44 protein-coding genes and 1 tRNA gene (1 of these 45 running past the window's edge) are annotated in these 57671 nt (G+C 56.4%); 18 read left to right on the forward strand and 27 right to left on the reverse strand.

Going from position 1 to position 57671, the window contains the following annotated elements:
- Nucleotides 1-253 precede the first annotated feature (253 nt).
- Nucleotides 254-1210, forward strand: coding sequence for a lysophospholipid acyltransferase family protein (locus IGS16_RS05645; protein WP_297084065.1), 957 nt, complete (start codon nucleotides 254-256; stop codon nucleotides 1208-1210).
- 171 nt (nucleotides 1211-1381) lie between these two features.
- Nucleotides 1382-1567, forward strand: coding sequence for a hypothetical protein (locus IGS16_RS05650; RefSeq protein WP_172358459.1), 186 nt, complete (start codon nucleotides 1382-1384; stop codon nucleotides 1565-1567).
- On the opposite strand, the gene IGS16_RS05655 is transcribed toward IGS16_RS05650, so the two are convergent.
- Nucleotides 1525-2691, reverse strand: a complete 1167-nt coding sequence (locus tag IGS16_RS05655) for an FAD-dependent oxidoreductase (RefSeq protein ID WP_297084067.1) — start codon at nucleotides 2689-2691, stop codon at nucleotides 1525-1527. The genes IGS16_RS05650 and IGS16_RS05655 overlap by 43 nt on opposite strands.
- A gap of 194 nt (nucleotides 2692-2885) precedes the next feature.
- On the opposite strand from IGS16_RS05655, the gene IGS16_RS05660 reads away from it, so the two are divergent.
- Nucleotides 2886-4589 (forward strand): DUF3352 domain-containing protein, encoded by a 1704-nt coding sequence (locus IGS16_RS05660; RefSeq protein ID WP_297084069.1) that lies wholly within the window; start codon nucleotides 2886-2888, stop codon nucleotides 4587-4589.
- Between the two features lie 17 nt (nucleotides 4590-4606).
- Here IGS16_RS05660 and IGS16_RS05665 read toward each other — a convergent pair whose 3' ends face one another.
- The 4 genes from IGS16_RS05665 to IGS16_RS05680 all read right to left on the reverse strand — a co-directional run bounded on the left by IGS16_RS05665 (nucleotide 4607) and on the right by IGS16_RS05680 (nucleotide 10093).
- Nucleotides 4607-4897, reverse strand: a complete 291-nt coding sequence (locus IGS16_RS05665) for a hypothetical protein (RefSeq protein ID WP_297084071.1) — start codon at nucleotides 4895-4897, stop codon at nucleotides 4607-4609.
- Nucleotides 4869-5222: a hypothetical protein gene (locus IGS16_RS05670; RefSeq protein ID WP_297084072.1), complete on the reverse strand. Its 354-nt coding sequence runs from the start codon at nucleotides 5220-5222 to the stop codon at nucleotides 4869-4871. Before IGS16_RS05670 ends, IGS16_RS05665 begins: the two co-directional genes overlap by 29 nt.
- A 9-nt stretch (nucleotides 5223-5231) precedes the next feature.
- A complete protein-coding gene (locus IGS16_RS05675; RefSeq protein WP_297084074.1) occupies nucleotides 5232-6914 on the reverse strand; it encodes an iron uptake porin in 1683 nt (560 codons plus the stop codon).
- Between the two features lie 254 nt (nucleotides 6915-7168).
- Nucleotides 7169-10093 (reverse strand): fibro-slime domain-containing protein, encoded by a 2925-nt coding sequence (locus tag IGS16_RS05680; protein WP_297084077.1) that lies wholly within the window; start codon nucleotides 10091-10093, stop codon nucleotides 7169-7171.
- Nucleotides 10094-10729: 636 nt separating this feature from the next.
- On the opposite strand from IGS16_RS05680, the gene gyrA reads away from it, so the two are divergent.
- Complete coding sequence (gene gyrA / locus IGS16_RS05685; RefSeq protein ID WP_297084079.1) at nucleotides 10730-13312, forward strand: DNA gyrase subunit A; 2583 nt, start codon at nucleotides 10730-10732, stop codon at nucleotides 13310-13312.
- Between the two features lie 70 nt (nucleotides 13313-13382).
- Here the strand turns inward: gyrA and IGS16_RS05690 are convergent, their stop codons facing one another.
- The 3 genes from IGS16_RS05690 to IGS16_RS05700 all read right to left on the reverse strand — a co-directional run bounded on the left by IGS16_RS05690 (nucleotide 13383) and on the right by IGS16_RS05700 (nucleotide 19358).
- Nucleotides 13383-17435 carry a PAS domain S-box protein gene (locus tag IGS16_RS05690; protein ID WP_297084081.1) on the reverse strand — a complete coding sequence of 1351 codons (4053 nt, stop codon included), beginning with the start codon at nucleotides 17433-17435 and terminating at the stop codon, nucleotides 13383-13385.
- Nucleotides 17436-17620: 185 nt separating this feature from the next.
- On the reverse strand, nucleotides 17621-18244 hold the full coding sequence (locus IGS16_RS05695) for a TenA family protein (protein ID WP_297084083.1): 624 nt from the start codon (nucleotides 18242-18244) through the stop codon (nucleotides 17621-17623).
- 100 nt (nucleotides 18245-18344) lie between these two features.
- Nucleotides 18345-19358 carry a phosphoribulokinase gene (locus IGS16_RS05700; protein ID WP_297084085.1) on the reverse strand — a complete coding sequence of 338 codons (1014 nt, stop codon included), beginning with the start codon at nucleotides 19356-19358 and terminating at the stop codon, nucleotides 18345-18347.
- A gap of 726 nt (nucleotides 19359-20084) precedes the next feature.
- Between IGS16_RS05700 and petH the strand changes: the two genes are divergently transcribed.
- Entirely contained in the window at nucleotides 20085-21338 is a 1254-nt protein-coding gene (gene petH / locus IGS16_RS05705) for a ferredoxin--NADP reductase (protein ID WP_297084087.1), read from the forward strand.
- Nucleotides 21339-21629: 291 nt separating this feature from the next.
- Nucleotides 21630-23486, forward strand: coding sequence for a ShlB/FhaC/HecB family hemolysin secretion/activation protein (locus tag IGS16_RS05710; RefSeq protein ID WP_297084089.1), 1857 nt, complete (start codon nucleotides 21630-21632; stop codon nucleotides 23484-23486).
- On the opposite strand, the gene IGS16_RS05715 is transcribed toward IGS16_RS05710, so the two are convergent.
- The gene (locus IGS16_RS05715) at nucleotides 23471-23863 is read right to left on the reverse strand and encodes a hypothetical protein (RefSeq protein WP_297084091.1); all 393 of its coding nucleotides are present in this window, start codon (nucleotides 23861-23863) and stop codon (nucleotides 23471-23473) included. The genes IGS16_RS05710 and IGS16_RS05715 overlap by 16 nt on opposite strands.
- Before the next feature lie 822 nt (nucleotides 23864-24685).
- Between IGS16_RS05715 and IGS16_RS05720 the strand changes: the two genes are divergently transcribed.
- On the forward strand, nucleotides 24686-24904 hold the full coding sequence (locus tag IGS16_RS05720) for a hypothetical protein (RefSeq protein WP_068516326.1): 219 nt from the start codon (nucleotides 24686-24688) through the stop codon (nucleotides 24902-24904).
- Between the two features lie 106 nt (nucleotides 24905-25010).
- On the opposite strand, the gene IGS16_RS05725 is transcribed toward IGS16_RS05720, so the two are convergent.
- Nucleotides 25011-25574 carry a DUF3611 family protein gene (locus tag IGS16_RS05725; RefSeq protein ID WP_297084093.1) on the reverse strand — a complete coding sequence of 188 codons (564 nt, stop codon included), beginning with the start codon at nucleotides 25572-25574 and terminating at the stop codon, nucleotides 25011-25013.
- Nucleotides 25575-25588: 14 nt separating this feature from the next.
- Nucleotides 25589-27301, reverse strand: a complete 1713-nt coding sequence (locus IGS16_RS05730; protein WP_297084095.1) for a HAMP domain-containing sensor histidine kinase — start codon at nucleotides 27299-27301, stop codon at nucleotides 25589-25591.
- A gap of 387 nt (nucleotides 27302-27688) precedes the next feature.
- Between IGS16_RS05730 and IGS16_RS05735 the strand changes: the two genes are divergently transcribed.
- A complete protein-coding gene (locus IGS16_RS05735) occupies nucleotides 27689-28489 on the forward strand; it encodes a creatininase family protein (RefSeq protein WP_297084099.1) in 801 nt (266 codons plus the stop codon).
- A 42-nt stretch (nucleotides 28490-28531) separates the two neighbouring features.
- Here IGS16_RS05735 and IGS16_RS05740 read toward each other — a convergent pair whose 3' ends face one another.
- From IGS16_RS05740 to IGS16_RS05755, 4 genes are all read right to left on the reverse strand, one after another.
- Nucleotides 28532-29173, reverse strand: coding sequence for a hypothetical protein (locus tag IGS16_RS05740; protein WP_297084101.1), 642 nt, complete (start codon nucleotides 29171-29173; stop codon nucleotides 28532-28534).
- 87 nt (nucleotides 29174-29260) lie between these two features.
- Nucleotides 29261-30226 carry a TIGR04168 family protein gene (locus tag IGS16_RS05745; protein ID WP_297084104.1) on the reverse strand — a complete coding sequence of 322 codons (966 nt, stop codon included), beginning with the start codon at nucleotides 30224-30226 and terminating at the stop codon, nucleotides 29261-29263.
- Between the two features lie 73 nt (nucleotides 30227-30299).
- Nucleotides 30300-32564, reverse strand: a complete 2265-nt coding sequence (locus tag IGS16_RS05750; RefSeq protein WP_297084105.1) for a PBP1A family penicillin-binding protein — start codon at nucleotides 32562-32564, stop codon at nucleotides 30300-30302.
- A gap of 379 nt (nucleotides 32565-32943) precedes the next feature.
- Nucleotides 32944-33414, reverse strand: a complete 471-nt coding sequence (locus IGS16_RS05755) for a hypothetical protein (protein ID WP_297084107.1) — start codon at nucleotides 33412-33414, stop codon at nucleotides 32944-32946.
- 275 nt (nucleotides 33415-33689) lie between these two features.
- Between IGS16_RS05755 and thiD the strand changes: the two genes are divergently transcribed.
- Nucleotides 33690-34517: a bifunctional hydroxymethylpyrimidine kinase/phosphomethylpyrimidine kinase gene (thiD, locus tag IGS16_RS05760; protein ID WP_297084108.1), complete on the forward strand. Its 828-nt coding sequence runs from the start codon at nucleotides 33690-33692 to the stop codon at nucleotides 34515-34517.
- 85 nt (nucleotides 34518-34602) lie between these two features.
- On the opposite strand, the gene IGS16_RS05765 is transcribed toward thiD, so the two are convergent.
- The 5 genes from IGS16_RS05765 to IGS16_RS05785 form a co-directional block, all read right to left on the reverse strand.
- Nucleotides 34603-37002, reverse strand: coding sequence for an ATP-binding protein (locus IGS16_RS05765; RefSeq protein ID WP_297084111.1), 2400 nt, complete (start codon nucleotides 37000-37002; stop codon nucleotides 34603-34605).
- A 263-nt stretch (nucleotides 37003-37265) separates the two neighbouring features.
- On the reverse strand, nucleotides 37266-38069 hold the full coding sequence (locus IGS16_RS05770) for an MOSC N-terminal beta barrel domain-containing protein (RefSeq protein WP_297084113.1): 804 nt from the start codon (nucleotides 38067-38069) through the stop codon (nucleotides 37266-37268).
- Nucleotides 38066-39601 carry a cellulase family glycosylhydrolase gene (locus tag IGS16_RS05775; RefSeq protein ID WP_297084115.1) on the reverse strand — a complete coding sequence of 512 codons (1536 nt, stop codon included), beginning with the start codon at nucleotides 39599-39601 and terminating at the stop codon, nucleotides 38066-38068. Before IGS16_RS05775 ends, IGS16_RS05770 begins: the two co-directional genes overlap by 4 nt.
- A 252-nt stretch (nucleotides 39602-39853) precedes the next feature.
- Entirely contained in the window at nucleotides 39854-40237 is a 384-nt protein-coding gene (locus tag IGS16_RS05780) for a hypothetical protein (RefSeq protein WP_068510152.1), read from the reverse strand.
- Between the two features lie 175 nt (nucleotides 40238-40412).
- Nucleotides 40413-41309: an ABC transporter permease gene (locus tag IGS16_RS05785; RefSeq protein ID WP_297084118.1), complete on the reverse strand. Its 897-nt coding sequence runs from the start codon at nucleotides 41307-41309 to the stop codon at nucleotides 40413-40415.
- 278 nt (nucleotides 41310-41587) lie between these two features.
- Here IGS16_RS05785 and rpmI point away from each other — a divergent pair, with 278 nt between their 5' ends.
- From rpmI to IGS16_RS05805, 4 genes are all read left to right on the forward strand, one after another.
- Nucleotides 41588-41785, forward strand: a complete 198-nt coding sequence (gene rpmI / locus IGS16_RS05790) for a 50S ribosomal protein L35 (RefSeq protein ID WP_068510157.1) — start codon at nucleotides 41588-41590, stop codon at nucleotides 41783-41785.
- A 197-nt stretch (nucleotides 41786-41982) separates the two neighbouring features.
- Nucleotides 41983-42339, forward strand: a complete 357-nt coding sequence (gene rplT, locus IGS16_RS05795; protein WP_297084120.1) for a 50S ribosomal protein L20 — start codon at nucleotides 41983-41985, stop codon at nucleotides 42337-42339.
- Between the two features lie 68 nt (nucleotides 42340-42407).
- Nucleotides 42408-43124 carry a transporter substrate-binding domain-containing protein gene (locus IGS16_RS05800; protein ID WP_297084122.1) on the forward strand — a complete coding sequence of 239 codons (717 nt, stop codon included), beginning with the start codon at nucleotides 42408-42410 and terminating at the stop codon, nucleotides 43122-43124.
- A 32-nt stretch (nucleotides 43125-43156) separates the two neighbouring features.
- Entirely contained in the window at nucleotides 43157-43807 is a 651-nt protein-coding gene (locus IGS16_RS05805; RefSeq protein ID WP_297084123.1) for an HAD family hydrolase, read from the forward strand.
- A gap of 84 nt (nucleotides 43808-43891) precedes the next feature.
- Here IGS16_RS05805 and IGS16_RS05810 read toward each other — a convergent pair whose 3' ends face one another.
- A complete protein-coding gene (locus IGS16_RS05810; RefSeq protein WP_297084125.1) occupies nucleotides 43892-45136 on the reverse strand; it encodes an SH3 domain-containing protein in 1245 nt (414 codons plus the stop codon).
- Nucleotides 45137-46122: 986 nt separating this feature from the next.
- Between IGS16_RS05810 and IGS16_RS05815 the strand changes: the two genes are divergently transcribed.
- On the forward strand, nucleotides 46123-48786 hold the full coding sequence (locus tag IGS16_RS05815) for a GAF domain-containing protein (RefSeq protein WP_297084127.1): 2664 nt from the start codon (nucleotides 46123-46125) through the stop codon (nucleotides 48784-48786).
- 213 nt (nucleotides 48787-48999) lie between these two features.
- Nucleotides 49000-49650 (forward strand): DUF1361 domain-containing protein, encoded by a 651-nt coding sequence (locus IGS16_RS05820; RefSeq protein ID WP_297084129.1) that lies wholly within the window; start codon nucleotides 49000-49002, stop codon nucleotides 49648-49650.
- 19 nt (nucleotides 49651-49669) lie between these two features.
- Here IGS16_RS05820 and IGS16_RS05825 read toward each other — a convergent pair whose 3' ends face one another.
- Nucleotides 49670-50155 (reverse strand): low molecular weight protein-tyrosine-phosphatase, encoded by a 486-nt coding sequence (locus IGS16_RS05825; RefSeq protein ID WP_297084131.1) that lies wholly within the window; start codon nucleotides 50153-50155, stop codon nucleotides 49670-49672.
- A 119-nt stretch (nucleotides 50156-50274) separates the two neighbouring features.
- Here IGS16_RS05825 and IGS16_RS05830 point away from each other — a divergent pair.
- Nucleotides 50275-50347 (forward strand) — tRNA-Arg (locus IGS16_RS05830).
- Between the two features lie 111 nt (nucleotides 50348-50458).
- On the opposite strand, the gene psbV2 is transcribed toward IGS16_RS05830, so the two are convergent.
- A complete protein-coding gene (psbV2, locus tag IGS16_RS05835; RefSeq protein WP_367185735.1) occupies nucleotides 50459-50902 on the reverse strand; it encodes a photosystem II cytochrome PsbV2 in 444 nt (147 codons plus the stop codon).
- Between the two features lie 543 nt (nucleotides 50903-51445).
- Between psbV2 and IGS16_RS05840 the strand changes: the two genes are divergently transcribed.
- Nucleotides 51446-52027, forward strand: a complete 582-nt coding sequence (locus IGS16_RS05840) for an SRPBCC family protein (protein ID WP_297084135.1) — start codon at nucleotides 51446-51448, stop codon at nucleotides 52025-52027.
- A 377-nt stretch (nucleotides 52028-52404) separates the two neighbouring features.
- Complete coding sequence (gene glgA / locus IGS16_RS05845; RefSeq protein ID WP_297084137.1) at nucleotides 52405-53883, forward strand: glycogen synthase GlgA; 1479 nt, start codon at nucleotides 52405-52407, stop codon at nucleotides 53881-53883.
- Between the two features lie 90 nt (nucleotides 53884-53973).
- Here glgA and IGS16_RS05850 read toward each other — a convergent pair whose 3' ends face one another.
- The 4 genes from IGS16_RS05850 to IGS16_RS05865 all read right to left on the reverse strand — a co-directional run.
- Nucleotides 53974-55059 (reverse strand): endo-1,4-beta-xylanase, encoded by a 1086-nt coding sequence (locus tag IGS16_RS05850; RefSeq protein ID WP_297084138.1) that lies wholly within the window; start codon nucleotides 55057-55059, stop codon nucleotides 53974-53976.
- 117 nt (nucleotides 55060-55176) lie between these two features.
- Nucleotides 55177-55941: a WecB/TagA/CpsF family glycosyltransferase gene (locus IGS16_RS05855; protein WP_297084140.1), complete on the reverse strand. Its 765-nt coding sequence runs from the start codon at nucleotides 55939-55941 to the stop codon at nucleotides 55177-55179.
- Nucleotides 55942-56064: 123 nt separating this feature from the next.
- Nucleotides 56065-57135 carry a glycosyltransferase family 4 protein gene (locus tag IGS16_RS05860; protein ID WP_297084142.1) on the reverse strand — a complete coding sequence of 357 codons (1071 nt, stop codon included), beginning with the start codon at nucleotides 57133-57135 and terminating at the stop codon, nucleotides 56065-56067.
- Nucleotides 57136-57172: 37 nt separating this feature from the next.
- Nucleotides 57173-57671, reverse strand: the end of a protein-coding gene (locus tag IGS16_RS05865) for an O-antigen ligase (protein WP_297084144.1). 797 nt of this gene lie beyond the right edge of the window; 499 of the gene's 1296 nt are visible here — the last part of the coding sequence; its start codon lies off the right edge, out of view; it ends in the stop codon at nucleotides 57173-57175.

A 57671-nucleotide genomic window follows, 5' to 3' on the forward strand; every position in this document is an offset into this window, starting at 1 on the left:
TTCGGCTTCGCTGTTGCTGAGTCTGTCTGATTAGCTTCTCTCTGAGCGCCTCCTGTGGGGGGCGCTTTTTCGTGTGGGGAGGGTTTGGGCTGATTTTATAGGCTGATTTTATGGGCAGTCGGGCGATAGGCATTGGCAGCCAGCAATAATGCAGCCAGCAATGATAGGGTGAAGTTCGGCCCATCTGCGATGTGTTCTAGAAAACTATGCGACGGGCGTTTCGTAGCACTTTGGCAGTCACCCTGGCAGTTGTATGTCCCAACGCCCGATTACCTCGACTAGTTCGATTGAAGCTAGTTCGACTGAAGCAGGTTTAACCGACGCGATCGCCCATCCCCAACCCAATCCTGGCTCGACCTCCGATGAGTCCGACAAAAACCCCGTGCCGCCCTCTTCCCCAGGATGGTGCCTGAACAGGCGTGATCCCGGCTTTATTCGGGCCTGTTTGCCCTGGTGGGAGTGGGCCTATCACCATTACTTTCGGGTGCAGACCGCTGGCTGGGAACATATTCCCGCATCTGGGCAGGTGTTGATAGTGGGGGCACACAATGGCGGTTTTGCAGCGCCCGATATGTTCATGATGATGCTGGACTGGTTTCGGCGATTTGGTGTGGAGCGTCCCGCCTACGGGCTGATGGATGCCAACGCGTGGAAACTGCACCCGTCTCTGTCAGAATCGGCGGCAAAGCTGGGGGCGGTAGTGGCCCATCCCAAAATGGCGATCGCCGCTTTAGATCAGGGAGCCAGTGTATTGGTCTATCCCGGCGGCGTGCGTGATCTGTTTCGTCCCCATCATTTGCGCGATCGCATTTGTTTGTTCAACAACCAGGCGTTTGTCAAGCTGGCGCTGCGCTACGAGTTGCCGATTATCCCGGTCATTTCTCACGGAGCCCACGACACGCTGATCGTGCTGGGTGATGCCTATCCGCTGGTGGAACAGTTGCATCGGTGGGGGCTATTTCCCTGGATTAATGGCGTAAATCCGGGCGTATTTCCGGTTTACCTGGGGCTGCCGTGGGGTGTGGGGCTGGGGCCGTTGCCAAACCTGCCACTCCCGATGACGATTCATACGCGGGTGTGCAAACCTGTCTGGTTTCCGCGATATGGAGCAGAAGCAGCGGGCGATCGCGCCTATGTCAATGCCTGCTACGAACACGTCCAGCGCCATATGCAGCGATCGCTCGACCATCTAGTTGCAGACATTTCGTGACTCCTGAGCATGATAGAATTGAGATTCTGTGCATTTAGCATCTCAGGAATTGCGCGTTGCAGAAAGGCTATTTTGCACTGCGCTACACCTGAATTTGCCCACAGGTCAGATTTTTTCACAATCCGCTCCTGATCACTGAACCCAGTCAATCCTTACAAAACGAGGTCAAGAATGGCTAAGCGCCGCAACCAGAAAAAAGAAAAAGCACTCCGTAACCAAGCCTATGCCCGCAAGTTCCGCAAGCGCACCAATACCGGACGCTTTGGTCGTCGTCGTCCGGGCTTTGGCGGATCTCAGATGGATGAAGAAACCGATCAAAACCGGAGCGGCACAGGCGCAGAAGAAGGCGCAGAATAGTCCACCCCTGGCAATGGGCGGCTGTCTAGCAGGACATTAATCGCGTTGGCAGCCGCAATGCCGGACTCTAGCGCCTGCTCAATGCCAGGGTTCGGGGTTTCGTTGGGGCTACACCAGTCGCCCGCCAGCACCAAGGGCGCGGGTTGGGATGCCGACAGATAAGTTTGGGAATAGGGCGATCGCACGATTGCATATCGCCAGCGATGCACTTGCAAGACTTGGGGCAGGATCTGCGGCGCAGGCAGTTCCGACAGCAGGTGCATTTTTGCATAGTCCAGCAGCGCCGTTCCCGCGGCTGTCAGGTCAAGCTCATCAAGGTGTACTGCGGCAAAGGCAGCGCTGCTCTGAACCACCAGCGCGGGACAATCAGGATTACGCCCCTTGGAACTTTCCTGCGAAATCCAGGCTGCGGGAGCCTCTGGGGGACACTGCACCGCTGCCCAGGGTAACGCTTCAAACAGCGCCCGCTCAGCCTCCGAAAAGCAGGCGATCGCCGTAATGCAGGGATTAAACTGCACCGCAGCCAGCGCCTCTAGCAAGTCTGCCTCCAAAACGGAACTGAGCGGTTGCAGCAAATCGAGCGCCTGGGGAGCCGGGATCGCCATCACCAGCGCTTTTGCCAGAAGCGTTTGCCGATCGCCTGCCAGCGACTCAAGGGTCAGTTCCCAGCCCTGAGCTGCTGGTGAAATCACCACCACCCGCTGCCCCCGCCAAATCTCCAGCCCTGCGCCTAGCTGTTTTGCGACAGCGGTGATGCCGTCGGCTGCGACATGGCGGGGAGGAGCGGGCAGGGGAACGAACTCGTCGGGCTGCCAGCGATACACCGTCCCTGCCCACGGCTCTAACCCACGCCCCAGCATTGCTTGAATCAACTGCTGCGACTGGGGACCCTGGGCTTCTAGCCAGCGCAGCCCGTGGTCGGCGCAGGTGTCGGGCAATCGCCGCGTCGCCATGCGGCCGCCCAGTCCCCGCGATTTTTCTAGAACCACAACCCGATAGCCTGCCCGATGCAAGCGCTGGGTGCAGACGAGGCCGGATAACCCTGCGCCGACGACTGCAATGTCTACAAGATCGGTTGGACTAGAGAGTTCGGCGTTTTCTGAAACGGGCATTGATTCTGTCATTGAAGTTGGAGTTTGGGAAGTTGAGGTTGGAAGATTGAATTTGGCGTGAAGTTCACTACAGAGATTGTGGCGATTTTGTGCGGGAAAAGCTGTTCAGGGGCGACTTTCCCAGGATTCGCCAATCCGCGATCCCCCTGCGGTACTACACTAAGTTTTGGCATGACTTTTGGCAAAACTTTCGCTGGTATGGGTTCATGAAGGCTCGCTCGTTTTACCTGGCGCTGGGTTCGGTGGCGCTGACGCTGCTGCTGCTGGCGATCGCAGGCTTTTACTGGCTCGTGGGGCAAAGTCCGCTGCGGCTGCTGCAAGGGGGACGAGTTGCGAATCCGGAGGCGGCGATGTTTGTGCCCAAACAGGCTCCGGCAATGGTGTCGCTGCTGGTAAAGCCAGAGCAACTGCGGGCGTTTCGACTGGCGGTGTCGTCGCTGGGCGATCGCCGCAAAGCGCGGGAGGAACTGGAGGCGTTGGAGCGGACGCTGCTGACCAGTCGCGGGCTGAGCTATGACGCGGATATTAAGCCTTGGCTGGGGAACGAAATCACGCTCGCAGTCACCACTCCCGACATCGACCGCACTCCGACCAACGGGCAACAACCGGGCTACTTGCTAGCACTGGAAACCGAAAACCCGCAGCAGGCGAAGGAGTTTGTGCAGCTTTTTTGGCAGAAGCGGGCGATCGCCGGAAGCAATCTGGTATTTGAGCAATATTCTGGTGTCAAAGTCATTTACGAGCAGGGGCCAGGGGCGACATCGGCAGAAACAGGAACGCCGACCCCGACCCTGGCTAGCGCAGTGGTGGGCGATCGCTTCGTGTTGTTTGCCAACTATCCCAAAGTTCTGCGCGATGCCATCAACAACGTGCAAGCGCCAGACCTAAGCCTGAAAAGCAGCCAGAAATATCAGGATGCGCTGGCGGCCCTGCCAGAGCGCCAGATTGGGCTGACGTTTGTGAACCTGCCGCAACTAGGCGCGTGGCTGGGCAGCCAGAATCCGCTGGGCAGCCTGAGCAGCAGCAAGAATCGCCAGTTTGAGAGTCTAGTGGCGGGCATTGAACTGGCGCGGCAGGGGCTTTTGGCAGAGACGGCGCTGCTGGCGGCTCCGGGGCAACCGCTGACGGCCCACAAGCCAGCCCTGACGGAACCCGTCGGCGCGTTGCAGTTTATTCCCCCTGCTACGCCTTTTTCCGCATCGGGGACGGACTTGAGCCAGCTTTGGGGGCAACTGACCGAGGGCTTGCAGGACTATGGCGTGCTGTCGGCCCTGCTGGGCCAGCCGATCGCCGCGCTGGAAGATCAATGGGGCGTGACCTTTGAGGAAGACCTAGTGCCCTGGGTGAATCGGGAGTTTGCGCTGGGACTGGTGTCGCCGCCAGGACGAGAGCCAGAGTGGGTCTTTGTGGCAGAGAAATCGCCGGAGACCGCTGCGGGGATCGAGAAGCTGAATGCGATCGCCCAGCGACGCGGCCTCACAGTCGGCCCAATTACCCTGGAGGATCGCCGCGTCTACACTTGGACGCAGCTTTCGCCCAGCAGCAAGCGGCGGGGCGCAGAACTCCAGGCCGACGTGCAGGGCGCTCACACCATGCTCGATAAGTACGAAATTTTCACAACTTCGGTCGAGGCAATGGACGAAATTCTGAAGCATCCCCAGAAGTCGCTGGTGACTGCCCAATCGTTCCAGGAGGCGATCGCCCCCCTCGCACCCCAAAACGACGGCTATCTCTATCTCGACTGGGATAGCGTCCGCAAGCCGCTAGAGCAACGCATCCCAGCCCTCAAGCTGGCAGAACTGGCAGGCAAGCCGTTTTTCGATCATCTGCGATCGCTGACCATCACCAGCTACGGCAGCGATACCAAAGTGCAGCGCGGTGCAGTCTTCGTACGGTTGAAAAACACCTGACTTGAGCTGACCTGATCTCAACGGCGCTCAGGATGCACCGGCAAAAACGGGCGGCGCGTAGCCAGAACGATGCCGCTGGCCCAAGCTAGTTTGGCGATCGCCCACTCGCTCCGCTGTTCTAAATCAGCAATCAGTGCGGCTACCTTGGGCGCGTGCCCTTCTGGCCAGTTTGCCTGGGGCAACATGTCGTCGATGAGGTACAGCCCGCCTGGTTTCACCAGCGAAAGCACCAGATCCAGATGGGTATATTTGCCGGGCCAGGTGTCGGCAAAGATCAGGTCAAAAGACTCGCCCTGCTGCGCCAGCATCTCTAGAAATGGGCCGCCGTCTTGCACGAAAAAAAGACACACGCGGATCGGCGGCAAGGTGAGCCTGGGCGATCGCCACCAGCCCTGCCTCGCAATCCACCGTCCACAGCGTAGACCGGGCATCCATGCCGTCCAGCATCCAGGCCGTCGCCGCACCCGTGCCCGTACCCAGTTCCAGAAACCGCCCGCCCGGTTTGCTGGCACAGAGCGATCGCAGCAGCGCCCCCGTCAGAGGTTCCGAGAGCATCTGAAAATCGAGGGCGGCCGTGTCCGCAAGAATTGCCTCCAGCATCGCAGGCGGGTTCAGGTTTTCTGTGTCGTTCATCCGCTTTTTCTAGAACTGAAACGTCGTCCGCAGCGTGCCGATGACAAACGCATCAAACAAATCGCGGTTTTGCTCTGGGGCCGTAACCACAATCACGCCAGGGGTAATCGAAATATTATCTGTGACGCGGATGCGGTAGAAAGCCTCAATATGCAGCGACGTATCGTTCTCCAGTCCCAAACTGGCAAGGGTATACTGACCCCGTAACCCGGTCAGGTAGGGTTCCACGCCCACCATGATGCCGCCCAGGTTTCCTGCACCAAACAGGTCAGGAAAGGCTAGCCCCAGCCCGTAATACCAGATATCGCCGCGCCCGGTTTCCAGCAGCGTCAGGTTGGTATAGCCACCAAAAGCGCTGAGGCTGATGCCAGAACTGATGCGCCACGCCAGTTCTAGACCATAGGAATTGGTGACAGCAGGCACGCCCAGCGCCCCATGCAGCGCGTTCGCAGGAACCGTGCCCGTAAAAAACCGGCCGCTGCCCAGCCCCAGATCAAAGATGGCGTTGGGTGTGGAAATGCCGCTATTGGCGACTTCCGTATGGTAGCCGTGGACATAGGTTAGTCCGATGTTGAAATCCTGACTGGGGGCGAAGGTGAGTTGCCCCAGCGCGGCATAGTCGCCGTTAAAAAAGCCGCTGTCTTCGCCAGGATTGGCGGCGTTGTCGGCCAGGTAGCCGAGCGACAGCGACAGCGTGCCCGCGTCGTCAAAGCGATAGTTGAACCCAAATCCCGTGCCGCCGCCGATGCGATAGATCGGGCTGTATTGGCTGAAGGGCGACAGGGAACCATTGCCGCCATCGGCATCGTTGAAGAAGGGGCTGAGGGTGCTGTGGACGTAGGCCTGGTGGGTGCCGCCGATCGCCGCGACATAGGCACTCAGGCGTTGCCCCAGGCTAAAGCCATAGGTCAGCCGATCCACCTGCACATTATTGTTGGTGACACCGCCAATTGCAGGTACGAGTACTCCTTCAGCAGTGCCGACAGGCACCACATTAGGAACCACATTTGGATTGCCAAAGCTGCCCACGACTGTCCGGGGCTGCCGATTGCCTGCCGTCAAGCGGGTTTGCAGCAGGTCATCGCCGCTAAAGCTGGTCTGAAAATTCAGCCGAGTGCGGTACTGAAACACCGTGTTGTTGCCAAAGGCTTCAAACTGGTCACCGAACAGGTCATTGATATCCAGAATTGCTTCACCCGCCAGCCGCGTAGTGGTGGAAAACTGATTGGCTTCGAGTTCTGCTGTTCGGTCTTCCAAAACATCCACGCGACCCCGCAAATCTGCCAACTCGCGGGCAAATTCTCGCTGCAACGCTTCGATTCGCGCCAGGGCTTCCGGGTCAAGATTCTCCAGCCGCCCGATGACTGCATCCAGACAGGAGGCCAGACCTGCGGCAAATTCATAGCGGGTCAAGGCTTGTCGCCCGCGAAAAGAGCCGTCTGGGTAGCCCTCCAGACAGTCTAATCCGCCTTGCTGCTCACTATTCGCCAGGTAGGCCAGTGCTTCGTAGGCCCAGTCGCCGGGGCTAACGTCGGCAAACTCGCTGACGGACGTGACCTGAGCCATCGGGTTGCCCTCCGGGAGAGCAGATTGGGCGATCGCCCCTTTGGGTTGGGCCGCCAGTCCGACCGTTGCCAGCAGCAGACCGCTGAGTTTCAGGGCAGGAAGCGTTTTGGGGAAAGGAAGAGGCATGATTTTTGAAGAATGGGGGGCTAGATTTTGGATTTTGGATTGCGGATTTTGGATTGCCGATCCCAGGCTCGGCGGGCTTCTGGCAATGTTGCGGGTAGCCTCCGAGCCAAGGGGGCTTCAGAGTCTTCTACAGCGGAGCAGTATTTGGAGAAGTTCCAGGAGATCCCCCTTAGTTCCCGTTGAAAAGGAGGAAACCAGGGCAGGTCAGAGGTTTCCCTTGACGCAGGGGGATTTAAGGGGGATCTCTCAGCGAACTAGATAGGCTGCGGGAAGACGATATCCCCCGGATCAGGGTTGGAGTCCACTGGGTTGCGGGGGCGGGTGTCTTGAATCACCACCACATCAGTGATTTGGGGTAATTCCCAATGGGGAAGGTAGCCGTCACCCGGACGCAGTTGTAGGACTACGCGCTCGTTGTCTTCATCTTGATTGTCGGCGTGAGGCGTGACCCAGATAATGCCCTGCCCCGTTTGGGGGTCAATGCGGACGCGCTGGGGCGGGTCGAGGGTATAGTCCCGGGGCTGCGCGGCCTTGCGGGCATTGCGATTCACCACATAGTTCACAAACATTGGCGCAGGCGGTTTGGGACGCACCGTCACCACAAATTTGCCCTTGTCGGCAGGGCGCATGGTTCTTTGCGCCTGGGCATCTTTGGGTTCTTTCGTCCAGCGCTGGGTGGCTTGGAGCGTGGCGATCGGCATATCTGTGATCACAATGGCAGCCGTGCGTCCGGGTTCACCCGGATTGGGCACGCGATAGGCCGCATCGGGCAGCAGTTCCAGAACGACATGCTCTGGTGTGGCGGCTTCGTCGCCGGGAATATCTGCACGGGCGACCACGGGGATATGGGCTTTGCGGCTGCTGGGATCGATCTGCACAACACCGCTGAGCGGTTCATAATCCTGGCCAAAGGTGGCGTGATGCAAACCTGGCGGCGTGATGACGCGATAGCGCACGGTTGTTTGGCCCTGAGGGGCAATTTCTTCTAAGCTGACCTCAAATAGGGCGATGTGTCTTTCGGCGATCGCCTCTCCGGGTAAGGGTTCCCTGGCATTTCGCAGGGTGCGAATCCGGGCGATGGGCAGGGGCGGCGGCACCGGGCGATCGAGAATGCGGATGCGGGCGCTGCGTCCCGGTTCGCCCACAGCGGGCAGGCGGTAGGTAACATCCGGCACCAGTTCTAACACCACATGCTCCTGCGGATTCACTTCATCACCCGCGACATCGGCCCTGGCGACGACACGAATCTGGGCCTTGCCAGTAGCGCGGTTCACCGTGACGACCCCGCTCAAGGGTTCATAATCCTGACCGGGAGTGGCGTTTCGCACGTCGGCGGGCATGATCACCCGATAGCGCACCGTCGTCTGGTCTTGTAAAATTGCCCCCTCCAGGCTGACCTCAAACAATCCCACATGAAATTCGGTCAGGGCTTCACCCGGTCGGGGTTCGAGCGCCTCACGCACGGCGTAAATGCGGACGAGGGGGGGCGGCGGCGGCGGCAGCGCTGGGTCGGTAATCGATAGCATGGCGGTGCGTCCGGCTGCACCCACGGCGGGAAGGCGGTAATCGACCTGGGGCAATAGCTCAATAGAGACGTATTCCACCCCTTCGTTGCCCGCTACATCGGCTCTGGCAACGACGCGAATTTGGGCTTTGCGGGTGGCGCGATTGATCATCACCGTGCCGCTCAGGGGTTCATAGTCCGAGCCTGGAGTGGCGGCGGGCAGTCCCGGTGTTTCGATGACCCGATAGCGCACGGGCGTATTTTCTAGCGGCAGATCGCCCGCCAGCGAGATTTCAAACAGACCGACATGGGTTTCGGTCATGGTTTCGCCGGGGCGTGGCTCGATGGCATCCCGCAGCTTTTGCACGGTGGCGAGGGGCGGCGCGTAGTTGGCAATGAACACGGTATCTTCCGTGCGATCGCCCAGTTGATAGCCACCGTTTTCGTAGCCCAATAGCTCCACGCACACCTCTTCGCGGCCCTCATCAGGGTTATTGTCATCCAGCGGCGTGACGGTCAGCAGCACGCTGGTTTGCCCAGCGGGAATCAGCACGCGATCGCTGCTGGGGGGCATGGCGGGCGACGAGAGGACAAAGTCTTGATGGGCGATCGCCATGCGCGGCGCAGGCAGATCCTTCAGCCGATAGCGCACCCATAGGCCGCCTGCCGGAGCCGTTTCACCATCCGCCAAGCTAATGCGAAACTGTCCAGGCACAGCCGCCGCGTAGGGAGTCGGCTCTACTGCATTGGGCTGAGTCGCCTCAATTCGGACACGGGGCAGCGGCTTGAGCAGCAGCGACGTTTCAATCCGAAAGGTGCAGCGATGGGTGTGGCGTTCGGCAAAAAAGAAGAAAAATTCGTAGGTTTCGCCGACGGTCAGCTCTAGATTCAGCGGCGCGTAGGCATCGCTAAGGTTCAGCCCCAAATGCTGACGCAAGTTGAGCTTCAGACGGCGGCTGGGGTCGGCGGCCTGATTTTGGGGATTGTTGAGGCGGAGGTCGAGCTTGCGGCGCTCTTTGCCATGCACCCCGCCGATATCAATGGCGAGCAAAGCTCCGGTGCGTCCACCGCCGATGGACTGATTGCCAATAAACACCCACAGATCGTCGTCGCCCTCAAAGACAAACTCCTCCGTGCCCTGATAGGTAAACTTGGCCGAGGTTTCCAGCGTGAAATGGTAGTTGTGGAACAAGCCGTCATCGGGATGGCGATAGGCTCCGGGCGTGGTCAGGTTAAATCGATCGTCAGGATTGGTGTTCTGGTTCTTTTTCGTTCTCAGTCGTTCGCCAATGGGCGAGAGCGTATTGCTGGGAAGGCCGTTATCCAGTTGAAACAGCTCTCGATCTAGGTTGCCAAACAATCGATTGTCAATTGGGAAAAAACTCTCGCGATGATAGCGATAGGTGCCGCTGGGCTGGGCTGCGCCATTATCTAAATCTAGCTGAATCTCAGTTTCGGCGTTCACACCCGGAACGCTGCGAAACCATTGGTCAAAGGTATTTTTGCTGGTAACGGTATGACTGCGGGGCGATCGCCCTTCGTTAAAGACGGGCTTGTTATCCTCGCCTAAAATGGGCAGCACCAGTCCTGTTTCTAGCGGGGTCCGCTTATTTTCAAAATCGGGATGATCGGCTCGAAAATCTCGAACTTTCGCGGTTAGCTGAATAATCGCCATAGTTGCGCCCTTGGTTGATGACAGGTGTTAGAGACCAGCCGCGACCCCAGAGAACTTGCTGAACCGCTTGCAGCGTCTATGCTGCGCCTAGACAGCGTTTGCTCGGAGCAAGCGTCTGCGGGGGATGCAGAATCGCTTTGAGCAACTGGCACGAGTGACTACAGTAGTGTCACAATTTTCTCCGGATATGCCAAATAAAAAGTGTCGATTTGCAACAAATCCCTCCGGGAGGGATTCCTAGCAGAGCGAGCCGCTCTAGCTCAGGCAATCGGGTGAACGGGTTGAGCGGTCAGGGCTTTGGGGCGATCGCCCAGTGCCCCGGCTCAGGCTCCGGCAAGACAAGGGGGTGTGCTATAATTTGATATGCTGAAATGCTTGATTTTCAAGCCTTTTGGGTACTTTTCAAGTCCTCATCTAGAACCAAGTCCAGCCTGTTTGATGCGGTCGGAAGCAGAGCGATGCTGTGTCTGTAAAGAAATATGTAGGCTTATCTCTCTAGACGCGGGTTGACGGTATCAATCCAGAACTTGATCTAGCCTGCAATGCAAAACTGCAATGCACAGCGGTAATGCAGAACGCAGGTCGTAACGCTCGGCTTTTAGTCCCCTTCTCACCCTTTTCGGAGCATTTCAATCTATGACTTTCTCCTCGGAGTCGCCCCAAGACCGGATCGTGCCCACAGACCTCCGCACGGAAATGTCCCGGTCATACCTGGAATACGCCATGAGCGTGATCGTAGGGCGGGCGCTTCCTGATGCGCGAGACGGTCTTAAACCCGTTCATCGTCGTATTCTCTACGCCATGCACGAACTGGGCCTCGCGCCCGATCGCCCCTTTCGCAAATGCGCCCGCGTCGTGGGCGACGTGATTGGTAAATACCATCCCCACGGCGATACGGCAGTGTATGACGCGCTGGTGCGAATGGCGCAAGATTTTTCGATGCGATCGCCCCTCGTCGATGGGCACGGCAACTTCGGTTCTGTGGACAACGACCCGCCCGCCGCCATGCGATATACCGAGTGTCGTCTGCGGGCCATTACCACCAACGCGCTGCTGCAAGACATCGAGTCGGAAACAGTAGACTTTGTACCCAACTACGACGGGTCGCAGCAAGAGCCGCTAGTGCTGCCTGCTCGCATCCCTCAGCTTTTGCTCAATGGCTCGTCCGGCATCGCCGTCGGCATGGCCACCAATATCCCGCCCCACAACCTGGGTGAACTGCTAGACGGGCTGGTGGCGCTAATCGCCAACCCAGACATGACCGATGCCGAACTGATGCAAATTATCCCTGGCCCCGACTTTCCAACCGGCGGCATTATTCTGGGTACGAGCGGCATCCGCGAAGCCTACGCCACCGGGCGCGGCTCCATCACCATGCGCGGCGTAGCCACCATTGAAACCATCGAGCGGCGTGGCGCACCGGATCGCGAGGCTATCATCATTACCGAATTGCCCTACCAGACCAATAAGGCTGGGCTGATCGAGAAAATCGCCGAAATGGTGAACGAGCGCAGGCTGGAAGGTATTGCTGATATCCGCGATGAGAGCGATCGCGACGGAATGCGAATCGTGATTGAACTACGCCGCGATGCCTATCCCCGCGTCGTCCTCAATAACCTCTACAAGCAAACGCCGCTGCAAGCCAATTTTGGAGTCAACACGCTCGCTCTGGTGAACGGCGAACCGCAGCTTTTGGGATTGAAAGAATCCCTCCAAGTGTTCCTCGATTTTCGCATCGAAACGATTACGCGCCGCACGCGCTATGAACTGCGAAAAGCAGAGGAGCGCGATCACATTTTGCAGGGCTATCTGATTGCCCTGGCGAATCTGGATGAGATTATCGCGCTAATTCGGGGCGCAGCCGACACGCCCACCGCAAAGCAAGAGCTGATGGAGCGCTATAGCCTGTCGGAAGCGCAGGCCGACGCGATTCTGCAAATGCAACTGCGCCGCCTCACCGCGCTAGAGGCAGGCAAAATTCAGGCAGAACACGACGAACTGCAAGTCAAAATTGCCGACCTGCAAGATATCCTGGCCAACCGGGAGCGCATTTTACAAATTATTCGGGACGAAGCAGTGGAGCTAAAAGCAGCCCACGCCACCCCGCGTCGCACGGTAATCGAACCCCTCGATGGCGAATTGGGCGATATTGACCTGATCGCCAACGAACGGGCCATCATTCTCGTAACGGAGCAGGGCTACATCAAGCGGATGCCCGTCAGCACTTTCGAGGCGCAAAACCGGGCGACGCGGGGCAAGTCCGGCACTCGTATGAAGGAAGATGATGGCATTGATCACTTCCTGACCTGCAACGACCACGACAATATCTTATTTTTTAGCGATCGCGGCGTGGCTTATTGCCTGCGGGCCTATCAGGTGCCCACGGGGTCCCGCACGTCTCGCGGCGTGCCCATCGTGCAACTGCTGCCGATTCCTGTGGAGGAGAAAATTACCTCTGTCGTTGCAGTGACCGAATTCACCGATGATCTTTATCTGGTGATGCTGACCCAGAAGGGCTTCATTAAAAAGACGCAGCTTTCGGCCTTTGGCAACATCCGCACCAATGGGCTGATTGCGATTTCTCTGGAAGACGGCGATCAGTTGCGCTGGGTGCGCCTAACCACCGCAGACGACAGCATCATCATCGGCTCTCGCAAGGGCATGACGATTCATTTCCGCACCGATCATGAGCAACTGCGCCCCCTGGGTCGCCCCACTCGCGGCGTGCGAGCCATGAGCCTGCGCGAGGGCGATGAGCTAATCAGCATGGATATCTTACCCAGCCAGGTGGTGCAAACTATTGCCGAAGGCGATGATACAGACAGCGATGCCGAAATTTCCGAGGAGGAATGCAGCACGGCTCAGGGCCCGTGGGTACTGGTCATCACCACAGGTGGGCTGGGCAAGCGCGTCCCGGTGAATCAGTTCCGGCTGCAAAAGCGGGCAGGCATGGGGCTGCGGGCAATTCGCTTCCGCAAGGCGGGCGATGAACTGGCGGCCCTGCGGGTGGTGAATGAGGATGACGAGATGATCCTGGTGACGAGCCGGGGCATTATCATCCGCCAGGTGGTGAATGCGATTTCCTGTCAGTCGCGGGCAGCGACGGGGGTGCGCGTGCAGCGGCTCGATGAAGACGATGCGATCGCCGATGTGGCGCTAGTGCCGCCCTCTGGCGAAGCGGAAGACCCAGATGCCGAGGACGAAGCCCCCGAAAGCTAAGCCTGAAAGCTAAACGCAAGAGAGCGTCTTCAGTGCATACCTGGAAGTTTTAGCGCAGGGCTTGGGGATTTTAGGGGAGGGGCGATCGCTCTAGGGGCAGTTGAATCTTCAGGCTGAGCCGCTGGGGTTCGCATTCGGCCCAAATCACGCCGCCCAGATATTCCACCCGTTTTTTGACTAGCGTCAGCCCTAGCCCGGTGCCGCCGTGTTTCCAGGGATCGAGGTTGGGGATGCGATAGAACCGATCAAAGATGCAATTGCACTCAGTGGCGGGTAGGTTTACTCCCGTATTCGCTACGCACAGGTGGAGGTGGGTTTCCCTTGCCGCTGCCGACACCTCAATTGCCTCGCCAGGGGGGGTATATTTGCAGGCATTGTTCAACAATTCGCGCAGCACCCGCTGAAGCAATGTTCTGTCAGTGGTAATTGGGGGAAAATCGGGCGCTAGCGACAAGGTTAGCCGCTGCTGTTGATGTTGGGCCCAATCTAAAAATGGCTCTAGCACATGGGGCAGCCAATCTTGCAGAGTGAGGGTGCTAAACACAAGCGGCTCTGCCTCTGCGTCGATTCGAGCGAGGTCGAGTAGGTCGTTGATCAGGCTGATTTCGCGCTGGCTCTCGTCTTTGAGAATTTGAAAATATTGAGCAATGGGGACGGGGGTGTGTTGGTTTGGCGCTGGCAGCAGCCCCGCTCGCTGGAGGTGAATTTCAAGCAGGTCGGTGGCCAGCGTAATGTTAGCCATAGGTGTACGGAGTTCGTGGGAGACGGTGCTGAGGAAATCGTCCTTCAGTCGATTTAGCCGCTCTAGCTCGGTAACCTGGGCCTGCGCTGCTTGGTAGAGCCGCGACTGGCGGAGGGCGATCGCGCACTGATTGGCCACCTGCTGTACTAGCCGAATTTCGGGTTCGCTAAACCACTGCTCGCGCGGTCGCAGCAGCCAGATATCACCCAGACTGCCCTGGTCATCCCAAATCGGTTGCGTGAAAATAGTAGAACTGTACATCAGATGGCGACTCGCCCTAGCCTCAAGTCGGCGGAAGCAAAACTGCTGACTGATTCCCTGCAAAAGCTGGGCGTAAATGTCAGGATGGTCATTCATAGAGAGAACCATGCCCTCTGCTGATTGCTCCGTCGCTGCGTATTCGCAGTAGATGGTAGACGTGCGATGCTCCAAATCATAAAGGGCTGTGTCGCAGCAAAGCACCCGCAGCGTTTGCCCTAGTTCTTGAACCACGGCTTGCAGGATTTTGCGTTCGTCCAGGCTGTCGCGCACCTTGTCGGTGATGCGCTTGAGCGCGGCTTCAAACTCCAGCGCTTGCCGAAGTTCGGCGGTGCGTTCTCGCACCTGCTGCTCTAGCGTGGCGGCCCATCGCTGAATCTGCTGATGCAGGCTAGATTGCTGAATGGCGATCGCCAACTGATTGGCCACCTGTTGCAGCAAGTCCGCTTCTTCTGGCTTCCAAACTCGCGGCTGGGCGCAGGCATGAGTCATCAGCAGCCCCCAGGTGACAATGGAGCCATCCTCTAGCGTTTTGGCAATGGGCGCAACCAGGTTTGACTGAACTGCTATTGGCTCTGTCACCTCGCGCCAATCTCCCAGTGCTGTCTCTTTCGCACGCTGAGCATCGTTTGGGGTATCGGCTGGGGCATTGTCTGGAGCATCGGCTGGGGCATCGGCTGGGTTCCAGTCCCCAAAAAAGCTGTCGCCATCCCGCCGTAGGTTGAGCATTCGGTTCAGCATCGGGGGATACTCTGGTTGCACCGCCTCTTGAATGACAACCCCCCGGCGATCGCCATCAAGACAGAGAACGAGCGTGCGGTCGGCTTGCAGCGCCCGCTGCACCTCCTGCACCGCCGTCTCCAAAATTTGCTCCAGATTCAGGGTTTCGCGGATGTGTTGGGTAATCAGCCGCAGCGCCCGCTCTCGCTCAGCCTGGGCAGCAAGAGCATTCTGGGCTTGTCTCAGGGTAGTGATGTCGCGGGCGACGATTAGCACCGATGCAACAACCCCCTCATCTGTCAGTTCTGGCACGATACGAGAGTTGAAGCTAAGCCCCCCGCTGGGCAAAGGCATATCATATTCCACAACCTGTTCTTGCCCAGTGGTGAAAGTTTTCTCCATTGCCTCATGCCAGAGGTTGACCAGCGCTTCAGGAAAGCCAAGGTCTTGACTGGTCAGGCCAATAAACCGATCCGCTGGAACACCCGTCAGGTTCTCTACGGTGGGGTTGACATAGAGAAAGCGGAACTGGCGATCGCACCGCATGATGCCATCGGGCGCATTTTCGGCTAGCGTGCGAAATTCCTGTTCTCGCTGGCGCAGGCCGGCTTCGGCGGCTTTCAAGTTGCTAATATCCAGCACCACGCCATACCAAGCAATTTCCCCGTTGTCTCGCTGCCGGGGGCGAGAACTGCCCTTCAGCCACTTCACGCTGCCTGACGGAGTCACCACGCGCCACTCGCAGTAAAACGGCTCCAGCGAAGCAAGGCTCTGTTCTACAGCGGCTTCGTAGGCTGCTCGGTCATCGGCGTGAATACATTCGACCAGCAAGTCTGGATTTTCAATCACCTGAGCCACAGAGTATTCCAAAATCTCCTCAATAGCCCGGCTCATGTGTTCTACATACCAGGAGCCATCCCGTCGCCGCACCAAAATGTAGATATTAGCAGGGGACGAGTTGGAAATTTCCTGAAACCGCAGTTCGCTCTGGCGGAGGGCAATTTCGGCGGCTTTGCGATCGCTGATGTCAACGTGGGCGATCGCCACCCCATAGTTCTTCAGCGGAATCGGTGCGGCGCTCACACTCATCCAAGAAACTGAGCCATCCGACCGCCGGATGCCCTGCTCTTGCCCAACGATAGCTTGCCCTTCCCACAGCGCCCTCACAGCAGCACATTCTGCTGGTGGCATGGGGCTACCGTCACGACGGAGCATCTCCCAAGTTGATGCATCGCAGACATACTGGGTGTATTTTTCAGCCGAAAGCCCCAGAATCTGCTCAAAGGCCGGATTTGCTTCGATTACTCTGCCTGCTGCATCGGTAATCGACACCCCCACAGGCAAGATTTCAAACAGGGTTCGATACTTCTGCTGACTTTCTCGGAGGGACTCTTCCAAACGCTTGCGCTCGGTAATGTCTACATGGGTGCCGATCATCCGCAGCGGCGCACCTGTCGCATCCCGCTCTACCACCTTGCCCCGGTCAAGAATCCATCGCCAGGTTCCATCTCTGGCTCGCAACCGATATTCGCTGCGGAATAGGGGCGTGCGCCCAGCCAAGTGGATCTCCGTTTCCCACAAAACCCGATTTCGGTCGTCAGGATGGAGCCGACTACTCCATTCCCGCAAGCGATCCCCAATCTCGTCTGTTTCCTCATCGTAGCCCAGCATCCGCTTCCACTCGCCAGACAGCCACAGCGTTCTGGTGGGAATATGCCAATCCCACACGCCGTCCTCGGCACATTCCAGGGCAATTTCGGCCCGCTCTCGCTGTCGGATCTCGGCTTGCAGTTGTTGATTGGCGGCTTGCAGCCTGGCGTTGGTTGCCAGCAAGTCTGCCGTGCGCTGCTGAACCTGTTGTTCCAGATCGTGGTTCAGGGCTTGCACCCGGCGCTCTAGCTGGCGGCGCTCGGTCATGTCCCGCAGCACCGATAAATGTCGATGGGGCACAAAGTGGGCGGTGGCGGCGTATTCCACCTCGCGCACGGTACCGTCAGGGCGCACCAGAATAAATTCTCCCCGCTCGTGTCCCTTCTCTAGAAACTGTTGCCAGGCGCTTGGGAAATCAAACTCGACCTGGGAAAAATCGGCAATGCAGCGACCGAGCAAATCGTCTAAAGAAACGCCAAATAGCTCACACGCGGCGGGATTGGCATCAATATAGTAGCCGCTGTCGTCGGCGATCGCCATCGCGTCCATCGCTTCCTCAAAGAAGGCGCGGAGATAGGGCAACGCGGCCGGGTCGGTGTCTGGGGCAGGGCGATCGCCTAACCTCAATGCACCAGGCTGAGAAATTGGGAACAGCGGCAACTGCCGTCGGTGGCTCAGCGATTCTCTGTCGCAGTTCGCTTCATTATCCAACCGATCTACAGAGGGCACGTCATCAGATGGTTGAGGCGGCATACTGCTAACACAAAGACAGTGGATGACGGATGCAGTGACCAAATTCAGGACGATTTCTACGTTACCCAATCCCACACAGCATTGCTTTGCTACTCAGTCAATGGGCAAAGCCACAGCAGAGGCAAGACCAACTGAGACTCTAGGATGCCCTCAAAACGCCCTGCCTAGATAACCTCCATAAACTTTTATGCCCCTATCCAAGCCGCTTCAAAGAAATCCAGTTCGCACTGCATCGCATAGCGATAAGTAGTCTGCACCAGCGGCGTAAGCGTCGCGTACTGCTCCGACAAGTCGGCAAGCTGCACTGTCAGCGGCTCAAACTCGGCGCTACTGTAGGTGCGAATCCAGTCGGCGTAGGCATGGGTGGGAATACCCGACGCTGCTAGTGCTTGCCCCAAAAATGCGTAGAGCTTCATGCAGGGCAGCATAGCCACGGCTATAACCCCGACCGTTTGGCTCCAGGCCGTGGCCAGCAAAAAGTCAGTATAGCGTCGCGTGGCGGCTCCCGGCTGCACCGACCGCAAATCCACTCCCCACTGTGCAGCATAGCCCTCGTGCAAGTTTAACTCATGCAGCACGCCGCCCGCCAGATTGTGAAATACCTGGAATCCCTGCCAGTCAGGGGCCTTGGCGGCAGCAATGCTGTAGGCGCGGGCAAAGGCTTCTAGAAAAAAGGCATCCTGCCCGACGTAATAGCTAAATTTTGCCTTGTCCAGAGAGCCGTCGCCAATGCCCTGCACAAAAGGATGGTTCAAACAGGCGATCGCCAAATCCTGGTTTTCTTGCCACAGCGTCTCTGCCAGCGTCATCTCCCGTTCCTGCAAAAGCTAAAAGAACAGCGTCCCCAGACTCAGCCCAGGAACGCCAATCATCCACCCTAAAGGAGCTTCATTAGCTGAATTTGATTGCCTAATTGGAGCCAGCTTTGGCCGCCAGCATTGCATCGGGCGAGGTCAGCTTCTCGTAGGTGGCCCGCATCTTCAGCCCCACCAACACTTGGAACAAGCCGCTACCGTTTGCCGAACCCGGATACTCGCGGTGCTTCAGCAGCAGTTCAGTCAGTTCCCCATAGTACTTAGTAGACAGATTGCTCAGGTGGTTTTCAATGTAAATCACCTCATCTAGGCGATCAAACTGGCCATCCACCTCCAGCACCGACACCGGATGACCGTAGTAGGTATCTGGCCCATAGAACAGGCGAATCCCCGGATAGGAGCAGGTCAGCTTGCGACCACAGGGAATCCAGTCGATGGTTGAACCTTCATCAAACAGATAGGCAGGCTCAAACCCTTCTACACCCTCTTTCTGAACTAGGCGCACTCGCAGCACCTTGCGCTCCGTATCGTTGGGGATGAGCTTGGTCGGCAGAATTTGAATGACCACATCCGCGTACTGCTTTTGCGGGTCGATATAGGCTTCAAAATCAGGACGACGCGAGTTGATGGCGGCTAGCACGTCTTCGTAGGTGTGGCCACGCTCTGCCATATCGCGCTGGATTTTCCAGGCGATTTTCACTTCGTCGTCAATGTCGAGATAGACGCTGAAATCGAGGAGCGATCGCACTCGCTCGTCATACATCGGGTGCAGCCCCTCAATCACCACAATATTATTGGGATGCACCGTCTCCGGAGGGTCAATCATCCCCGTCTCGTGGTTATAAATCGGCTTCTCAATCGACTTGCCTTCCTTCAGGGCTTTGATCTGCTCGTACATCAAGTCGAAGTTATTCGCCTTAGGATTCAGCGCCGTCACGCCCACTTCTTTGCGCTGCTTACGATCCAGACTGTGATAGTCGTCTAAGCAGATGACGGTCATCATGTCTTCGCCGAAGAGATCTGCCAAGCGGCGCAAAAAGGTGGATTTGCCGCACCCAGAATCACCGGCAACGCCAATTAAAACTACACGGTCTGGCTTACTGGTCATAGCTTTCCTCTAAAACAAATGTCCTCTTAACTGTCCTCTTAACTGCCCACGACTCCAACCTGCCCACGAGTGCGAACTGATCACTCCAGGCAATACCCAAAACGCTAGAAGCACCTGTCCGCCTAACAAGCACCATAGGTTCTGAGTTTAAGCAACGCCTGTAGAATGACCACACATGACTTCTCAGGCACGCTGCCCTATCAAGCACATTACGCTGCTAGCAAGATCGCTGGCACCATGCGCCCGCTGAATACTGATGGCACACCAGACCGGTGAAACATCCAGCTGGATACCCGGCTCTCAAGCGCTAACTAGTCGCCAACTAAGTATTTACTACTAGCGATACTAGAAATCTTACCAGAGAATCCCCGCAACCTACAAGGTAAGCGGGTTATGCCCAAGTTCCTAATCTCTATGCTAAGGGGAATGGGGACACCTGGGAATATGAAATTGCTGTGAAATTGAAACGGCTTTAACAATCTGCATCTGGGCGGCTCGTCTATGGTGAGAGCAGATCGGACAGGGTCTATTCCTGTCTGGGGCTTCAGTGAGCGAGGCAACCCCTGCAATGCTACGCTATATAGCAAACTGGGAATCGCCTGGGATGCGGGTTCGCAGATGCCGGAATTGACAAGCCTGAAAGCAACCGCCAGGTCGTCAACGCTTATCTGCGCTCGCGCTCGACGTTCCTCATCCATTGTTGGTTCAGAGAGCATTGATATAACGATGTATAACCCTAGCGCAGCAGGTGGCGCTGCCAACTCACCATCCGGGAGTCGCCTTTTCCTCTACGAGGTTGAAGGTCTACGCCAAAACCAAGAAACCGATAGACAAGACTTTCCGATTCGTCGGAGCGGCAGCGTGTTTATCACCGTGCCCTACTCTCGCATGAATCAGGAAATGCAGCGGATTACCCGCTTGGGAGGAAAGATTGTTAGCATTCGTCCCCTGACTATCGATAGCGAAGCCAACGGTAAGGCCGCTCCTGCCCCTGAAGCCCCTCCCGCCGCAGCGATTCCCGCTGCTGTGGCCGAGTCGCCAACTCCTGAAGCGGAAGGGAAGAAACCCATGACCCAGGCTAAAGAAAAAGAAAAGTCTACGATTCCGGTTAACATTTACCGTCCGAATGCGCCGTTTATTGGCAAGTGTCTCTCGAACGAGAAGCTGGTCGGTGAAGGTGGCATCGGCACGGTGAATCACATTACGTTTGATTTGTCGGGTGGCGACCTGCATTATTTAGAAGGTCAGAGCATCGGCATTATCCCCGAAGGCACGGATGACAAGGGCAAGCCTCACAAGCTTCGCTTATATTCCATTGCTTCAACCCGCCACGGCGACAACATGGACGACAAAACCGTGTCGCTGTGCGTCCGCCAGTTGGAATATAAGCATCCTGAAACAGGCGAAACGGTTTACGGCGTTTGCTCTACCTATCTGTGCAACCTGGAGCCGGGTGCGGATGTGAAGATCACTGGCCCCGTCGGCAAGGAAATGCTCCTGCCAGACGACCCTGATGCCAAGATCATCATGATGGCCACGGGTACAGGCATTGCGCCGTTCCGGGCGTTCCTGTGGCGCATGTTCAAGGACAACGAGCGGGCGGCGAACCCGGACTATCAGTTCAACGGGTTTGCCTGGCTAATCTTTGGGATTCCGGTGACCCCGAACATCCTTTATAGGGCAGAACTGGAAGAAATCCAGGCCAAGTATCCTGAGAACTTCCGCCTGACCTACGCCATCAGCCGCGAGCAGCAGAACGCGAAAGGTGGCCGGATGTATATCCAGGATCGGGTAGCAGAACATGCGGATGAAATCTGGGCATTGGTCAAGGATGAGAAGACCCATGTCTACATCTGCGGTCTGAAGGGCATGGAGGACGGCATTGATGCCGCCATGGCTGAGGCTGCGGCGAAGGAAGGCGTGACCTGGAAGGACTATCAGCGCTCCATCAAAGAACGCTGGCACGTTGAGACCTACTAGGTTCTAATTTCTTTTCCACGGCTTAGACAAATGAGGTGCGATCGCCCGGTAGTGTTTCTGCTGGGCGATTTGCGTTGAAAAGAAGGAAAAACGAAGAAGGAAAAACGAAAAACGTAGTGTTTCGGCTGGGTGAGTTGTTTTGTGAGATTGGTGCTGAGCCGTTTTGGGATCTGGTGTCTGGTTTAATCCCCCTGATTTAATCCCCCTGAGGGGGAATTCCCCAAGCTGGAGGGCTGGGTGGTAGGATGCTACCAACTTTTTCAGCCGGGGGAGACTCTGGGCAAACATCCGATGGGTCGTGTAGGGACGCTATTGCTAGGGCTGGGGCTGTCCTTGTTGGGCGGCTATTTCAAGCTGCCAGGGGCGATCGCCCAGTCGCTTGACCCTCGCCCCCAGCCGCCGTTGCCACCCCTTCCAGCGGATCTGCTGCTTCAGCCGCCTGCGCCGCCCCAGCCGCCGTTGCCTGCGGAGCCGCTGCCGCCTCTGCCGCCGCCAGAGGAACTGCTGCCGCCAGTCAATCTAGAGCCGCCATCGCAAGACCTGCCTGCGGAAATCCCTGAGGCGCTGCCGATCGCCCGATTTGTGGTGCAGGGTAGCAGTGTGTTCAGCGCCGAAAAGCTGGCAACGGTGGCGAAGCAGTCCGTGGTGGGCCGCGTGTCGGGAACCGTGGCAGAAAACGGGGGCGATCGCTGTTCCCGCAGGGTAGACTCGCCGGATGTTTTAATCGCACAACCGCTCACCTTTGCCCAGGTGCTTCAGGCACGGGCGGCCATCACCCAGCTTTACATCGACTGTGGCTATATCAGTTCGGGGGCGATTGTCCCGGCCGATCAGGTCTTGCCGCAAACGCCCGACGGCTACGTCGTCACGATTCAGGTCATCGAGGGCAGCCTAGAAGCCATCAACGTGACGGGGCTAAATCGGCTGGATGCAGGCTACGTCCGCAGTCGGCTGCGGCGGGCGGCGGGCACTCCGCTCAACGTCAACAGGCTTCTGGAGGGGCTGCAACTGCTCCAGCTTGACCCACTGATTCGCAGCGTGTCTGCTGATCTGCAAGCAGGGACGCGCACCGGAACCAATGTGCTGCAAGTCGTCGTGCAGGAAGCCGATCCGGTGAGCCTGGATGTAACGCTGGATAATGGGCGATCGCCCAGCGTGGGCAGCTTTCGGCAGCGGGCGCAGTTCAACCACGCCAATTTTCTGGGCTATGGCGATGGGCTGAGTGTGGGCTATACGCGCACCAGCGGCAGCAACGAATTTTCGGGCAGCTATACGATTCCGCTAAACCCGCAGGACGGCACACTGCGAATCGCCGCCGGAACCACCCGCAGCGACGTGATCGAAGAGCCATTTGATCAACTGAATATTGCCTCGCGATCGCCCTATGCCGAACTTTCGCTGCGACAACCTGTGGGGCGATCGCCCAACGAAGAATTTGCCCTCGGCCTCACCCTCTCCCACCAGCGCAGCCGCACCACGTTTGAAATTCCGGATGAGCAGGGCTTTCCCTCGCCTGGAGCCGATGACCAGGGGCGCACCCGCGTCACCGCCCTCCGATTTGTGCAGGAATGGACCCAGCGCGATCGCCAGCAGGTTCTCGCCGCCCGCTCACAGTTCAGCCTGGGGCTGGATTGGCTGGACGCAACCGTAAACGATGGCGAACCCGATAGCCGATTTTTTGCCTGGCGCGGCCAGGGGCAGTGGGTTCGACTGCTGGCGACCGACACCCTATTTCTGCTGCGGGGCGACGTGCAGTTGACGGGCGATTCGCTGCTTGCGCTGGAACAGTTTGGGCTGGGCGGAGCTGAGAGCGTGCGCGGCTATCGCCAGGATGCCCTGCTGACCGATAGCGGAGCGCTGCTCTCAGCCGAGGTACGGCTACCGATTCTGCGGGTTCCTGAAATTGACGGACTGCTGCAACTGGCTCCCTTTATCGATGCGGGCACGGTCTGGAACGCCGACAGCAGCCAGCGCAACGACAATCAGCCAGATACCCTGGTCGGCGTTGGACTTGGGCTGCTGTGGCAACAGGGCGATCGCCTGTCTATCCGAGTCGATTGGGGCATTCCGCTGGTGGAGCTATCCGGGTCAGGCGACTCGCTCCAGGAAAGCGGCATCTACTTCTCGATACTCTATTCGCCATTTTGAGGGCTGAGGACGCTGGACGGTTCCAGAGCGGCTGAGGGCTGTTCTGTTGCTGCTTCAGGTACAGTGCCCTCCGGCAGTTGCGATAGATCATCGCCAAATCCCGATGATGTTGGAGACGGCAGGCTTTGCCCAATCAGGACACTCAGCAATAGGCCCAGCAGCACCATGCCAAACCCGGACAACCATAGCCAAAAGGCCTGCCGAACCGACTTTCGCCCCCAGCGCATGATGAAAAACGCCAGCGACGCAAACGGCACTAGCAGGTAGGCAACCCCCCAAAGAACATGATCGCTGAACGCCAGCACCAACCCCCAAAACCCACCAACAATACCTAAAATCGCACCCAGGAACAGTAGCGCCAAAACAACGAATGACATAGGTTAAGCCCTCCTGAAAAACTGTGAAGTGATAAACTGCGAAGCGAGAAACTGCGAAGCAAGAGATGGTTTGAAGCCAAAAACCTTGAAGACTCTAATCGCCAGAAGGCTTGACTAGAAATCTTGACTGAAGGATTGAGCCGATGCAGATGAAGTCCACTGCACCGCCGTAGGAGCTTGATAAAGCCCTATTGAGCCAAGCGGTTTACCTATTCTTGCTGCTGATGGCTGGGTTGCAGACCTGAGAGATATCCAGAACCCCCCATCCCTGGCAAGAAACCTAAGAAATCTCTAGTAAATCCTTGCGAAGCGAGCAGAGCGGTTTCAAGGCGATCGCACAACAACTGGAACTGTCGTCCGAAAGGAAGCGTAGCTGATGAAACGATTAACACCCTGGGTTATGGACTGACTACATTGCTATGAAGGGATATTCCAGTGATTCCCCATCAGGGACTGCGTAAATTTCTATTGCAGCAACCAAGCGCCCCAGAAATCAGCACATTCGGCAGAGCGCGTTTGATCGCGTTTTATTCAGTGCGTCCTGTTCAAAGATTTTTCGCTATCCTTATGGGCACGCAGTTCCTCCCTTGCTCTTGGTAATATGGGTGAACTATATTGAACCCAGATCAAGCTGTCCGTAATGAGCCGTGATAAGCCATTGGTTCAATCTAGCTGTTCGCTTCCTATTCGCTTTTAGCTTGCCCACTGCTCCGGGAAAATTTAGAAAACCACTGGGAGATAGTTTTGGTGTACACGTCGCAACAGTCCTCCACTCGCAGCACGCCTTCTGTAGATACGCGGGTTGCCGATCGCCCCGAACAGATTGACTTTTCGGCACTGCTCGACCCTTCGCTGCTGCAAGCCGCCCGCCACATTTATCGCACCTACTACGAAGTGCATCCCGACCAGGTGCAGCGTCCGATTGGCATTGCGATTGACCGCTTTACGCACCGGGGCAAGCTGATTTTTTCTGGGAAGCCCATTCTATTGCCGCAGGAGTGCTTTATTCCCGTTGGGCAGCTTGAGGCGGATTTGTATTAGGTATTTGCACTAGCCAATCTTGGTGACAAATCTTGGCGACGTTGATTGGCGACGTTGATTGGTGACGTTGATCTGTGGCTCTGATCGGTTGCTTTTTTGTCCGAATCTACTGTCGTCGGAACCAGTCGTAGAGTCCGAGAGAGAGGGTCAGCCCCGCAAAATGGGCAGCGACTAGGTGCAGGTTTGCCGCCACCACTTGCAGGTTGAGGATTCGCACAAATCCCTGCGTGTTTGCCAAAGACGACGAGGTTTCAGCCTGGGTCATCAGCGTTGCAATGCTGACTTCCGCACCGACCAGCGTGACCAGCGCCCCAACCAAGCCCAGCACAATGCCCACACGCAGCAGTCTGACTAGGGCAATGGTTTTGGGGTGTTGTTCCAGGTCGAGTCGGCGAAGACGCTGGGAAATGCGAATGTAGCGAAAGGCATTGGCGATCGCCACCAGCAGCAGCACACAACCACACACTGCCCAAAAAATGCCAATACCAATGCCCCGCACGGGTGGCTCATCCAGCACCAGGCTAGACCGGGACGTAGACACCAGCGCTGCTGCCGCTGCCGCGCCCAACCCCACTTGCAGCAGCACACTGAGCAAACCCACCCACCAAAAGGCGCGAGACAGGTCTAGGGCACGATTGGCGGGCGATCGCAGGTCTGGCTTGGTTTGCATCACTCAAACATTCGCTACACCGACTCCGGCGACAGTTGCTCAGTGCGGCTACCCAGCGTCAGCGGCAGCTTCACCACAAACGACGTGCCCACGCCCTCGCAGCTGGTAAAGTAGATTTCGCCCTGATGCTGCAATACACATTGATAAACAATCGCTAGCCCCAAGCCCGTGCCGCGAATGGCGTTCACATTGCTGGCCCGGTGAAACAGGCGAAACAGACGGGGCTGGTCTTCATCCGGGATACCAATGCCGTAGTCGCGGATCTCAAACGTTGCCACTTGATCAAAACAGGACAGGTCAAATTCCACTACACCACCTGCCAGGGAATATTTCACCGCGTTGGAGATCAGATTGCTCAGAATGGATCTGAGGAGTTTGGGGTCGAGATAAACCAGTTCGCAAGAGCCGTAGCAATTCAACACAATCTTATGGGATGAGCCAATACTCATCCGCATCTCTTCCACCACATCGCGACAAAACAACTTCAGATCGATCCAACTGGGGCTAAACTCCAGCCGACCGGCCTCCGCCTTGGCGCTGACCAACACATCCTCAATCAATTGATTCATCGTGGTAATGGCGGCACGGCTCCGCTGGAAATATTTCTCTCGCTTTTCCTCCGGTGCAACGTGCCCGTATCGTTCCAGCAGTTCCAGCGACGTGCGTAACACGGTGAGGGGGGTTCGCAGTTCGTGCGACACCATCGACACAAATCGCGACTTTAGCTCGCTCAGCTCTCGCTCTTCTTTGAGTGCCAGTCGAATTTCGTCTTCGGTTCGTTTGCCTTCTCGAATCATCTGTTCGCGGATGCGGATGCTGTTCACCATGCTTTTGAACACTTCCGCCAGCGTCGTCATCTCATCGGGAAAAGGATTTTTTTCGGCAAAAGACAAGTCCAGGCTGTAGTCGCCGCTGGCAATTTGCTGGGCGGACTGGGTCAGGCTGGCCAGTTGCCGAGTCAAAATGCCAGACAGCATGTAAATCAGCACGAAAAAAACTGCATAGGTGATGATGAAGGCAAATAACATGCGGTTGCGAATAGCCTGTTGCAGCAGCCGGACGTATTGAGCGTCGATATCCAAACCCACAACCAAAATGATGTCGTCCCGCTGGCTCTTGAGCGGAGCGGCGGCCGAAATCCAAGTTCCCCATCGATCAGTATAGATTTTGTCACTCTCCTGAATGCCGCCTTGCATCTCGATGCGACGAGCTAATAAACCTACATGGTCAGATTCTAGAAACTTGGCTGCCTTGGTGGGGTCATTCAGCGCCCAGAGGTCTACCAGATAAATAATTTCTCTCTCGCCAGGGCCAACGGCGGGTAGGCCAACGCGGCGATTGGTGTCGGCATTGCCAATGATATAGGAGTAGAGCCAGACCCTCGGCTCGATATTTTGAACTGTCTCAAACCAGGCAAGCTGGCTTAGGTAGCGGGGGTCGTCCGAAAAGCCCTCAGCATTGCGCTCTCCCTCGGCGTAGAGGCCCAGCAAGTCATCTGGGTTTACGCCCGATAGGGCCCCGATGAGCGTAGAGCGCATGTCGGCCCGCAGGCGAGCAACGACCTTTTCGGTTGTGTAGGAATAGAACCAGTAGAAGGCTCCCGCAAACACCAGGCTAAACACCACGCTGAAACCCACCAGTAGCTTGACGCGCAGGCTCACTGGTCTGACGAGTTTTCTAACTGCCGGCGACATCGCCCGGCCTAGCATCTGAGACGTTTGGCGCAAATTTACCTCGAGGGCAAATGGGTTGAGAGTGTAGAGATGACTGAAGATGCCCCCGACTTAACCTAATTTAAGGCAATCTTAGATCAACCGTCGATGTCGGCTTTATAGATTGCAGAGAGACTTCCGTAAGTTGCAGAGTGCGTTTTGAAAGACTGGCTCTAAAAAAACTGGCTCTGAAAACCAACTTTGAAAACCAACTCTGAACGGCGGCACTGATCCTGAAATCGCTCTTCCTGAAATCGCTTCTATCCCATTCAATCGGGGTTGACCCATTTCAGGCAAATGGGCGATCGCCCGTTTGTGGATTTCCTGAGGCTTTTTTCTTCAGTACGTATCTTTTTATCCTAGACGGAATCTATTGATTCCCATTCTGCAACTTGACTCCCTATGCATAGCTACATTCCGCCTGAACGCTTTTTCCCATACCTCGCCTGGACAGATATTCAGCAAATGCCCCATCCAGAGCAGGTAGTGATTTTGCAGCCGATTGGGGCGATCGAGCAGCACGGGCCGCACTTGCCGCTAGTGGTGGATGCGGCGATCGCCACTGCCGTTGTAGGCAAGGCGCTCTCGCAATTGTCGCCCAGCATTCCAGCCTATGCACTGCCGACCCTCTACTACGGCAAGTCTAACGAACACTGGCACTTTCCGGGCACGATTACCCTCAGCGCCCAAACGCTGATGGCCGTGCTGACGGAGGTGGGTGAGAGTGTGTATCGGGCAGGCTTCCGCAAATGGGCGATCGTCAATGCCCACGGCGGGCAGCCCCAGGTCATCGAGATCGTGGCGCGGGATTTGCACCAGAAGTATGGCGACTTTTGGGTGTTTCCCCTATTTGTTTGGCGGGTGCCCAATGTTGCGCCCGACTTGCTCACGCCCAGGGAGTTGGAATATGGCATCCACGCAGGCGATGCCGAAACCAGCCTGCTGCTGTCGCTGCTGCCCGACCAGGTGCAGCTTGACCGGGCTGTGCCGGAATACCCCGCCAATTTACCTCAAAACAGCCTGCTGAGCATGGAGGGCGATCTCCCCTTTTCTTGGGTCACTCGCGACCTCAGTCAGAGCGGCACCCTCGGCGACCCCACCGCTGCGACGCGGGAAAAGGGCGATCGCATTCTGGACTCCCTGGTGCAAGGCTGGACACAAGTCATTGAGGATTTGTATCGGTTTCAGCTGCCGCAGGCGTGATGAGGCAATAGCGCAACCAGCGTCCCACTGACTCTCACGCCTTCACGCCTTCACGCCCTCTTTCCCCTTGTCTCCACACCAATCCCCACACACCCCGCCGGCGGGCCCGCTGGGATGCAGACCGCAGCAGAGCCAGTGGATGCCTGTGCTGCCCTCGTAGGCATAGCCGTGGTAGTGGGTGCAGCCTTCGCAGGCGGGCGGGCGGGGGCGGGGACGCAGGAGATCTTGACTTTGGGCGGTGGCTTCGTGGTTTGCCTGAAGAAACCTTTGGTAGAGCGGATGGGTGCGATAGGCAGGGTCTTCGGAGACATACCAGGTAACGAGCAGGTGATGATCAGGGGCGATCGCCTGGCCCCAGGCCACCACGGGCACCTCTAGCTGCACCAAGATGCCGCCCGCGAAGTCGGGATTGGGGTCTGGCAGTTGCGATAGCACTGAACCGCGCACCAGAAAAGCGTCTTCTAGCACCAGTCCAATCGCCGGGGCGATCGCCGCTTTTGCCTGATTAGCGCTGGCAAACCGCACCATCACCCGGCCACGATAGCGATTTTGGTGGGCCTGGTGCTGAATCCAGCGATCGCCCACCTGTAGCTCGATTTGACGATCGATCGATTGAACCTGGGCAAGGCCACTGCGGCTAAAGCGCCAGATTTGGTCGGTGGGGATGGGCTGAACGCGAGACATAATAAGGCTTGAAAATCAGGGTTCAGGAGTCCGGTTTCAGGGCTGAAATCTTTCTCTTGAGGGGCCAGGTGAGCGGGGTTTGGGCCGTCAGGCGATCGCCTCCGATTCTTCTCGTTCTTCGATGGCGGGCGCGTTTTGCTGATAAAACACCTGCTTGGAGTGAATCGCGCAATCTTGATTAAGCCAGACCAGCGATGCCTGAAAGACTTTGCCCTGCCGCAGCGTGACGAGAGAAAAGTTTCGCAGGCAATCTTCTTCAATAGACACAATGCGGGGCACACAGGCGGCATTCAGGTAAACCGTTCCAGCAGGGTCAACATGCAGCGGACGGCGAAGCTGGGTTTTGGTGTGGCGCAGGGAGTGGTGCATGTGCCCAAAGGCGACTAGGGGAACGGACTTGCCGAGGGTGCGGGTGTGGGCGATCGCCGCTGCCAGATCCGGATCGCCGTGGTCGCCGCCGATGGGTTTCCAGTCTTTGCCGCAGGGATCTTCTGGGGCACTGCCCAATCCCAGAGGTCCACAGTGACCAATGAACAGAATGGTGTCATGGGCCGCAGCCTGCGCCGCAGCAACAATGCGCTCGGTAGATTCCTGGAAACTGCGAACCCCGTAGCGGCTGGCATAGAAATCTTCATTTTTCCACTGGGAGCCGCCCCAGCTAAAGGGTCGCCCGCCGACGACCGATAGCCCCAGCGCAGGAAAGTCCAAATAGCCGTAGCCCACATGGGTTTTGCCCAGCAGGTCTAGCTGCTGCTGCACGCGGTCTTCTACCTTAGGATCGTAGGGGCGCTTGCTACGGCCCCAGTCGGTGGCGGTGTACCAGGCATCATGGTTGCCGAGGATAACGGCCTTGGGAATCGACATCGCGGCGATCGCCCGCACAATGCCCACTGCCTCGTTGCCAAAATCGCCCACCAGCAGCACCAGATCCACCCCCAGCCGCCGCAGCGCCCGCTCGTCCTGCGCGTCCCACTGGTCATGCACATCTCCCACCACGGCGATCGTGAGCGTCTCAGGCCTTCCCGATGCGCTCCCCTGCCCTTGCTCTGTCATAGCTGCGTCCTCGCTGGTCTCCATTACCAGGATATCCAGCTTTCTGCCCCCAGCAGCCGACCTCGACTCCTGCCTATCGAATAATCCGCCCCATATAGTCACCCCAAAGCTGGGCGGCCTGACCGCTGCTGCCCCCGGTGGGCGAGTTGTCGTCGTTGCCAAACCAAATTCCGGTGGTGATCTGGCGACTGGGCACATAGCCCACAAACCAGAGGTCGCGGTTGTCGTTGTTTGTACCCGTTTTCCCCGCTTCGCCCAAACCCAGATAGGCTGCACGACCCGTGCCGTTGGACACCACGCCTTGCAGCAGGTCGGTCATGGTGCGGGCAATGTCGGCAGGCAGCACGGCTGTATTCGCCTGGGGCGTTTTGCTGGCATCGTAAATCACGCGGCAGCTTTGCACATCGTTGGGATCAGTGCAATCGCTACTGTCGAGGATGCGCTGCACCGCATGGGGGCGATTGCGAACACCCTGATTCGCCAGCACAGCGTAGGCCCCAGTTAGCTCTAGCAGCGTCACTTCGCTCTGCCCCAGCACCAGGCCAGGCACAGGATTCAGCGGCGAGGTGATGCCCATGCGGCGGGCCGTCTCCACGATGTTATTCAGTCCAGCCTCGCGCCCCACCCGCAGCGCGATCACATTTTCTGACAGCGCCATGCCCGTATACATATCCGCACTGCCGCTGCTGGTGCGTTCGCAGCCGCGAAAGGATTGCCCCTGCCAGGTCATGGGTTCGCAAGAAAAGGCGGTGTAGGGCGAAATGCCTTGCTCTAGGGCGGCGGTATAGGCGAAGGCTTTGAAGGTAGACCCTGGCTGTCGCAGGGCTTGAGTGGCTCGGTTGAACTGGCTCTCTTGAAAGTCTACGCCGCCCACCAGCGCCAGCACTTCGCCCGTGCGGCCATCCAGCGTGACCAGTGCGCCCTGGGAAAAGCCGGAGCCTGCGCCAACGGATTCAACCGTGCTGCGGAGGAGCCGTTCGGCTTCGCGCTGATAGCCCGGATCGAGGCTGCTTTCGACCACAAAGTTGCCCTCCTGGGCCAACTGGCTGCCGAGGAGTTCCTCTAGCTCGCTGAAGACATAGCTGGTAAAGTAGGGGGCGATGCTGCTGCGGAGTTCTTCCAGGGTTTCGGGGTTGATTTCGATGCGCGATCGCCGGGCCCGTTCTGCCTCTTCCAGGCTGATTTTGCCCTGGGCGGCCATGCGGTTGATGACGCGATCGCGCAATTGCACCGCTGTTTCATAATCCTGCACTGGGTTAAAGCTGTTGGGCGCGGGCAAGATCCCCACTAGCGTTGCTGCTTCCGAAAGCGTCAGTTCTTTAGCAGGTTTGCCGAAGTAGTATTGAGCAGCATCTTCAAAGCCGTAGGTGCCATTGCCCAGATAGACCCGGTTGAGATATTCCAGCATCAAAAAGTCTTTGCTGTAGAATGTCTCCAGCTTGAGGGCGACGACGGCTTCCCGCAGCTTGCGTCCGGCGGAATCGGACGTGCCGACGTAATCCCGAAAGATATTGCGGGCAAGCTGCTGGGTGAGGGTGCTGCCGCCTTCGCGGATGCCGCCGCCGAGGATGTTGGTGACCAAGGCCCGCAGGATGCCAATTGGGTCGATGCCCAGATGCCAGTAATAGCGGCTATCTTCGGAAGCAATAAGCGCGTCGGGCAGGTAGCGCGAAAAGTCAGAGAGGCGATCGCCCGTGGTGTGGGCGCGGGCGCGAGTCGGCGTGAGCGGCGTTACGCCATCGCGAGCCATCACCATGACTGGCCCCTGCACCGAGGCAGGCAATGGACGCACCGAAAACTTCTGCCACTCCAGCCCAATCCACAGCGCCGTCAGCGCCGTCAGCCCCGTAAAGCCATACATGCCGTAGCGGGCTGCTTTGACGTAGACAGGCGGCGGATCGACATACTGAATCCGCACCGCAGAGGCCAGATCGGGCGGCCCCAGCGTGAACACATCGCCATGCCGCAGGGGAATCTTCGTCAGCCGTCGCTTGCCGCGATAGATGCCGTTGGTGGAGTTTTCATCCTTTAGCACGAAGGCATATTTGCCCCGGCGGCTGTCGCGGGTCAGGGACAGGTGCAGCTGGCTGACGACCGGGTTTCGCACCACGATGTCGCAGGAGCGAGAACTGCGCCCCAACAGGTAGCGATCGCCCAGCAGAGGATAGGTCTCAGGATGGGGGCTGCCGCTCTCTGGGTCTTGCACCCACAGTTCGGGCACTCGCGCATTGGGCTTCAGTTTCAGCCGAGAAAAGTTCACCCTGGCTTGCTGCACTGCCCGCGTAATCGTTGTGAGCAGAGTTTTGGGTGGTGTGGGCGGCGGCGGCGATTGAGTCACGTTGACGTTCCTGACAGAGCAACGCAGTTATAAAGAGGATGAGCGGGAGAAAGGCGAACTCCGGAGAACCTTGAAAGACTAGAGAAAAAACAAGGCGAATTGAGTCAAAAGCAAAAATCGAAACTCAGGATACGCCCGCCGATGAAGCCGCAAATCAGCCTCAAATAGCCCCAAATAGACCTACTTTTTGATCTCTGATGGCTGCTTCCGGGATTCAAACTTGTCGCAAGGCCCCTTGTAGATAACATAGCGAATCTTAGAGATTCCAGAAATTTTTGGACGCAGTTTTGATTGGCGTGCAATTTAGCGGGATGATTGGGGCGATCGCCCTTCGTCCGCCCGATCCAAACCCGACCCGTTCAGCCAAGTCCGGCAAATCTCAGGCAGAGGGCTTTGCTCGAAAGGTCAGCGTGATACCGCCGCTTGTGCCCAGTCGCCCACCCGTGCCCAGCAGATTCACCTGACCCTCGCCGCTCACCTCCACCGACAGCACAATTTCCTCTAGCTCCATGCCTGCCACCTCCGTTGCGCTCTGGCGGGCCCGACTCAGCACCCGCCCCATGCGCGACAAGAAGCTCGACATATTTTGCTCCAACGCGTCTGTGGAAACGGGCGTGCGCTGGGTGCGTCCTGCAAAGCCAGGTTCGCCAAAGGGATTGTTGCCCCAGCCGCCGCGCTGCCCGTCGGTTTGGATATTGGGAGAGGCAGGCGCTTCTGTGACCACCCAGATGACATCGGGATCAGCGTGGAGCGGGATGGCACTTTCTAGGGAACTGTCTAAGGGAGAACTGTCTGAGGGGGAACGGTCTGAGGCGCGGTGAGCAGAAGGATCAGGAAAGTCCGCAGGCATAGGGATTAAAACTCGATTTCTCCCATTTTATGAGGGATCTTTTTAGGAGGAATCTTGAGCAGGCAGTTGGGTCGATCAATTTGCAATCTGCTGCGTAAACCAGGCAGCAGCGCGGGTGTTGGTTCGATACTGAATCTATCGCAGGGTGCGGGAGAGAATGAGATGATGGGATGAGGCGAGAAAGTCGCGGGGCAGTGAGGTAACAGAGGTTGCCCCAGCAATTTGCTCCTATTGCTTCTAAAGTTCCTCCCGATCGTCTTCGACTCACGTCTCGAATGTCTACAGTTCCCGATCTCTCCATCCCCATTGCCCTGACGATTGCTGGCTCCGATAGCGGGGGTGGCGCAGGCATTCAGGCTGATCTGCGAACCTTCGCGTTCCACAAAGTCCACGGCACCAGCGCTCTGACCTGCATCACAGCCCAGAATACGCAGGGCGTGACGCGGGTAGACGCGCTGCCCCCGGAGGCTGTGATTGCCCAAATTGCCGCAGTGGTGGGGGATATTGGCGTGCAGGCGGTGAAGACGGGGATGTTGCTAAACCGCGAGATTATTGCCGCCGTGGCGCAGCAAGCCGAGGAATTGCCATTGCCGAATCTCGTAGTTGATCCGGTAATGGTGTCTCGCACCGGGGCGCAGTTGATTGCCGACGAGGCGATCGCCCTCCTCTGCACCGACCTCTTGCCCAAAGCCCGCCTGATCACGCCCAACCGCTACGAAGCGCAAATTCTGGCTGAGCTGGAAATTCATACGCTGGAGGATATGAAGCAGGCCGCCGAGCGCATCTTGCAGACGCACCAGCCCGGTGCAGTGCTGGTCAAGGGCGGCGGCATGACGGGCGACCTGCGAGGCGTGGATGTGTTTACTGACGGAACGCAGTTGGCGGTGCTGCAAACCCAGACGGTCAACACCGCTGACACCCACGGCACAGGCTGCACCCTATCGGCGGCGATCGCCGCAAATCTGGCCCTCGGTCATGACCTGTTTGCTGCCGTGCAGCACGCAAAGAATTACGTCACCCATGCGCTCCAGCACTCCCTCCGCATCGGGCACGGGCAGGGGCCCGTCGGGCATTTCTACCCCCTGTTGTCGTCGGGCAGGTAGTCTGGCATCTGGCACATAGACGCAGGAATTCATATAGACGCAAGAATTATAGACGCAAGAATTATTGGGCAGCCGCCATTCTTCCTTATCCCGCCACTGGCTTGGTTTGCAGCATCCCTGCCGATCCGTTCGGTTCAGGGCTTTGCTGAGAACGGGGAATGCGAATCACGAAGCGCGAGCCTTCCCCCGGAGTCGAGAAACACTCCAGCGTGCCCCCGTGCTTTTCGACAATGATCTGATAACTAATCGACAGGCCCATCCCGGTTCCTTTGCCCACGGGCTTGGTCGTGAAAAATGGGTCAAAGATTTGACGCTGAACCTCCTGAGGAATGCCGCCCCCATTATCGGCGATCGCAATTTCAATCCACTCAGCATCGACCAGCGCCGTAGAAATTTCAATCTTGCTGGGGTCTTGCTGAATTGCTTCCTTCGTCCGCTCTGCGTCCCTCGCTTCCAGGGCATCAATGGCGTTCGCCAGAATATTCATCAAGACCTGATTCAAGGAACCTGGATAACACTCCACCTCTGGCAGGTCTGCATACTGCTTGATCACCTGGATGGCGGGTCGAGTTCCCTTCGCCTTGAGGCGATGCTCCAAAATCAACAGCGTGCTGTCAATACCCTCGTGGAGATCCACCGCTTTGAACTCAGCCTCATCCATGCGGGCAAAATTCCGCAAAGACAGGACAATCTGCCGAATCCGATCCGTGCCAACCCGCAAAGAGGACAGCAGGTTGGGCAAATCCTGCTGCAAAAATTCCAGGTCGATTGCGTCGGAGGTTTCTTGAATTTCGCGGGGTGGCGCTGGATAATGCCGTTGGTAAAGCTGAATCAGATCCAGCAGATCGCTAACCGATTCTTTGAGCGGCGACAGGTTGCCGTGGATAAAATTCACTGGATTATTGATCTCATGCGCTACGCCAGCCACCAGTTGCCCCAGGCTAGACATCTTTTCGCTTTGCACCACCTGTGCCTGGGTTTGCTCCAGTTCGGCCAGTGTTTGCTGAAGCGCTGCGGTGCGCTCCTCTACCCGATTTTCCAGATCAGAATTAATACGCTCTAGTTCTGCATTGGCATGTTCTAGGTTGGCAAACAGCGAGGCAATTTGGGTGGTCATATGGTTGAACGACTGGCCCAGCGCAGTGAACTCCTGAATCTGGCTAGTGGCTTCGACCTGGTGGGAAAGATCCCCCTTGGCCATGCGCTGGCTGGCCTGATTGAGGCGCTCAATGGGGCGAGCAATCCAGTGGGCAGTCGATAGCCCCGTCGCCAGGGAAATGACCAGCACAACGGCACACAGGAGGATGTTGCGTCGGGTTTCGGCATTGATTTCTGCCATAAAGTCCGATTTTGGCAGCACAATCACCATCAGCCAATCGAGTCCATAGGAATCGCGCCAGGGTTTGATATAGACAAACTGCCGCTGCTGTTTGTAAGCAACTTCAATTTGGGTCGCTGACTGGATGGTATGCAGATTGCCAAATTGCGACTGAATAGCTTGGCTCACGGCCCGAATTAAGGGATCGGGACTGTTTAAGCTATTAAAACGCTGTAAAACCTGGTCGCCATTTGACAGGATGGGAGACTGGCTAGAACTGCCAACCAGCAGGCCGTTTCGCTCCATCAAGAAGATTTGACCTGATGGACTGGCCTGGATATTTTTGAGGAAGTCGCTAATTCCGGTCAGTTTCAGCTTGATGTGGGCCACTCCCAGCAAATTACGGTTGGCATCATAGACAGGTGCTGCCACACCTGCCGCCAGGTAATAGCCCGTCTCGCCAGGTTGGGCACTGCCCTGGGGCTTGAGAGTTTGGCCCGTTGGGGTAAGCTGGAGGGCTAGATTTTCTACAGCTTCGATTTCGCTCCAGATAGGCTTTCCGGCGGCGATCGCCTCTGGATACCAGGAGGCTTCTGGCGGGTTGTATTGCTCCTGTTGCAGCCGCGTGGCGCGGTTGCCCTGAAGATCAACGGTGTAATGAGCCGCAGGTTCCGGGGGACGGTTTTCGTAGAGCAGCAGACCCAATCCCTGCGCCAAGCGCCGCGCCCCAAGTTCGCTGCCATCGGGACGGGCAAAGCCAGTGTAGGCAATGGTTGGGAAGGCCCTCGCCTGCCGCCAAAAGTAGCGTCCACTGGCGGCAGGATCGTCTAGCCGGATCTCACCGTTGGCGATCGCCCCCGCATTAATCTGCACCAGCCGCATGGGGGTAGACAGATAATCGCTGAGCTGAGTATCGACACGCTGACTGACCTGATCGGCCACCTGGGCCACCAGGTTGCTGACCGCCTGCCGTTCGTTTCTGAAGGCAATGTAGCCGATGAGCAGGCCCGCGCCGCAGGTTTGTAGCGCAAAGGGCAACACCAGCATGAGTTTCAGGGGAATTCCCTGGCGGCAGCGGGTTGGACGAGTGGACGAAACCTTTGGCGCGAGCGGAGAAGCACTGGGAGTCCGTAGCGGGGAGAGTTTAGCCTGGAAGTAGGATTTCATGTACGGTGAAGAGGTAGGCGAGGCGAGAATTTTGGCCCAGCAATGGTGGCTTAGTCTCACTGAGACCCAGTGCTAGACAGGCCCAAAACAAGCGCAATATTTTCAGACGAAGTATTGTCAGACGAAATATTTTTAGAATTTAAGTATTTCTTAACTATTAAGATGCCCTCAATGCTCTGGCATCTATCTCTGTCTTGGAGTAGAACTTTGGCGGGGAGCCACTAGAACCAGAGAGGGTTGGAGGCGGCGATTCAGGCAGAGCTTCACTCCAGCAAAACCGGATCTCCGGTGGAGAGAGCGCCCCCAACGGCTGGCTCCGCAAGTCGGGTGTTGACAGTCAGCCGATAGAAATGATTGAAGCGCGATCGCTCGGCCCAATCTGGCAGCGTTTCTTGCCGCTTTGCCACAAAGGTTTTTTGAAAGCCCGGATCGGCAACGCCTGTTTTGGAATTGCGTGTGGGCACGACGCAGCGCTGGCACGGGTTCACCCCCAGCAGCCGGACGCTGCCAATTTGAAACTCGACAGCCTGATCAGCCTGAGCAAAGAGTCGATCTTCCCAGAAGGGGGGCACACTGGCAATTTCAATATTGGTGCGGAAGCGGGCGCGAACCTCGTCTACAGTCAAGTGGGGATACCAAGTGGCGATCGCCTCCAGCGTGGACAGACTCACAATCGTTGGGCCCGGCGACTGCGTATCGTCTGGAAAGCCCATCTCCAGGTTTTGGCGGAGGTAAACCGGAAAGCCAAAGTATTCACTCAGCCATGCCTCTAGATTTTCCTGCTCCGGTTCAAGCGGGAAGGTGCTGGGCGTGATCTTTCTGTTCGATGCGGCATCCGAAATGCGGAATGAAACAGTGTTCGCCGCGAGGTCAAACTCAGCCCGGAGAGCGTGTATTTTTGCGTACCGTTTGCCGTTCACAAACTGCCCCGCTTGGTCGAACAGGGCAAACTGGCGATCGCCTTTCAGCGCACCGCTACTCAGCACATCAACAGACTGAATGCCCACGCCATCCAGTGACTTGATTGGATAGATGAAAATTTGCGAAACGTGGGGAACTGCCGTCATCCTGTTCCGATATAGCTGAAATAGCTGGCTCCCAGATTGAGCCGTTGCGTTCCCTCCACAATACCAATTAACTCGTCCTGGCGATTCAGCACGCCGTTTCTGTCGGTGTCCAAAAAGATGCCCGTGCCCCGAATCCGGCGGATGGGCGATGCGCCCAGCAGATACTGGCTACGGTTGCCGTGGAGCTGAATCATGTCTTCACCAGGTCTGAAGTCTTTGATCAGCGCGTAGTCTCTCAGTCCCGGCTGGTCGGGCTTGCCGTCGTCATAAAACGCCATCGTGGCATCGCCCAATAAAAAGCGATCGCGCCCAGTTCCCCCAATCAGCACATCCACGCTGTTGCGCCCGCTGCTGTCGCCCACCCCGTTCAAAATATCGTTGCCGCCGCGCCCGTCCAGCCGGTTGCTGCGAAAATCGCCCACCAGCACATTGCCCAGCAGCGTGCCCAGCAGCACGTCCGTTTTTGCCAGACGCGGGGGCAGTCGCAGACCCAGCGCTTTGACAATTTCTCGATCGAGAATCGGCTGATTGCCCTGCCACTCGGCAAAGCCAAAATTGCTGTCTACATAGCCCCACGAGGCCCAGCCAATGCCAAATTCCTCCAGCACGGTGCGCGTGTCTCGCAGCCAGCGCGTGCGGTCTAGCGCCGAGGAATTTGCCGCAAGCACGCCAAACTCTGTGCAGATGAGCGTCACGCCGTTTTGCCGGGCCCACTGCGCCGCTTCGCCGATGCGCGATCGCAGCTTGTTAATATCCCACTGCTGCTGCCCGTAGTCCAAAATCGCCGCCCGCGCTACTGGGTCGCCGACCTGCTGTGCCAGAGATTGCACACTATTCGGATTGGCAGGATAGGGCACATTCCGCAGTCTGCTCTCAAAAGTATCGCCAATCCAGGATGCGCCCTGGTGGGTGAAAATAAATGGCTCATAGAAGTGGAAGTCGTAAATGACGTTTGGGTCGGGCAGCGGCTGCAACTGCACCAGCGTCGAGATATTTTGCCAGAAGGCGCTGACGGCAATCAGCGTGTGTCGGGGCGCAACCTCACGGATACTGCGAAAAAGGGCTTGCTGAATTGGCTCCCAGGCTTTGGGGTCGCTGCGAAAGACGGGTTCGTTCATCGGCTGGATGAACGTCAAGTCAGGATTCGTCGTTTTGTGCAAGTGGGCAGCAAGCGATCGCCAAAATGCCGTAAACATCCGCCGAAACTGCGGATTTTCTAAACTAGCGGAATAGTTGTTCTGGCTGCCGTCGATCAGCGGCGTGCTGTGCAAATCGACGACTACGCCCAGCTTTTGCGACTGTGCCTGGGCGATCGCCCGATTCAGCCGGGTCAGCGCTTGACGATTGAGGCGATCGGGCGTGGTGTCGCTATACAGCACCGAAAAGTCGATGGGAATCCGCACATAGGTGATCCCCATTCGCTTCATTAGGGCAAAGTCGCGCTTGCCATAGGGATTGGGGTTCGACCGATCGGGATACCAAAACCAGTTGGCCAGGTTCACTCCCCGGGCCAGCACGTCCGCGCGAGCCATAGCAGGATTCGATAGAGGGCGATAAACGGCGAGGTTGAAACGCCAGAGAATACGTAAATCACCCACACACGGCTGTATCAAAGCTGCGTCCGTGCATCAGGATAGTTTCATATTCTCAGTTTTTTCTTCGCCTAAAAGCCTGCCGGACTCGCCCCTACAGAACTTTCACACACGATTGACCTGCTTTAAAGCTTCTGTGACTGGAGTTGGGAAACTAGCGAATGGGATTCTCAGCAGGGCACAAGCCGCAACTCAAGGAACTGGCGTTTCGCTAGCTGCGGGGGCGGGGGGCAGAGCGTCTGGCTGGGCTTGTTGCTGCTGCTGTTCTAAGATGGCTCGCTGGCGTGCCCGAAATTGCTCAGCCGCGGAGTTGATATTTTGCTGCTGTTGGCGACGAAACTCTTCTGGAGAGCGAATCGAGCCGTAGTTGAGCTGATGAATCAAGTCGTGAATGCCGCTCATCGGGTTGTCGTTGCGGTCTGAAAACAGATCCCGACTTTCGTTCTGCGACGGCGTAACGAGATCGCTAGCAGTAGACTGGGCAGACGCAGAAATTGTCCCCAGAGCTACCATAATGACTGCGCTAGTGGTTCCCAGAGCGATTTGCCGAACTAAGCGGGTGACGAATGAATTCATGACTTGCTACTCCAGATTTCACACCTGCGGGTGATAGGTCTTCGATGGTTTCTGATAAGTCTCTAGAACCAAAACTTCAAGAACTGAGTACTTCAGACGCAACACTTGGCGAAAATGCTCCCTGGCATCATAACAAACCTGACCAGCACTAGCAGCATCGCCACCCGCCTCTTGCTCAGGCAAAGCTGCGGCTGAGGAGCGATCGCACGCCCACCAGCGCCACCGCGCCAAACCCCGCCAGCACCAGCAGTGCCCCGCCCATCGTCACGTCGCCAAAGGGCGCATTCATGACCACGCTGCCCAGCGACCAGTCCGCATGGTTATACACATAGCGGATCGGCTCGATGGCGTAGCTCAGAGGGTTTAGCGACGCGACCCACTGCAACCAGCGCGGCATAAAGCTCAGCGGCGCGAGGGCTGTGCTGGCAAACAGTAAGGGCAAGTTGGTCACAAAAATCACCGCGATCAGCTCAATGTGCCCCGGCAGCGCAAAGGCCAGCCCCAGGCTAATTGCCGTCACCGCCACCACCAGCAGCAAGATAATCGCCGCCACCAGCGCCAGCCCGCCCAGACCGGGAAATCCTGCACCCAGAAACGCGCTCATAGCGACAATTACCGCTGTTTGCAACACGCTCAGCGTGGTGATGAAGATGGCCGAGGCGGCGACGATGGAAAACCGCGACACCAGCGGAGCCACCAGCAGTCGATTGAGAAAGCCAAACTCTCGGTCAAACATGACGGGCAAGCCCGCATTTAGCGCCCCGCCAAAGGCAGTGAACACCATCACGCCCGCGCCGAGAAACTGCCCATAGTTTTCGCTGCCGCCAAACAGGCCCGGCGGTACGTTTTGAAACAGCGCCCCAAACAGCACCAGCCACATAACGGGCTGAATCAATCCAGCAATTAGGGTCGTCGGGCGGCGCTGGAGCTGGATAAACAGGCGCTTGGTCAACGCGGTCGTTTCTTGCAGAAAGTCGCCGAGCGGGGAAGAGGCAGGGGCGATCGCCGCTGTGCCTCCATTTGGACGCAAGCTTTCCAGGTTAGGTTGAGGCGGGGTAACGGTCTGGCTCATAGGTCACACAGTCGCTACGAAGTTTTGAGGCGGAAGCAGCACAAGCTTTACGAATTGCTTAACTCACCTAATAAATAGCGTAGCGTATTGCCGAATTTCAGTTTTGGTGGACAAGACTTCGTGGTGTTGCAAGCAGTGTATAGGTGTATTTGGAGGTGTATGGGAAGCAACTTTGTATTGGTGTAGTAGCCTTAATTAAGGCATTCCTAACCAGATTGCCGCCAAGCTGCCTTGCCGTGTAGAATTGTAGACTGTGTGAAATTTATGGCAGGACGACCATGCCCAAGCTAAAAACTCGGAAAGCTGCTGCTAAGCGCTTTGAGCGCACTGGCAGCGGCAAGATTCGCCGCCGCAAGGCCTATCGCAACCACCTGTTGCAGCACAAGACTGCCGCCCGCAAACGCCGCCTCGGACAAAAGGCCGACGTGCATGAGCGCGACGCAGAAAACGTAGAACTGATGATGCCTTACCTGTAGGGGCAACCTTGCAGGTAGAGCGCATTTCTATGCGCTTTATGCATTTCTATGCGCTTTATAAGCTTTATAAAAGTGCCTCTTCTGCTTTTCGGCATCTGCTGCTTTTCAAAGGGTTGGGCGCATGGCCTGGCATTACCTACCGCCTGCGACTGCCCGATGACCGACTCAACTTTTAACCAAGTGTAGGGACTGAACTTATGACTCGTGTAAAACGCGGAAACGTGGCGCGCAAGCGTCGGAAAAAGATTTTGAAGCTCGCCAAGGGCTTCCGGGGGTCGCACTCCACCCTGTTTCGCACTGCAAACCAGCAGGTGATGAAGGCGCTGCGGAACGCCTATCGCGATCGCCGCAAGCGGAAGCGCGATTTTCGCCGCCTCTGGATCACCCGCATCAACGCCGCCGCCCGTCAGCACGGCATGAGCTATAGCCAGCTCATCGGCAGCCTGCACAAAGCCAACATCGAGATCAACCGCAAGATGCTGGCGCAGATGGCGATTCTCGATCCCACAGGCTTTGGCAAAGTGATCGAAGTGGCAAGCAAGGCAAAGGGCTAGGTAGGCGCTTGATCAGGCTGCGAGTTGCGAGTTTGATCTTAGGAATCTGGGCGGGGGTGCAGGGTGCTGTGCCCCCGTCCGTTCATGCGGCAGACCTAGACACGATTCGGCGGCGCGGCTACCTGATTGTGGCGGTGAAAGACAACCTGCCGCCGCTGGGCTTTCAGGACTCGTCGGGTACGCTGCAAGGGCTGGAAATCGACCTGGCGCGGCAGCTTGCTGTCGAGCTGCTGGGTCGCCCAGACGCGGTGGAACTGCGCCCCGTGAGCAATCAAGAGCGGCTAGCGGCGCTGCTGGCGGATGAGGTGGATGTCGTCATCGCCCGCATGACGCTGACGGCTTCGCGGGCGCGGCTGGTGGATTTTAGCGAAACCTACTACTTGGACGGAACGGCGATGATTACCCGCGACAGCACGATTCAGCGCACCGCTCACCTGCGCCGTCGGGCGATCGCCGTTCTTGCCAATTCCAGCACCATCGCCGTCGTGCGATCGCGCTTGCCCCAGGCGCAGCTCGTCGGCGTGAGATCTTACCAGGACGCGCTGACGCTGATGGAATCTGGTCAGGTCGCCGCCTTTGCCGCTGATGCCAGCGTTCTCATCGGCTGGGCCCAGGGCAACCCCAATTACCAGGTCTTACCAGAGCGGCTGTCGGGCGAGCCGCTGGCGATCGCCATGCCGAGGGGACATCGCTATCAAAGCCTGCGGCAGCGGGTAAATCAGACCGTCCTGCGGCTCAGGGAAACGGGCTGGCTGGGCGATCGCATTCGGTTTTGGGGCCTGTAGCATGGGGACTTTAGCAACGGGGAGCAAGCGCCATGAACTTGAATCAGAATTCACAGCAAAACCCACAGCAGAATTCGCAGCAGAACCCCCAGCCCGATCTGCAAAACAGTCGCCCGGCCGTGTTTCTCGACCGCGACGGCGTGCTGAATATCGAAGCAGGCTACATTTACGAACTGGAAAACCTGAACTTGATTCCTGGCGTGGCGCAGGCGGTGCGGCGGCTGAACGATCGCGGTCTGTTCTGCTGTCTAGTGTCCAACCAGTCGGGCCCGGCGCGGGGCTACTATCCGCGATCGCACGTTGATAACTTGCACCAGCGCCTCTGCCGCCTGCTGCATGAAGAAGCGGGCGCATGGCTCGACGCGATTTACTATTGCCCTGACCTCAGCCCGCCCGAAGGCGGCACGGTGGCAGAATTTGCCCGCTGGACGACTTGGCGCAAGCCCAACACGGGAATGCTCGTCGCCGCCGCCTGGGAGCATAATCTGGACATTCGCCGCAGCTTTATGGTGGGCGACAAGGCGACGGACGTAGATCTGGCGCACAACGCTGGGTGCAAAGGCATCCTGGTGCAAACGGGCTATGGCGATCGCGTCCTATCGGGAGCCTACCAGCACCAGACCCAGCCCGACTACGTGGCCGAAAATCTGGCCGCCGCCGTCGAGTGGATCTGCGCCGCCTAGCACTAATTTTGCAACTGGATTTTTGCGACTGGTTTTAGACTGGCAATCTAAAATCGCCAATCTAAAATCCAAAATTAATCGAGGCTATTCCATCACAATCCAATCGCCCGACACCCACTCGCCAAACCGCTCTAGCTGCACCCAGCTACCGCTGCGTCGCCCCGTCAGCGCCACCCGACTGCCATTAGGAATCGTGCCTACGACCGGCCCGCCAGGGCTACTGCGGACATTCAGCGGGCTGCCGTTGGTGCGGACTCGCCCAAAGGAAATATCGCCGCCCACATTCCCAGAGGGGTCGTTGACCAGCCAGTTATCGGATACCCAGGTGCCATTGGTGCGCTCGACCCATTCGCCGCTGCGGCGACCCGTCAGTTCGACCCGACTGCCGTTGGCGATCGCCCCAATAATAGTGCCACCGGGCGCATTGCGGACATTTAGCGGGCTGCCGTTGGTTGCGACAAACTTGGTGCTCCGGTCACCCCCAATCGGCGGCTGCGGCGTGGGGGGTTGGGGCGTAGTCCCCGGGTTGGTCGTAATCCAATTGCTCGAAATCCAGGTGCCGTTGGTGCGCTCGACCCATTCGCCGCTGCGGCGGCCCGTCAGTTCCACCCGGCTACCATTGGCAATCGACCCGATGACTGCACCGCCGGGGGCATTTCGCACATTCAGCGGGCTACCGTTGGTTCGCACAAAGGCAGTGCTGCTGCCCGCGCCCACGCCAGGATTCGGGTTGGGGCTGGGTGGAGGAGTCGTGACGGGCGGCTGGCTGTAGGTAATGTAGCGGCCATCGACCCAGGTGCTATTGGTGCGTTCCAAAAAGCCGTTGCTGGAACGACCCGTCAGTTCGACTCGCGTGCCGTTGGGCAGCGTGCCTACAATTGCTCCGCCAGGCGCACTGCGGACATTCAGCGGCTCTCCCGAAGTATTCACAAAGCCCACTGCTCGGTCGGTACCGCTGGGGGGCTGGGTCGGGCTGGTATTGCCCACCGCAACCCAGTCAGCGGAAACCCAGGTGCCGTTGGCCAACTCCAGATAGTTGCCGCTGCGGCGACCCGTTAGCTCAACCCGTGCGCCGTTGGGCAAGCTGCTGACCACAGGGCCGCCCGGTGTGCTGCGGACGTTCAGCGGGTTGCCATTGGTCTGCACAGTGCCCGTGGCGGCCATCGCAGACCCCGCCGTGCTGACGACCAGAGCCGCTGCCAAGACCTGCGCCGAGAGCCACGCTGCGCTGGTGGGCGAGGGCAATAGCTCGCTCAGGTCGCGCAATTCGGGCGCTGGCTCGGTGCTTTCGTAGAGGAGGGCAGTGTGGAGATAGGCGAGGGATTCCATAGCGGTGTGACCTTTGTTTTACAGGATTTCTTACAGGTGATTTGGAGCAGGTAATCGGGGGGTGAATGATGCCGGGGATGATATCGATTAATAGACGAGGGGGGCGAGACGTGAGGGGCGATCGCCAAGCTCTACAACGGTTTACTCATAAGCAATACAGCTTATGGTACTACGATTTCGGAAAGGGCTTATTTGAGAGAAAATTCGCAGATTTTGCAAAATCTTCTCGGTTTAAGGAGCATAGGTGGAAACGTGAAAAATGAGGTGACCAATTATTGCGGAAGTCGCGGCCTGCTGAGTTTGGATCAACATTTGGGCCAACGCTGAGTCTGAAAATTGATACATGAAGATTTGAGAAAAAAAATTGAGAAAACTTGACTCGCAGAACCGGACTATTAGAGCTTGGTTCTGCCAGACGAATTTACGACCGCAAAAGTGCCCAAGGTTTGATTTTTAGTCTGGAGGAGAGTTTAGCCGGGTTTGAATTTTAGCCAGGCCTAAGTCTATGCACCTTCTGTTTTTTTCTGGGGTTTATCCTGGTGATTTTTTGGGGCATCGGGTGCGCTACAGATTCGCAACTTAGGGAATTTAAGCAGTTCAAGAATTTTGAACCAACCGTGAGACCGTCCCAGATTGTGGGCATCTTAAAAACACTCGCTTGAGTTTGTACACGAGTTGAATCAGGTGCAAAGCCATCCGTTTGGAGCCGTGAAGTAACCTAACTTTCCGAAGCAAAACCTAAAAGGGCGATCGCCCATCTTGCCTCAGGGGTTCACAGCCTAGGTGCCTATCACAAAAGTTAATTGAGAGATTAGCTGCAAGAATGACTGAGCGCAGAGACAACGCCTGCCGTAGGGCAGATTGGGGATGTGTCGTGGGAGACTGTTGAACCCCTCATGCCCTTGTGTTCGTTTTGGTTCGATGGATTAGGCAAATTCGGTGTCTTGATCAGCGGCAAGCCACATTGCTTGTCAGGAAGCCCGCCCATGAGCCTAAAATCTCGGTCGAAAAAGACCCCGCCCCAATCTAACTCGGAGGAACCGCAGTCGGACAATGCGCCCCTTTTCGAGCGCCCTGCTCCGGCATCTTCTCGTCAGTCGGCGGAGAATTCTGAACGGAACTGCGAGAATAGACACAGCACCGGGCCCGAATCTTTGTCAGGCGGTTCCCACTTGAGCAACAGTCATGCGCGATCGCACTCTTCTCCTGTGCCACCGATCGATGGTTCCGCTGCCTCATCGTCCGCGATCGCTCAACTCCTGCTCAAGTTTGACAGCCTGGAAATTAGCAGCCTGGAAGCTAGCAGCCTGAAAGCTAGCAGCCTGGCGGATTTCTCAGATGCGCTGCCGCCGCTCATTCAGCCGCTGCTCACGCTGATTTCTGACCTGGTTTATGTCTATGACCGGGTGGCGCACCGCCTCAGACTGATCAACGACGATCAGATGGCGGCAGTGCTGGGGGATTGCCTGGAGGGACTACAGTCGCCTAGTATCGCCGCCCTCTCTGCACGGGTTCATTCAGGGGACTGGCCACGGGTGCAGACGTATCTGGCTCAGATGTTGGGCGAGTCGAGCGATGAGCATGAGGTGGAATTTCGCCTGCGGCAGAGCAACGGCGAGTGGCGCTGGCTGCGATCGCGCGATCGCCTGTTGTCTCGCACGCCCGATGGACTGCCCTGGCAGCGGTTGGGCCTTTTGACTGATATTACCCACCAAAAGCAAACAGACTCTACCGCCCAGCCAACGTCCCTGGTCGAGCAGCAGATGGCGCTGGTTTCCAAACAAGCCACCCACTTTGCCCGGATGCTGAGCCAGTCTTTGGATTTGAAAGACATCCTGAATACAGCGGTAGATCAAGTTTTGCAAATCTTTCAGGCAGATCGAGTGCTGATCTACCGGTTGTTTGAAAATGGCACCGGCAGCATCATCGTAGATGCGATCGCCGAAGGGTGTCCACCGATTGCCGGGCATCCACCGCCAGAGAGCATCTTCCCGATTGCCGATCGCCCGACTAGCAGCGCGGGCTGGGTCTACAGCCTGGATAACCTGGAGGCGGAATCGCTTTCAGAGCATTCTCGCAGCGTTTTGCGACGGCTGGGCGTTCGCGCCATGCTGGTCGTGCCGATGATGCAGCAGGATACGCTGTGGGGCTGGCTGGTGGTGCATCAGTGTTTGAGCGATCGCACCTGGCAGAAGTGGGAAACTGACCTGATTACCCAACTTGCGGGCCAGTTAGACCTGGCCATTGCCCAATCGGAACTCTATCAGCAGGTGCAGCGCCTAAATGTTGATCTAGAGCGGCAGATTCAGGCCCGCACGGCCGAACTGCGGCTAGCGTCGAACTTTGAAGCGACGCTCAAACGCATTACCGACAAGGTGCGCGACAGCCTCGACGAAGATCAGATTTTGCAAACGGCAGTGCAGGAATTGGCGATCGCCACCGAGATTAGCTGCTGCAATGCCGCCCTCTATGACCTGGAAGAGGGCACTTCCACCGTCCGCTATGAATACACCACCACCGTCTCGCCTTACCAAGGACGCACCGCTGATCTAGCAGCCTTCCCAGAGATCTACGGCCCATTGCTCAACGGGCAGAGTCTACAATTCTGTTCTCTTGTGCCCAACCCGGTGCGCGGGCGCGTGTCCATGCTGGCAACGCCCATTATGGACGACCAGGGCGTGCTGGGCGACTTGTGGATGATCAACCACGCCTTCTATGCCTTTGGCGAACAGGACTTGCGGATGGCGCAGCAGGTGGCCAACCAGTGTGCGATCGCCCTCCGCCAGGCCCGGCTGTTTCAAGCTGCCCAAGCTCAGGTGCGAGAACTAGAAAAGCTCAACCAGCTCAAAGACGACTTCCTCAGCACCGTTTCCCACGAGCTGCGAACGCCCATGTCCAACATCAAAATGGCCATTCAAATGCTGGAGCTAATCCTCCGGCAGGCGGGCATTTTGGACAGCACCACCGAGCTAGAGCCAAACCGGGTCAACCGCTACTTCAAAATTCTGCGGGAAGAGTCGCAGCGCGAAATCAACTTGATCAACGACCTGCTTGACCTGTCGCGGCTCGACGCGGGCGCAGATGCGCTGCATCTCAGCAGCATTAACCTAGCAGGCTGGCTGATTCCGCTGCTGCGCCCGTTTGAGGAACGCGCCCGCAATCACCAGCAATCCCTGCAAATTCGCCTAGACGCAGCCAACCTCCCACCCCTGATTACCGACCTGGCCAAACTAGAGCGTGTGGTTACAGAATTGCTGACCAATGCCTGTAAGTACACCCCTGCGGGGGGCGAAATCTGGATTGAGGTAAAGAATCTGGAGGACGGGGGGCAAGCGCAGGAGGAGCAGGAAGAGGGAAGCAGGAAGAACGAAGAACGAAGAACGAAGAACGAAACACTCGCTTACCCTAGTGCCCCAATCTTTCAGATTCGCGTCACTAATACTGGCACGGAAATCCCGCTCATTGAGCGCGATCGCATTTTTGAAAAGTTCTACCGCATTCCCAACAACGACCCCTGGAAATATGGCGGCACGGGGCTGGGGCTGGCGCTGGTGAAAAAGCTGGTGATGTGTCTGCAAGGGACGCTGGAGCTAGACTGTGCTGACGGACAGGTGCAATTCACCGTCACGCTGCCGCTTCAGCCAGAATAAGCACCCTGCGGAGCGCCTCACCCGGCCGGCCCAGATGACTGCGGAATTATCTGGACTGCCACTGTAGTATTGTAGTATTGCTTAGTGGTATTGCTCGGTGATATCGCTCAGAGGTGTCACTCAGAGGTGTCACTCAGAGGTGTCACTCAGAGGTGTCACTCAGAGGCAAGCAGGATCACAGAGGTATGCGTTTCGTCCTGGCAGATCGCTCGCATGGAATCCTTGGAAATCAACCTTATAGACTTTTTGACCCACGGTGCTAGTGTGTTCCAAGGCAGCACCCGCTGGATGGGCTGGAATTTATTCTTGGCGCTAATTCCTCTGGGACTAAGTGGGTGGCTATTTCGCTCCTCTAGACATGTTTCTCTACTTTGGGGGCTGGGAGTGGCTGCATTTGTCGGCTTTTTGCCCAATGCGCCCTACGTGCTGACAGATATTATTCATCTCATAAGGGCCATCCAGAACAACCATCCCCTTTGGGTTGTAACCCTGGTGCTGATTCCTCAATATCTCCTGTTTATTTTGATGGGGTTTGAATCTTACGTGCTGTCGCTGCTGAGTGTCGAGCGGTGGCTGCGGCAGCGGGGACATCGCTGGGCAGTTGTGTGGACAACGCTGCTGCTGCATGGACTTAGCGCGGTAGGCATTTATCTGGGGCGCTTCGATCGGTTCAACACTTGGGATCTGCTGACTCGTCCTCAGAGCATACTGGCGACTTTAGCAAACAACTTGACAACCGAGCGATCGCTTCTCATTATCCTGATTTTTACTATTGTCATCACATTGCTCTACGAAGTGATGAAGCAAGTCACGCTGGGTCTAGCTTGTCGCATTCGACACTACAGAAGGCGAGCGATGGGATAGTCGCAAACTACCCCCCTTATCAGGCGATCGCCCCACTCGCCTTCAACTCTGCCAGTAATCCACTACAGGCATCCATCAGCAGGTCAATCACATAGTTAAACCCCTCCGTCCCGCCGTAATAGGGGTCGGGCACTTCGCGATCGCCATAGGTTTGGCAATAGTCGCACATTAGCTTCACCTTGTGGCGATATTGCCCGCTGCGGTCGAGGCGCAGAATATTTTCGTAATTCTCTTTGTCCATTGCCAGGATCAGGTCAAACTCCTCAAAATCGTCGGGATGAAACTGGCGGGCGGTTCCCTCTAGCGTAATGCCCAACTTCGCCTGAGCAGCGGCGTTCATGCGGCGATCGGGCGGGTTGCCGACGTGCCATGCGCCCGTACCCGCCGAGTCGCAAATAATCTGCCCGTCTAGCCCGTTTTGTCGGATCAGCAGGTTCATAATGTTTTCCGCAGAGGGCGATCGACAGATGTTGCCAAGGCAAACAAACAGCAGCTTGTAGGGCATGTCTCCAGTTCCAGGTTTAAAGTGCTATACTCTCTGAGTGGTGATTGGCGATCGCTCTAAAGTTTACTACTCCAAGAGTCTGCTTAAGAGTTCGCTTTAAGAGTTCGCTAGGAAGCCGAGGGCATGTAGCTCAGTGGATAGAGCATCAGATTCCGGTTCTGAGGGTCGGGGGTTCGAATCCCTCCATGCTCGTTTGATGCATACTCGTTTGATGAGTAGTGATGGTGTGTATCGACAAGCTCATCTCTAGTTGCCCATTTCTGTCAGGCATTCGGCTTGGTTAGTTAAAACCTGGGCTAACGTTTAGAAATCAGCCGTGCCCCAGCCAGGTGCTTTCTGGGCCGATCGCAGAATGAAGGCCGATAGCTTTTCGACCTGCGCCTGGTTCATCCAGTCCTCGGAAACGCGACGACACTCCAGCGCTTCTTCGGAGCCGTCGTAGGTTGTAGGGGATCGCAGAAATGCCACCAGGCTGTTGATGGTATCGCGGGGCGGGGTTGCGCCTTTTAGCGCTGATAGCGACAGCGGCACAGTCGGGTTGGGCAGGGTCGAACCACCGACGTGGCAGTTTTTGCAGTTTTCTTCAAACAGGCGCTTGCCTGCGGTTAGGTCAATCGCCGAAAACGGCTGGGTCGTATCTGCATCGAGCGGCAACTCCACTGGCTCGGAGGCATATAGAAATCTTGCGACATAGGGATCAACGGGCCCGGCGATCGCCCCTTGCGGCAGCAGCGCGATCGCCCCCATCCAGCATCCGATGACCAGCCATCCGACAACCAGCCGTCGAATCTCTAACCAAAGGTTCCGCTGACCTGCCCCCTGCGTGCCTTTCCGCTTAGCCTGCTGCATTGCTATTTCTAAAAATTTCTAAAGTTGATCACCTTTTTACTCTAGCGCTGGTGGGCTACGGGTAGGCTGCTCACGGGTTACTGGCCAGCTACAGCCAGCGACAATCTCCTGCCCTAGCCAACGCCCCATTTTTCCTCATAGCGCTGCCTTGAGTCCCGTTTCTGGCTGGTTGCAGCCTACCAGAATTCTCTCTCACCTTCTTTGTAAACCAGGCTTAACAAACGAAACGAAAAGCAGACCTTTAGAATGGATCAGGACTACATAAAGCTATGGGTAAACCCTGGTATAAAACTAAAAATGGCAGTTAAAGTCGGAGTTTCATTGAATCCTTAGATCTTTAAGAGGCTGGCTGATCGCGAAGCAAGCCCCCAAATGAGGTCAAGATTTAGTCCGAAAATTAGTTTGATTTGACCAACGACTCGGTGTTCGAGGAGACGAAAAATGTTGGATTTTTGGGGTCGGCATTCACGCCGTGGCGCGGAAGAATGGGTGCAGCCCCTCGTGGAAACCTATCAGGCCATTAGCTCTGCTTCGGTAGATGCCCTCTGGCAGCGAGTCATTAACCTGGCTGATGTTTCCTGGCATCCGCTAATCGCCCGCACCAACGTCCCCAAAGGACTCATCCCCAAGCCAGGGCTGATTTATCAGGCAGTTTCGCGCCTGTTTTTGCCGATTCCGATTCGGATTTTTGTCGAGCGGGTGTCGCCCCGTGAGCTGCTGAGCGTTCGTATTCTGGCGCTGCCAGGGATAGAGGAGCGAGTCACCTATCGCGTCGAGTCTACGCTCTGCGGCACACGAGTCTCCTACTCTGTGACGCTCAAGGGCTGGCTGTCGCCGCTGATTTGGTCGTTTATTCGCCCCTATGCTGCCCGTGTGGCCACTGAGCTAGCCCATGCCGCTGAGCAAGATTTGGAACGGGCGGCCTGTCCCCGCTCGTCCCGTCGCGCTTTACCCAACATGAATGCCGATCTGTTTGGGCTGCTGCTGCTCGTCTGGAGTTTTTCTCCTCCGCTTCATTCCTGATGGGCGAGCGTGCGTCTGACCGCATCGGCCTTGCATTACACCCTGCATTACAAAAGTCTTGGTCACAAAAGCGATCAAAGGGTTTCTGGCGGGACTCTGCTCAAAAAGAGAAGTCAGGCTGACGGTCGAGTCTGGCTTTGAGAAGATCTCTTGAGGGCGATCGCTCCAGACTACCCACGAGTCCCCCAAAATATGGTTTTATACTTTTGTGAAGCATTGCATGTGAAGCGCCAGCTAAACTGCACTCTCTTGATTTGTCTCTTCTGAAAGTGCTTTTAAAGTGCTTTTTAGAATGTTTCTCAGAGCATGTCTAAGGGCCTTCCAACCCAGCTTCCAACGTAGCCATTAGCCAGTTTCCCTTCAGCAAGGAGCCGTCCATGTATATTGTGCAAGTTGCCTCTGAGTGTGCACCAGTGATCAAAGCCGGGGGGCTGGGCGATGTGGTCTATGGGCTGAGCCGAGAGCTAGAGATTCGCGGCAACACGGTCGAAATCATCCTGCCCATGTATGACTGCATGAGGTACGACCACATCTGGGGGCTGCACGAGGCCTATCGAGATTTGTCGGTGCCCTGGTATGGCGCAGCGATTAAGTGCGACGTGTTTTGCGGCTGGGTGCATGGTCGTCTCTGCTTCTTCATTCAGCCCAAATCCCAGGATAATTTTTTCAACCGGGGTATTTACTACGGCGCATCAGATGACAACATGCGCTTTGCTTTCTTTAGCAAGGCAGCGCTGGAATTTCTGCTCCGCACCAACAAGCGCCCCGACGTGATTCACTGTCACGATTGGCAGACTGGGCTTGTGCCAGTTTTGCTGTACGAGATTTACAAGTGGCACGGCATGGCCAATCAGCGCGTGCTGTTCACTATCCACAACTTTAAGCACCAAGGCATCGGCGGCGTAGATATCCTCTGGGCGACGGGACTGAACAACGAGGCCTATTACTTTCAGTACGATCGCCTGCAAGATAACTTCAATCCTTTCGTCCTCAACTTTATGAAGGGTGGCATCGTCTACGCCAATCACGTCAACACGGTTTCGCCTCACCATGCCTGGGAAGCCCACTATGGCAGCGAGGGCTATGGCCTGGGGCACACGCTGCACACCCACAGCTATAAGTTCAGTGGCATCCTCAACGGGGTAGATTACGACATTTGGAACCCCGAAATTGACAAATACATTCCGGCGAAATATACCGCCGAAACGCTGGAGAACAAGGTTAAAAATAAAAAAGCACTGCGCGATCGCCTGGGTCTGCGCCATGATCCCGAAAAGCCCCTCATTTGCTATATCGGTCGGCTAGATGAGCAAAAGGGCGTGCATCTAGTTCACCATGCGATTTATCATGCACTGCTGAGAGGGGCGCAATTCGTGCTGCTGGGGTCTGCCACCGAGCGCGGTATCAACGACTGGTTCTGGCACGAAAAGAACTTTCTTTACAGCAACCCAGATGCTCACCTAGAGCTTGGCTTTAACGAAGAACTCTCCCATCTGATCTATGCTGGGGCAGACATGATCGTGGTGCCCAGCAACTTTGAACCCTGCGGGCTGACGCAGATGATTGGACTGAAGTATGGCACAGTGCCCATTGTGCGGGGCGTAGGCGGACTGGTCAACACAGTGTTTGACCACGACTACGACGAAAACCATCCACCCAAAAAGCGCAATGGCTATGTCTTTCAACATACCGATTTTCAGGCGCTAGAGTCGGCGATGGATCGGGCGATCGGGCTATGGCGCTACTATCCCGAAGAGTTTGAGAAACTGGTGCTGCAAGGCATGGCCTACGATTACTCGTGGAAAGATCCAGGCGCGGCCTACTTGGGTGTATACGAGTATATTCGTCACCGATAGCTATGTTCGTCACCGATAGCTATGAAGTGTAGCTATGAAGTAACTATGAAGTGCCTCGCTGCGAGATACCTCGCTAGTAGCGGGCAGGATCTAGCGAAGGGGAGCGTTATCAAAGGCTTGGGCGATCGCCCACCATGCAGGCTTGCGCTCTAGGTTTTCGTCTAGCGGCAGGGGACGCACAGGTAACCCGTCTTCGCGGGGCTTATCGCCAGAGAGCCACGTATGGCGATCGCTCAGCCCCCAAGTCACTACACCAATGACAGCAGGCTCGTCCAGCACAACATCTAGATATTCCCGATAGGCATCGGCCACGAGACGATCGCGAACCGACAGATTGGCCGGAACATTCTGATCGCTCACGTCCAACTCAGTGATCAGGATTTTTAGTCCTAGGTCGGCCAGATCCTTCAAAAACCGTCTCAATCGCTCAGCATCAAAGCGGGTTTCGCCTGCCCGTAGATGTGACTGAATTCCAAAAGCTTGCACAGGCGTTCCGCTTGCTACCAGCCGTTCCATTAGCTTTAGCGCCGCTTTACGCTTTGACTCATGACTCGACGTGGCATACTGCAATCCGTAGTCGTTGTAGACCCGAAGCGCACGGGAGTCTACCTGAGCAGTAAGCCGAAATGCCAAGTCAATATAGGCTTCCCCCAAAGACTCTAGCCACAAACTATTCCTCAGCCCATCGGAGCGTCCATCAGGAACTTCAATTGCTTCATTCACCACATCCCAGGAATGAATCTGGCCTGCAAAATGTGCTGCTACTGTGCGGATATGAGAAGTCAGCAATTGCTCAGCGTTGCTTGGGTTCAGGGTTTCCCTCAGCCATCTCGGGTTAGACAAGTGCCAGACTAGGGCATGTCCGCGCAGACTTAGCCCGTTTGCTCTGGCAAAACTGAGCATCCCGTCACTTCGAGTAAAGTCAAACCGATCTAGGTTGGGGCGCAGCGGTAGATCTCCAGCGGCCCATTTCAGTTCCCATTCAGGAACCAGAACACTGCACTCGCGGACATAAGAATTTGCCAACGACTGACTGCTGAGTAGATCCCGATGACGTGCTGCTGCCCCAAAGAACAATCCCTTGGCAGCAGCCCGCTGCTTGAGCGACTGTGTTTCGGATTCGAGGGCGATCGCCATTTCAGGAGTTACCGACCTTGATCGGGAAAGTTCTGACATGAGAAGTGACTGAGACATCGCTTCTTTCGCAGAATGCAGGCCTATACCTACAACGGTTCCTAGCCCAAACAGAAGGCAATCCCGACGAGATAAAGTCTTAACTTGATACATAGGGACTTACTCCAAGCGAAACGACGAAATCCCTAACCGCTGCCGCAACACAAGCCAAACAAAATATGGGTTGCCGAGAATATAACGCTGCCACAAACGCTTTGGCTCCATTAGCAACCGAAATAGCCATTCCATACCCAGCTTTTGCATAGGCACCGGGGCACGTCTGACCATATCTGCTACCAGTTCAAAACTCACGCCGATCCCTAAAGAAATGGGCACCCCCAGCGCCTTGTAATGGGCGTACATCCACTTTTCCTGCTTGGGTGCTCCCAAACCTACGAAGAGTAAATGGGGAGCACCAGCACGCACTTTCGACTGGATCAGCGCGAGTTCATCAGGATCACGCTCAAATCCGTACGGCGGGCAGTGTGTACCCACAATGTCTAAAGAAGGATGACGCGCTTGCAACACTGCCTTGGCACGATCTGCGGCACCGGGACGACCTCCCAGCAAGAAAACTCTAAGTCCCTTTTGTGCAGCAACCGCGCATAGTTCTTCAAACAGATCGGTTCCATTGACGCGCCCATTAAGCGGTGTTCCCAAGAAGTGAGCAGCCCAAAGCAGCGGGACACCATCTGGAACTGAAAGAAACGAATGATGATAAATCTCTCGAAATAGGCGATCGTGCTGCAACATCATAATGTGGTGTGCGTTTGGAGTCACCACATATTCCGGTGTTGTGGATGTGAGGGCGTGATGCACAATCCGATTCACCACTTCGTCAAAGGAGTAATCATCAACTCCAACGCCACAGATATCAACTCTCATTGCATCTCCGAATTGGTCAATTCGACAGGTTTAACTAAGTCAGAACTGGCAGAAAACTAGTATAAAAACTATAAAGTGCCTTTCAGAAACTTGCCACCAAAACACATCTTCAATGAGCAAAACCTATGATTCAAACAGCGTGGAAGTATAAACATGAGTCAGCGATTGCCAATACTTATTAGAGCCAAAGGGTAAAACGCTTGTGTATGCTGCCCTACCTAACTCATGCCTTAGATTGCAGTCGTCTATTAACAACTTGATCGAGTCTGCAATTTGATAGGCATCACCCGGATCAACCAAAAGACCGTTTCTCTTATGTTGAATCACACTTGGAATGCCACCTACAGGAGTTGTAATGACAGCCAGACCCCAACTCATCGCCTCCAGCAGTGCCATCGGCAAGCCCTCGTTATAGGAGGGCAGTATAAAAACGCTGGCTTCTCGCGACAGAGCTTCCCGTTGGGCTGGACTAATCCAACTCATAATAGAGACAACATCTTGGAGTTCAAAATCTTGAACTAGCTCTTCTAAACGCTCTAATTCACCATCGCCAGCCATTACTAGCCGTACCTGGGAATGATATTCTCTAGGGAGTAGTGATAGTGCTTTAACCAGATCAAACGCTCCCTTTCGATGGCCAATTCGTCCAAAAAACACGAAGAGAATCTGACTACTTTCTGTCTGTCCTCTTTGAGGAATCTGATCTGGAATTTTGACTGCGTTGGGCAGCACAGTCACCCGCTCTTGTCTCAGCTTTAGTGCATCTATATAAAATTCCTTCCAGCTTTCAGAAAGGACAATGAAGCGATCGCATTTTCGATAGACCCAACTCAGAGCAGCTTTCACAAAAGCAGGTAAATGGCTATAAAATTCATGAAATTCTGAGCCATGAGTATGCATCACGACAGGCTTGCCAAACAACTTAGAAATCAATGTAGTAATGGCTTGCCGAAATGCACTGCCTCTTTCAGAAACATGGATATGAACCAAGTCAACACTTCCAAAGAGCAACTCCCTCGACAAGTTCAATAGTGCTTTAAGAAATGCTCGAATTTTATCTAGCGGAGAGCCGTCAACCAAAGTTGCAATGTGTTCAATTTCTACCGACGGATCGGTCTGTTCTAGGATCAACTGTTGAACCGAAACAATGCCGCCTCTCCTAGCAAGTCCTTCACCCAACATTAAAACTTTCATGCCAAGATTCTCCAAACAAAATCTACTAGATATCTCATCACTCGGTAGAATGCGCTAGATTATCGGCAGAAATCTTTATGGAGTCCTTAGGTTGTCGCAAGCGCGATTTTTGTAGCTGCAAGGAAATACCCAGAGAAACAAAGAGAACCCAGTTTAGGCTGTTATTAACCATCAGAGATGACTCTGTAGAGTTAATCAGGCAGGTGAAAATCAAATAAATTACCGACCACGAATACAAAGACGGATCTGACTGCTTAGATAGTTGAAGGCTGCGTATAAACATCTGCAAAAATCCAAGGATAAAAATAGCAGCACCGACAAATCCAAGCTGAATCCAGAGATCGATAAATCCATTGTGAGCATTCGGCGCAAGCCAACCGTAGTCTTTCCAAACTGCTGCACCGGGGCTGTTCCAATCTCCCCAAAATCCACTGTATCCATAGCCTAGAATGGGCCTTTGTAAGCCTTGACGGATCACAATTGGCCAAATATCTGTGCGCCCTGTTAGCGTTAAGTCTTTACCTACTGAGCCAACC

The sequence above is a fragment of the Thermoleptolyngbya sp. C42_A2020_037 genome, assembly GCF_015272455.1.
Taxonomy (GTDB): domain Bacteria; phylum Cyanobacteriota; class Cyanobacteriia; order Elainellales; family Elainellaceae; genus Thermoleptolyngbya.

What these genes read in the sequence shown, in the direction of transcription:
- rplT (WP_297084120.1), top strand. Translation starts at nt 41,983, where the DNA reads ATGACTCGTGTAAAACGCGGAAACGTGGCGCGCAAGCGTCGGAAAAAG.
- IGS16_RS05850 (WP_297084138.1), bottom strand. Translation starts at nt 55,059, where the DNA reads ATGTCAGAACTTTCCCGATCAAGGTCGGTAACTCCTGAAATGGCGATC.
- IGS16_RS05840 (WP_297084135.1), top strand. Translation starts at nt 51,446, where the DNA reads ATGTTGGATTTTTGGGGTCGGCATTCACGCCGTGGCGCGGAAGAATGG.
- IGS16_RS05735 (WP_297084099.1), top strand. Translation starts at nt 27,689, where the DNA reads ATGCATAGCTACATTCCGCCTGAACGCTTTTTCCCATACCTCGCCTGG.
- IGS16_RS05650 (WP_172358459.1), top strand. Translation starts at nt 1,382, where the DNA reads ATGGCTAAGCGCCGCAACCAGAAAAAAGAAAAAGCACTCCGTAACCAA.
- IGS16_RS05820 (WP_297084129.1), top strand. Translation starts at nt 49,000, where the DNA reads ATGGAATCCTTGGAAATCAACCTTATAGACTTTTTGACCCACGGTGCT.
- IGS16_RS05695 (WP_297084083.1), bottom strand. Translation starts at nt 18,244, where the DNA reads ATGACGCTGGCAGAGACGCTGTGGCAAGAAAACCAGGATTTGGCGATC.
- IGS16_RS05815 (WP_297084127.1), top strand. Translation starts at nt 46,123, where the DNA reads ATGAGCCTAAAATCTCGGTCGAAAAAGACCCCGCCCCAATCTAACTCG.
- IGS16_RS05755 (WP_297084107.1), bottom strand. Translation starts at nt 33,414, where the DNA reads ATGCCTGCGGACTTTCCTGATCCTTCTGCTCACCGCGCCTCAGACCGT.
- IGS16_RS05680 (WP_297084077.1), bottom strand. Translation starts at nt 10,093, where the DNA reads ATGGCGATTATTCAGCTAACCGCGAAAGTTCGAGATTTTCGAGCCGAT.
- IGS16_RS05740 (WP_297084101.1), bottom strand. Translation starts at nt 29,173, where the DNA reads ATGTCTCGCGTTCAGCCCATCCCCACCGACCAAATCTGGCGCTTTAGC.
- glgA (WP_297084137.1), top strand. Translation starts at nt 52,405, where the DNA reads ATGTATATTGTGCAAGTTGCCTCTGAGTGTGCACCAGTGATCAAAGCC.
- IGS16_RS05690 (WP_297084081.1), bottom strand. Translation starts at nt 17,435, where the DNA reads ATGCCGCCTCAACCATCTGATGACGTGCCCTCTGTAGATCGGTTGGAT.
- IGS16_RS05805 (WP_297084123.1), top strand. Translation starts at nt 43,157, where the DNA reads ATGAACTTGAATCAGAATTCACAGCAAAACCCACAGCAGAATTCGCAG.
- IGS16_RS05700 (WP_297084085.1), bottom strand. Translation starts at nt 19,358, where the DNA reads ATGACCAGTAAGCCAGACCGTGTAGTTTTAATTGGCGTTGCCGGTGAT.
- IGS16_RS05825 (WP_297084131.1), bottom strand. Translation starts at nt 50,155, where the DNA reads ATGCCCTACAAGCTGCTGTTTGTTTGCCTTGGCAACATCTGTCGATCG.
- IGS16_RS05770 (WP_297084113.1), bottom strand. Translation starts at nt 38,069, where the DNA reads ATGACGGCAGTTCCCCACGTTTCGCAAATTTTCATCTATCCAATCAAG.
- IGS16_RS05745 (WP_297084104.1), bottom strand. Translation starts at nt 30,226, where the DNA reads ATGACAGAGCAAGGGCAGGGGAGCGCATCGGGAAGGCCTGAGACGCTC.
- gyrA (WP_297084079.1), top strand. Translation starts at nt 10,730, where the DNA reads ATGACTTTCTCCTCGGAGTCGCCCCAAGACCGGATCGTGCCCACAGAC.
- IGS16_RS05665 (WP_297084071.1), bottom strand. Translation starts at nt 4,897, where the DNA reads ATGCTGGCGCAGCAGGGCGAGTCTTTTGACCTGATCTTTGCCGACACC.
- IGS16_RS05775 (WP_297084115.1), bottom strand. Translation starts at nt 39,601, where the DNA reads ATGGCTCGCGCGGACGTGCTGGCCCGGGGAGTGAACCTGGCCAACTGG.
- petH (WP_297084087.1), top strand. Translation starts at nt 20,085, where the DNA reads ATGTATAACCCTAGCGCAGCAGGTGGCGCTGCCAACTCACCATCCGGG.
- rpmI (WP_068510157.1), top strand. Translation starts at nt 41,588, where the DNA reads ATGCCCAAGCTAAAAACTCGGAAAGCTGCTGCTAAGCGCTTTGAGCGC.
- IGS16_RS05725 (WP_297084093.1), bottom strand. Translation starts at nt 25,574, where the DNA reads ATGCAAACCAAGCCAGACCTGCGATCGCCCGCCAATCGTGCCCTAGAC.
- IGS16_RS05675 (WP_297084074.1), bottom strand. Translation starts at nt 6,914, where the DNA reads ATGCCTCTTCCTTTCCCCAAAACGCTTCCTGCCCTGAAACTCAGCGGT.
- IGS16_RS05860 (WP_297084142.1), bottom strand. Translation starts at nt 57,135, where the DNA reads ATGAAAGTTTTAATGTTGGGTGAAGGACTTGCTAGGAGAGGCGGCATT.
- IGS16_RS05855 (WP_297084140.1), bottom strand. Translation starts at nt 55,941, where the DNA reads ATGAGAGTTGATATCTGTGGCGTTGGAGTTGATGATTACTCCTTTGAC.
- IGS16_RS05670 (WP_297084072.1), bottom strand. Translation starts at nt 5,222, where the DNA reads ATGAACGACACAGAAAACCTGAACCCGCCTGCGATGCTGGAGGCAATT.
- psbV2 (WP_367185735.1), bottom strand. Translation starts at nt 50,902, where the DNA reads ATGGGGGCGATCGCGCTGCTGCCGCAAGGGGCGATCGCCGGGCCCGTT.
- IGS16_RS05785 (WP_297084118.1), bottom strand. Translation starts at nt 41,309, where the DNA reads ATGAGCCAGACCGTTACCCCGCCTCAACCTAACCTGGAAAGCTTGCGT.
- IGS16_RS05660 (WP_297084069.1), top strand. Translation starts at nt 2,886, where the DNA reads ATGAAGGCTCGCTCGTTTTACCTGGCGCTGGGTTCGGTGGCGCTGACG.
- IGS16_RS05780 (WP_068510152.1), bottom strand. Translation starts at nt 40,237, where the DNA reads ATGAATTCATTCGTCACCCGCTTAGTTCGGCAAATCGCTCTGGGAACC.
- IGS16_RS05765 (WP_297084111.1), bottom strand. Translation starts at nt 37,002, where the DNA reads ATGAAATCCTACTTCCAGGCTAAACTCTCCCCGCTACGGACTCCCAGT.
- IGS16_RS05710 (WP_297084089.1), top strand. Translation starts at nt 21,630, where the DNA reads ATGGGTCGTGTAGGGACGCTATTGCTAGGGCTGGGGCTGTCCTTGTTG.
- thiD (WP_297084108.1), top strand. Translation starts at nt 33,690, where the DNA reads ATGTCTACAGTTCCCGATCTCTCCATCCCCATTGCCCTGACGATTGCT.
- IGS16_RS05810 (WP_297084125.1), bottom strand. Translation starts at nt 45,136, where the DNA reads ATGGAATCCCTCGCCTATCTCCACACTGCCCTCCTCTACGAAAGCACC.
- IGS16_RS05655 (WP_297084067.1), bottom strand. Translation starts at nt 2,691, where the DNA reads ATGACAGAATCAATGCCCGTTTCAGAAAACGCCGAACTCTCTAGTCCA.
- IGS16_RS05645 (WP_297084065.1), top strand. Translation starts at nt 254, where the DNA reads ATGTCCCAACGCCCGATTACCTCGACTAGTTCGATTGAAGCTAGTTCG.
- IGS16_RS05715 (WP_297084091.1), bottom strand. Translation starts at nt 23,863, where the DNA reads ATGTCATTCGTTGTTTTGGCGCTACTGTTCCTGGGTGCGATTTTAGGT.